Origin of the sequence: Brevibacillus reuszeri, assembly GCF_001187725.1 — a bacterium.
Lineage (GTDB): Bacteria > Bacillota > Bacilli > Brevibacillales > Brevibacillaceae > Brevibacillus > Brevibacillus reuszeri.
In genome coordinates this window covers 849,076-906,746 of the sequence record NZ_LGIQ01000007.1, presented here as the reverse complement: position 1 = coordinate 906,746, position 57,671 = coordinate 849,076, and the positions used below count along the sequence as shown (strand labels likewise).

Below are 57,671 nucleotides of genomic sequence, written 5' to 3'. Positions count from 1 at the left end.
TGCTTCTATCCAATCCAATGTAAAAGTATCTACGTCTAATCTTCTCTCTGGTAGATTGTATTGGATTAATACATCGTTAATATAGACTTCACACAACATGTACTCAGCAGCCATAATTGCACTTAATTCATCATCAGTATCAATATCAACAGCTTGTACAGTTAATTTGATTGTTCCATTTGCAACCACATTGCTACTTACTTTAACTTTCTTGCCAGTTCTCTTTTCATGCATCTTTTTTGTTGCCAGTTCGATCATTTCAATGGATCTGGACAGTTTTACGTTTAAGTTGCTACCCATGTTTCAACCCCTCTTTCCTATTCTTTATAACCTTATTTTAACATGTGTTAACTGTTATCCTTATGACTGTTATTTTCGTTAACTTAGCGACAAAAATCGACATTTTAACACATAAAAATGGGAGTGAAAAATTCACTCCCTTTTCGGAACTTATCCTCTTTCTCCGTCATTAGCTGCTGCAACTGTTGGTGTAACTACACAATAAGTTACAATACCAGTTGTCAAAGCGATTACACTAAAAATGATAGCTGCGGTCTTCTTCATAAATTTCACCTCCTTTCGAAGACCGCATATCGCACCTATTAACTTGTATCAAAAATCAATTGAGTCATTTAAAGTCCCCCTTAGATATTTGTCTCAACGATGTGATTAAACAGTTCTTTTTGTTCTTGAGTGGCTAGATGAGAGTTGTTTGTAAATAACAGCCAGCATTTTTTAAACCTTATTTCGTTCTGAAAGTGACAGGCCAACTTCATTGATTTCAACAAGTAGTTGATTCCCTGCTCATCATGTCCAGTGTTCAAATAATACACAGCAATGTATTGGTACGTGATTAATTTATGTTTTAATCCAATAGAAGTGTTGTCATGCTCTATCTGATCAAGAATGCCTTCATTATTAGAAAGGTATCTTGTAATTTCATCATAGTTGCTATGTTTAATACCTGCCTCAAGAATCACAGGTAAGAGGATACTTCTTTTCTTCTCATTCATAGAGTTATCAAGATATTTGTTGGAATTACACCATTCACCCATGAGCAGTTTAACCAAGCATTCGTTTCCTATTGCAAATCGCTGATAGTTGTCATTAAATGAAGAGTACTTTTGTATCTCATTTAAAGATTCCTGATACTTTTCTAATCCCTTAAATGCGAATCCTTTGTACATTCTTGCTTCATTTTCGTATTCTTTAATTATAGTTTTATTTAATTTATTTCTTTCAATATCAATTAACAAATCTTCTATTAGACTAATTAAACGCTCAGCATATCTTAATGTATTTTGATAATCCTCAATTAGATTATAGAAAACTATAACCTCAATGTATGCCTCCAATTTGTCCTCAATTGGCAGTAATTCAAGATAGTCAGTGAGTTTCAGCATCAGATCCTTGCATGTTTTAACGCCATCGTTATCTTCAAGCATACTTTTACGAGCAATCATAAATTGCTTATAGATGCTCAGTGAAAGTTTGTAATCTTGTCTGTTCCTTACTTCAGTGGATGTCGTTTTGTATAGGGGCTCTGCCGCTTTGTACTCTTTTTTCTCATACAATTCTTCGGCAGAATCAAAAAGCACTTTAACATACTTTGGGCTGCATTCTAACAAGTTATTTGTTAATCTATTCAAGATATCAAATTTACCAAGAACTGCAATTTCTTTAATAAAGGTTGAACACTTAGCAAGTTTATATTGTCCTGTTTTTTCATCTAACAACTCATAACCAAAGTCACTATAAAACTCCCCTTTTTCGAAACCTAACGCTTGTGTGACCTTATCGAGCTGCTCAACCGTAAATTTACGTTCACCATTCATCAAATAGCTTATTGCAGATTTTTGAATCCCTGTTGCTAACGCCAAATGAGAATGCTTCCAATTCTGTTTATGTAGCCAATACTGAATTTTATCTCTTAAGTTTGCACTACAGTAGTCAAAGTTACTTGGAATCATAAGGCGTAGCATGTAAACTCCTCCTCTCATTTGTTTCCTTTTCTTGCTACACCCATATAATATCACAGCGTTTTATTTTATTCAATAATTTTATTTAATATATTTCTATCAAATTTCGATTTCATTCAGTTATTATATGATCGCTCTCTTGGCCTATCTTTTCCCTCTAAACAGAAATTACAAAGAGTTTCCCCTTTCACAACCCTCCACCCTAAAGAAAGTAGCTTTTTCTCTACGTTAACTTTTGTTCCTCTGAGCATTCCAACATCGCCAGATGCCCAATTCCCACATCGATCACAGTTTGTGTCGTAATACTTAATTAATGTGAATCCCACTTGCTTCTCACTCCCTTTAAAATGTTCATTTCATTCGCTTAATGATGTTGTTGTATATCGCTCTCAATCTGGTAGCGTTATACTCATTAAAATTATCGAAATCGATCTTCTTTTTATTGTGCACCGTGAATCTAGAATGCCATTGCCTGTTACTTGTTACCATCACCTCTTCAGTAACACCGTCAAATTGATCAGCAGTAAGGTCAATTAAGATGTCATCAAGCTCAAGCCACGCATGGCTATATTCACCCCACATCCCCCAGACATAGTGTGTTTCGATACCTTTTGATTGGAGAAATTTTGAGAAAAGAGTGGAAGTGTCACCACAACAGCCTCTAGGGAAACGTTCAAAGAATGAGGATCTTGGAAATTCACTCAATGGCATGGTTTGAATTGCTTTACGAAATGCGCCCCCATAATCTCTGAGCTGATCAATCATAAATGAAACACATCCTAATCAATCTAATCTTTTAATCAATAATTTGAAACTTGTCTTCCGCTGTAATGATACACTTCTTTAATGTGTGATTATTTCGATTCAGTGCATAAATATAGTCTGGTTGCTTTGATTTTTCCGTCAACCTAAAACAGTTTAATTTATTCTCATTCTCTCTCAATAATCGAATGAACCTTACGTCTTTACTCATTCCTGTATCATTACCCCAAAAGAGTACTACTTTATCAGAAGACATAACTGCATTCTTGATGTAAGTAAAATTCCTCTCATCGAACTTACGCTCATTTTGTTTTAAATCTTTCTTTTTATCCTTTACGGTTGGATATAAATTAACAACGACCATGCTGCCATAATCATTCTCTATATGTTCGAATACTTTAGTAAGTGTTACACCTAAGCGAAAAGGATTAGGATCAATTCTTGCAGGATTGAACATGATAACACATGCTGTTGGCTTCTTTGCATCCCAGTGTCTATACAGACGATATCTTAGGTTCTTTTCCTCGCAAAACTCATTCTCAGCTATTAGCTCGTATGTTTTTTTCATTTTACTTTTCACGTCCCTAGTACAAATCTTTATCGATTGCTCTTGAGATACTAAAAATTATTTGCTCAATCTAGTCAAGCAAATATGACATAATGAAAAATCTTTATTTTCCCAATAGTAATATCCACGACCATCATCCGTCTTTTCTTCACAGTTATCACAAATGTGCACTGTCTCTAAATCTCCGCTAACAAAAATCTGCTCTTCTGTTCTCATTTGTCTTTCCCCTTTTCAATTGGATAAAACCAGTCATTTATCAAAATATTGTATTAACCAATAAGACAATCACCATAGGCAAGATAAATGCTACTGGTAATTGAATTGCAAAATCATTAGGCAATTTTTGATATACAACAATTAAAGATCCAACGAAAATAAACAATCCTACTCCTAATATCAAAGATAAAAAACTAAGTATAATAATACCTGTGAATGTGGCATTCACATTCGCCATTAACAAGCTAATCGCACTTCCTAGAAGGACTCCTATAGCAGATGCAATAAACAATATTACATCTTTCAATCTCATTTGATACCTCCTTTCCCAATAAAAACAGTAATTTAATGAAGTAATCATCTGGCTTACCAATGTTTAATTCGTTTGTATTTTTATATCCTCACCAAACAACGCTTGCCACACTTTTCCATCAGCAATATATAGCATTCCCTTATTCTTGTACCACCATCGCTGCTGATCTTTGCCAATTGTCTCATCATCTGTTTTTAAAATTTCATCTGGTTCCCCAAGGAACTGCTTAACTTCAAGATCAGTATAGCCCACAAGATCGTTAAAAGTTATGCTTTTGTTCTTTATTACCGTTGTCTCCTGTAACTCTTTGGAGTATTTTTCTTTCATACCGTTCACTTCACTAGCAAATGGCCCTGAGTAATCAACTGGAATATTACTTAAATTTATAGCCACAAATGAAATAGCATTCGATTCCTCATTCATAGCTGCTTTCGAATAATTTATCAGATGTTGAATTTCAGGTTTGGATTCAAAATTAGGTATTTGAACTAAAGCGATTAACGCTTCAACATAGTTTTTGTCTTTAATTAATTCAATTGCATCTTCAACTTCCTTATCTGTTTTGTTTTGAGCATCTACAACCTCATGTACATTTTTATCTTGAGTATTGCAGCTTGTGGTGAGGGTTAGCGCAACTAACAAGATAGAACAGTATGCTGCATTGATTTTCATGTTTTACTTACCTCACTAGTAAATTATTCAATGTATTTTCCAGTCCTGATACTCGCCTGCCCTATAGAAATTCCCATGTGTGTCTTGTTTAGGGAAGCCTTCAGGATGAGCTGACTTAACTGGCATAGTCACTCTACAGGAATGACATCTAACATCAACCGATCCCTCAAAAATATAGTGAGTTGCTTTGTTATTACATATCACACAATGATACCTGCATCTATATCTTTTACGCCCGTCACTGTCTATTTTGATACCTGTCAAAACAAACTCTGGAACATCTTCTGTCGCACGATATACTTGCTTCAGTTCTTCTGCATTACTAAATCCTTCAATCATCTTGTTTTTAATATCATCGCTCTTATGTACAATCTCATTTACCTCTGCACTAACTTCCAATGACTCAACCTTCTCAAAGAACTGCGAGTAGGCCTTTCCTATTTTCTCAAACTCTCTTGTTTGATCCAATATGTCCTTTTCAATGCCAAACAAATTAAAGACGTTTTGAATAATGACCAACTTACTCAAATTATCAGTTTCTTTAATTTCTAGCTCGGCTTCTTTACCTTGATTATCCTTTATGCTGAGCTTTACAGTTAATGACATTAAACCACCTCTTTGGTGATTATACGATATAGAACAATTCTGGAATAGAGACTATTCTAATTCTCTATTCTCAATGCGCTCAATTAAATGCTGCAACTTCTTAGACACAATTTGATTTACACTCTTCATCTTATTGGCTAGATCACTAACAAACGTTATGACCTCTTCAGTGCTTGCCATATGTGCTATGGCAAAATACATTGCAATTAGCAATTCTTTGTAATCCATAACACTTCCAGAATAGATTATTGATGTTCCGTCCTTCTCGATTACTTTTCTAATTTTATCAACCGATTCATGGGTGGTTACAATTTCAAAAGAATGTGGATAGGACTCTCCTTTGAAACCAGAGCAAATAGTAACCAACGCTTCCTCAATTTCAAGTTCATGTAATACCCGTAAGAATGCCTTTTGCTGGTTCAGTATCGCTATAGACTCATTATCCTGCAACAAATCATTCCAGATGATATGTAGATACATTGTGAAATCTCCTTTTGTTGAGATACAAATGCGTTTAGGTTCAGATAAAGCTCACATTTTATTTAGATTCAAACTGACCTTTAATCAATTCTGCCGCAACCTTTGCCGAAACATCCTTTAATTGTTCCATGCCCCACTCACCAAGTTTTTTCAATATACCCGTTACTTTCTCAGTTCCACTCATTCTTGTATCAATACTTAACTTAGTCTCTACATATTCAACACCGTCCCGTGTAAGCTTCGCACGATCAAGTCGATAACTTGGAGGTGCACTTCCTAATGTTTTAATTTCTATTAAATCAGTTATATATTCTTCCGTTTCAAGTTTCATTAATGCAACACTGAAAGCCTCATGATCTATTTCCAAGGTTTCTGCATTTATGCTTCTCATATTAGGTACATCTTTCTGATATTCAATGTATAGAGCAAGAAGTACTTTTTGCTTAGTATCAAATTGCATTTTGAACACTCCCCTGCAAATTTCAATCAATTTAAATCTTCATCTTGTTTTGACTCTTCCCAGCGTTTCCTATAATTTATCAAATCAGTATCAGCACATTCCTTTGAACAATAAACACCTTCTGATACTGCCACTGCACTAATTGTAAACCATTTATCCATTTCTTCATCTGTATATTTGTTATTGCAGAAATCACAAACAAACGTCCAAGGCTTAGACCTGTTCTTGCTTCTCTTGAAGTTTCTTTCCTCCACAATAAATCTCGATGTTGTATACTCCAAATGCATTTGTGCCAATTCTTCTTGTCTTTTAATAACAAGTTCGGCAATATTATGACTCCCATAATGAGATAAAAAGTTGCTTAGTTTCTTTATAACCTCATTGTGTTCTTCTGGATCAAGAATCTCACCTTTTCCATTTTCCAAATAAAATCCATCAGATTCTTCGTCATATATTAATGACAGATTGTTTGGTGGTTTCATCATAATCAAACCCTCATTTTATTCGTTCAGTGCACTAATCAATGGATCGATTAATAATCGAAATTCATTAATTGAAATTCCAAAACCATATCGTTTTAAAGTATCATAGAGATCATTGTCATATACCTCAGTCTTGATTAAAGCCAAATCTCTCAGAAGGTCATTTACTGCTTCTTGATCTTCCATTGTTCGATAATAGCTACTAAATTTACTAAGTGTAAATTGACTTGGCTTCTCATTATTATTGCAATAATACATAGCCATAAAGTGCTCAAAAGTTATAATTGATTCTTTCTCCATTTTCCAATCGCCTCTCAATCAAATTAACATTTCATATGATTTCCTTAATACCACATATGTTCTAATAAAAGTATAGTGTATTTAATTAACGTAAAATCATCATTTACTTCAAGCAGCCCTTTCCAAATTGGGGCATTGTGTTTATATTCTATGGAGTTGTTATATAACTTCGTTAAAAATTGCCTTATTCCATAAGCAACTTCTGTTTCTCTATCTGACATTAATACAGACTGGAGGAATTCCTTAGTCAAAAGTAAAACTTTCTCATCCTGACCACCATCATAATCTTGTTCAACAACTTCAAAGTAGATCGATAGCTCTGTCCAGTCTACACCTTCAAATTCCATAACAGCCCCCAATCACTTTTAATCAAATCCCCATTTTATTCAATATCTTTTAAGTGTTTGTTCCATAATGCTTTGTCGTAGTAATCAACACAAAGACCTTGAGTGTTTAGTGTGAATAAATCTAAATGATAGTGATCATGACCAAAACTCCTTAGAAATGAACCTGCTCCCGTTCTTGAAAGTGGTTCAAAAAAACCAGAAGCGTATTCAAATACTATTTTGCTTCCAATTATAAAAAGAGTATTATAATCACTCTTAATCAAGATCTTATCTTTATTTTCCTTATAATGGAATCTCCTATAATCATTATAATTCAAATCAGAGAATTTTCTTGGATTAATTTCAAAGCTTCTAATCCTTTTTGCTGATGTAATTTTTGCCTTAGATCTTTCCATTGATTCAAATTCAGCTGTAGTGAGTGATGAAGTAGAACAAGTTCATTGTTCTTTTTCTTTTGTGAAAATCTATGTAAATGAATAGGTAAGTCTTTTTCCATGTTTGCTATATAAATTATCTTGTCTCTGTTATCAGCACCTAAAAGTAGAACACAAGCTAAATACTGCAACGATTGTTGATTGCCAAAAATCATAAACATGTTTTTATCAAACTCACATGCAAATATATCCTTCGTATTAAATGCAGGAGTTAAAACAGTGTATTTTTTATTCTGTAACCAGATTTCTTTCTGAAGAAATTGGACTTTCAAAACAACCTCCAATAAATTTAATAAAATGCCAATTTGATCTGACTATAAAAATAGAACAACGCTGCTAATTATGTAAGACGGGTAATATCTATTAGCATAGCTAATTCCTCATCTAGATTGCTTTTACTATATTCAATGTATCCATCCTCTTTAATTTTTTCTTCTGGAAACTCTTTGCGATGTAAATAGTAATACTTCAATTTCAGATATCCACTAATTGGAAAGTCATAATGATACCAAGTGCTCTTATATCCTACAATTCCACACTTCTTTAAAAGCAACTCTAGTACATTGATTAATTCAGCTAAAAATAAGTTTAAATCACAATTTGCATCAAGTTCGATATTAGGAGTTCCTATACTTTTATTGTCTATGTCTTGATATGTGGTGATTTTTATCCTTAAGGTATTACTATCCACTCTTCTGATAAACCAGTTTGAACCTATTGGTTCGAAATTCCAATCAAAACTGACTTCTTGTTTCACTTCATCACTGGGAATTATTTCGTACATTAGGCTTAACATGCCCTCCACTAAATCAATGAGAGGCTCAGTTAAATAACTTGGAGAGAAATAGCATGTCTTATCATTTATTTGTAGAAAAGAATCAGCCCATCCAATGCCATTTAGGACATATGAAAATTTCACCACAAGAACTCATCCCTTCCCCATAAAAACGATATTTCATTCACTCTGGCACATCAATGTACTCAGACACTCTAGATTTAAGTATTTCGATAAGATCTTCATCCATGAATTCATAATCATCAGGTATGCTTAAACAGATAATCTTCTTACCTAAGAGACTTACTCCGAATTTATCCTTTAGCCTTCTATCATGCTTTTTCTCCATTGTAAAGATCAAGTCAGCCCATCCAATATGACCACTAGTGACTTTTATTCGAGCATTCTCTTCTGTACCAGCAGATCTAACATCATAATTGTTGAATCCTTGAAAAATCTTTTCTGCCGTCAGGCTTCGCCATTTATTTCTGCTACAAATAAATAGGATTTTGATATTCTTCTCCTCCATGTTTCTGATCAAATCGCTGTTTTATTTACTTTAAAGACTTATACTTTGTGACCAAAGGCAACCTTATCACGAATAGCATTTACAACCTGATAAACTAAAACCATCGTTTCTCCAGAAGGTGAATCACCTCTGTGGTTACTGCCCCTTTCCTCCACAGATAGAAACGTTCTCAGATCGTCAAATGAAAAAGAAGACAAATCTATCTCTTTTCGAAAAGCATCTCTTAATCGATTCCTATTATCAATGAATTTATGAATGTCTCCTTCGGGAAAGAATGTTGTAGCGAAGTCGGCAATATTAATCCAATTGTCATATGGGGTAGGAATGTCCGCAAGTGAGAGGTCTTGATGAGGGATCTCTTTGAACCTTCTTTCTTGCAATTCTTCAAAAGTAATATTAATTGAAATCATGTCTTCCAAAGGATGTGTCGAGTTGGTTAGTAAAAAGTCGGCTACTTTTTTAGCAACTCCTTGATCATACATCTCAAGATGTATAATGGATTCAACTAAGTGATTTTCGTTTAGAGAAAGCTCAATACGCCCCATTTTCGGGGTTTCGAGAGCATATTCAAAGATTTGAAAGTTTTCACCAATGTTTGTTATACAAATAAATGCACTTGAAAACGGTTGATCTACTAACAGCGTGAAAAATGTAGGTAATTCTTTTGACAATGCCAAAGGTAAAAGTTGATCTGCTACCTCCTGTCCGAAATCTATACTGTTCTCCATATTTGGTATGTTGTTATCGGAAACGGTTTCCAGGTCCTTAGATATGATGATATATCCGTTTGGCATTTTATCGAAATTTGTATACTCATAGACAACCTTCCCATTAGTGTCAGACTGTTTAGATAAAATAATTGGAAATTTCATTGAATAACCTCTTTCATTCCAAGATAAAATTACCTTTTTATCAAATGCTTTGTAATATGAAATGCCTCATTCAAAATACTTTTTACGAATTTCCTCGTTAGAAAAGTTACTCTCTGCTCCCAGTGATTTCCATAATTCTTTTTGTTTTTTATTAAAGTGATTAGTATATTTCGCCAACCCCTCTAAATCTGGGTATAGCTTGAAATAATCAATCCCACAATGTTCTAAATATCGAAAAGCGTCATCTTTTAAATCAGGTGTTATGTCGATTACCGCTAAATCGCCATTCTTTAATAGTTGTCCATCAAATTCTTCGTCTAAAGATTTTATTGTATTCCCTTGCACTGTAAACACACCGCTTTGTCTGAGGATTCTTTGGTTATTTCGTGGAGGATAAATAGCAACAGAATTAACTGGGAATTTTGTTTCAAGTTTTACATGGGACTCATAACTTCCAAAAAAACTAACTGGAACACTGTTTGGGACTCCTATTGATAAGGTATTCAAGCTCGCTGGGTTAAGTAGCCATACCCTTGCACTCCCAATTCTCTCATCCCAACTTGCACATGCAAAAAATAATGCCACTGCGAAGGATTCAGTCCAATCTAATAATCTTGTTTTTGCACCATGGTGCTGCATTAAGAATAATAAGTCCCAATCTTTCTTGTCATGACAAAACGCTCCAAGATTTTCAAATACCCGATAACTATCTAATTCATTACTAAGATAAGTTAATAGTTCTTCTTCTTTGTCTCTGAATAATCCTGATTTTAATAAGTATGATGATTTACTGTGTCCTCGATACCACACACGTCGTGTTTTGGTTCGTTCCTCGAAGTCATAAATATCGTCAAGTACCTTTTTCCACTCATTAGAAAAGCCCATAAGCCCTCCTTGAAATTCATAGTAAGCAAACGATCAAATCACCGTTTTATTTGTACTTTGTTCCTGTATAGTATGATAAGAACCCCCAAGCAACCTGTATTTCATTCATTGAAACACCCAGAATCTCGGACTGCTTAGCAAAGCTGCTGAAGACTTCAGGATTGTCTTCTATGAGCCTTACAATTGCAAACATTGTACCAAAAGGAGTTTTACTCAAAAGGTTGGTGCTTAATACCTTATAAGCATTTTTCTCTCCAACTTTTTCTATTAATCCATACTTTCTTAAAAACTTAAACTTGTTTGCAACAGCTGTCTGAGATAGTCCCATCATCGTTGCTATTTCAGGTTGGCTAATTCTTGCAATCCCGTTATCATCAGCCTTGCTCAGAAGCAAATTAAGAATATGGCGGTACTTAGAAACTGTTTTGAATTCCTTTGATTCAATTAAATCCTCTAACAATGACTCATCCATTGCTTACCAACTTTCCAACTAAATCTTCATTTTATGGCAAATCAATCTGAATTTCCTGATAGTCAGTAGTTATAACAAACTTCCAATCTTCGAGTGGAATACTAGCTTTATCTCTGTTATAGGTTGAGAAATAAAAATTCAAAGTTAATGCAGATTGATTTTTAATCAATAGATCATCCACTTCAATTTTCTCAATACCTTTAGCAGTTTCAGCATTTACAAAAATATCATTGATGGTGTTTAGGCTCATATCCTCATTCATAAAATTTACTGCTGTCTTAATATCGACCTTCCCATCGTTAAAAGCTTTTGCTGTTATCTTGTCAGTCGTTAGTGCAAATACATTTTTATTAACCAAACCTTGATTTTTTACTTTTGCACCCGTGAGGTATACGTCCCCATGCTTTGCAATCAGTCGTATTGAAACTTGAAAAGAAAAGTCCCCATTCTTTTCGGATTTTGCATAGTTCTTTAATTTATAATGAAGCGTTGGCTTCCTGTAGAAATCTTTGTATAAGGATATCCCAAGATTAATTAGGGCCAAAATAAAACCAAGAACCCCCAATATCTCTGTTATGCTGAAATTCATACTAACCCCTTTCTGTTAAATACCATCTTTTATTGTGTTTCCTCGTCAAGCATTTGTCGAACTTTTTCAACATGCTCCTTCTCCATTACTTTACCGCTAGTGTTTAACTTGATAAAGTAACGTAAGATTTGCTCCTCGGAAAGATCGCTAACTTCTGCCACAGAAATTGTATATCGTTTAAAGTGATTCCGATCTTTAATCGATAATTCACTGAACTTCTTTCCCTTGTGGGTAAAACGATCTTCATAAAAGTCAAGTATCGCTCTCATTCTCTGTTTACCATCAAGGACTTCATAGCTATAACCAGTTGCAGTCCATTTCTCATCATCGTAGCGAATAAAAGCAAATTTACCTATTTCTACGTTGTTAAAAATGGAGTCAATCAAGCTTTCTTTATCTTCTAGCTGCCAGACATAATCACGTTGATATTCAGGATCAAAATTCACACCGAAATGATACACCTTTGAGAAAAGAGAACTTAACTCATTTTGTTGAAAACTCATTCTAATATCAGCATTTTTAATAAGTGATTCTGGTTGTACCTCAATTAATGGTCGAATATCCATCCATGCTGAGTATCGTTTACTATCTGGTGTTTCTATTGGATCTCCATAGTTGCTATTTACATGTGTATAGGTTAATTCGTATATTTTACCATCATGGAGAATGTCACTAATGGTCACATCCTTGAGGTTGCCAATAGTTACAGCATCACCAATTTGAAATGAATATGTAGGGCTAGGAATGAATTTAAGTTTATTAACTAGCTCTTCCAAATCACGTTTTAATTTTTGCTGTTTGAGTAACTCTTGATCCACTTCAGTCTTTTTTCTTGCCATTACTAACCCTCCCTTTCCCAATCAATATCTTCATTTATTCAGTTATAACTAACTTTCTAGGAATTCCATTCTCATCATAGGTTATAGGACTACCATTAAACTTTTCTACCTTACACATGTAAACTGTAGCTGAGCCATCCCTGATTTCTTCCTCAAACGTTTCAAGTACATTTTTATAGTGTTCGTTAGCACTTATGTCATCACCGAACACATTAACTTGCGGATCAAGATTAAAGTCTACACATACTATCCAGATCATTAACTACTCATTCCTTTCAAATGAAATTCTCCTTTTATTAGTGAATCTTCTCTTCAAGCTCTTTCATCAATTTCTTCATCTCATAATACTTTTCTGATAATTCTACAGGTAACTTTGCATTTGGGTCATTACATCTTATTTCATCAATTGTTGCCGTTCCTAAAAAGAGCACGTCTGCGTGATTGCATCCATGATCTTTCCCATGTCTACACATTACTGTGTATCGTAGCAGCTCACCATTTATAAAAACGCTGTTTATGGAATCTGTAACTCGTTCTTGGAGTTCAGGATCAAACATTGGTGGCATCCACTCTTGAGCAAGAAGCATTGATTCCGAAAAATAAAAATCAAATAGCACCAATCTCACTTCCCTATATACTATTGAATTTATCACCAATTTGTAATCTCATTCATATCTAACTCAAACACATCTAGAAAAGCATCCAATAACTTCTCACAGGGTTTCGTTCCACCACAATATTCTGGTGAAAGTGCTACAGTTATTAAATCCCACTCACATAGATCACGCAGCGCTGTCAGTTCATGTCTTATGTCATCCTCTGACTTAAGATCAGCTTCCAGATACTGTTTTGACTTATTGAAATAGTCCAAATCAAGATCTAGAATAATTGATCGCCCATCTTTGTAATGGTTTAGTTGATGTGTATTAAATCTTTTGATAAAGTCTGATACTTCTATGAAACGAAATACTTGCTTGTACCTACAATCCTTTGGTAAAAATTGATAAAATTCCTTATCAACGAACCCACTTAAACTCTCTAAGTTGTTAGGCACCATTTTGTCATCAGAAACAAAAATTGTTTCGCCTATAGTTCCAGTTGCTATCCCTGCCCAAATAAAGTTGGCTATTTCCATCATGATTTCAGACCTTTTCTCACTCCCCCTTTCATAACTCTGAGCCACTCTCAAAACGTCTCCATATGTCTCAATTTCTTTAAGTCCTTTTACATAGACACCATCTACAACGTCATCTAAATGGGCATCAACGTGTATCAACAGTGATTCATTTTTAATATTTCCATTTATTTTTTCTATTTCCCATGCAGCAAATGCCCAATTGTGGTCTTTCGAGAGATATATAGGCTTGTCATTAAACTTGACCTTCCAATATATATTGGGTTCCCACTTCATATAATAAGCACCTATTTTCTAAATAAAATTAGACTTTGATTTTAACTATAGTGCCTCATTTAAAGAACTCTGCCACTTCTGTAATTGTCCATAATTTCACTTCTTCATTTACTTTAAATCCGTCTTCCCCGCAATCCTGCCCAATATATGCCTCTGTTTCACATATTAATTTGTGCTCTGAATCATTGATATTGTGGACCGCGCCATCAAATTGAGAAACATAATATATTCTTTTGCTCATAATAATTCGCTCCTCACTTGCTATTGTGCCGCTCAATCATTTTCTGAATCTCTGCCAACAATTTCGGATCATCTGGCAGCTCAATCTTATGTAACTTCTTTATGACAATTTCCTTATTCTCATTTACTTCAACCGACAATGCATCCCCATACTCTGCTCCAATTAATTTCAATTGCTCAGTAATTGAGACTCCTAAGCTAGTTCCAATCTTGATGACTTTTCTCTCTTGCAATTGGTTCACCTCACCTTTCATTTCCTTATATACCCATTATAGCGACTATTATATAATAGCGCAATATTAAAATCTGATTTATTGTATATTTTTATTCACACGCAATAACAAAAACCTGCTTTGCAGCAGGCTAGCAATGCCCCAATTTTTTTAGCGTGCTACTGACGCAACAAAATCAGCAAACATCGTAATTAGAACAATCGAAAAGGATATCGCTGCTAAACATATACAGAAATGCAGAGTGCCACCTAATATTCCACCAACATTTTTAGCCATAAATCTTTTTAAGTAGAAAAGAGAAAACCATAAAATAATTGTAATACATGCTAGTAATATGGACCCTACAGCAGTGAAAAAAGCTATTTCGTATATTTTACTATAAGGAATTTCAAGTAGTTCCTTTAATGCTATATTCGATGCAATTGCTACAATTGAAACACCTAATAACGTTGCAATATTGCTAATGATATTTAACTTTTGAACTGAATCATCTTCTTTAAATTTGCTATATATGTCCTTGATAAACTTGATCATTACATTCACCCTTATTGAACTTTAGCCCATGCACTAGAAATCAGATAAATCGTAAGGAAATGTTTTATTCTCAACATCTTTCCATTCAGGTTCATGAAGCAAAAGTGGTTGTTATTTGTTTGCTTCTAATCAGTTTATAAACATTAGTTTTTGTATTTGCTGTTGAATACGTATGACCATTTCGATAATGTTGCAACTTCAGAGACTTCTTTAATCCCTTTCAAATCACATTTTTATTCGAATTCAAGCTCATCAATTTTTTGTTTAAGTTCTGCCCAACATTCTTCCGCCCAATCTTTTACTTCACGTCCTCTATATGCAATTAGCTCTTTTCCTGCCTTCCTCATCACAATTCGCCCATCGCCTATCTCAGGACAACGCCATCCTTTATAATTACCTTTTCCATGATATAGTAATTACGCTTCTACTTTAGTCAAATCACCATAAGCGATTTTATGAACTTCTTCCTTACTTAACTTATTCATCGATACATCTCTCCTTTTTCGATACAATAAGCTAGTTTAGTCGCAACTCTTCTATGATTGTCTGCCCATCTGGTACGCTATTGTCTTGTACAGATATAATTAAGTTCAATTGCCCATCCACCTTGGATGCTACCTTTTTAACTGTCTCAACTTCATTCAGTTCAAAGTTGCCATATAGAAAGATGTAATGGTATTCTGTTTGATCTAAAACTTGAGCCATTACTTCCATCAATTCGCTTTCTAGATCAAGTAAGTCTACTTTAGCCTTGTCGCTTCGTTCTACTATCCAGCATTCTTTACGGTCTGGAAGCCACATAGGAATATTGTGACCATATTGAATAAACAAGCTATTATTAGATCCTTTGTGAAACAGTTCCATGTATTGCGACTTTCGTGATTTACCTTTTACCAATGTCAACATTTTAGTACCCTCTTCCATAATGAAATCAAAGATTTATTGAATTAATGATCTATAACATTTCTGCATATATGCATGAAAACCTTCTACCGCTTGCTCATGTTTATGTACTGTTTAACTAATACATCCTTAACAATTCCAGTAATCCCTTCTCTTTCTAACTTCTTTATAAACCTTCCCAACTTAATTAAAATTCATCTCCTATTTATTATTTTTGATTCTAAAACATTGACGTATTACACCGCTGCAACTTTATTGAATACCTTGCTTCCACGTTCACTCATCATCATTTTGAACTTCTTATCACTTGCACAGCTCAAATTAAGTGCCCAATCAACTTGCTCCATAACATTTTCATCTAAATGAGCGACCCATTTAGACAGTCTTTGCTTATCAATAGTTCTGGTCTGCTCCATCATGATGATTGAATCTTGCTCAAGGCCAACTTGATGAGCTTTTACTTCAACATGGGTTGGCATTTTAGCTTTAGAAATTTTTGAAGTAATAGCAGCCACCTTAACTGTTGGACTAAATCGGTTTCCTAAATTGTTTTGAATGATAACGCATGGACGATATCCCCCTTGCTCAGATCCAATTGCTGGTGACAAGTCGATCATAAACACATCGCCATATTTAATTTCTAGCATCCTTTTACCTCCCTAAGGTTTATATATTATATCTATTATTGTTGTTTAATTTTATGCCTTAATAATAACATGACTATATACCTAAATCAAGCGAAAATAATTGATACTACAAAACAAAAAACCTGTCAAATTACGACAGGCTGAATGTCAGCTGGTTTGTTATTTTGTTACACTAACAAGACTTTCTATCTTGATCCATTCCGAATCCCAATCACTGACCAACTTAAACTGTTTTCGATTTACATCTATCTCCTTCACAATTCCCCAAGACTCCTCCAGTGTACCAAGACTTCCTTTTACTTTTTGAAACCACTTAACGGTGATCGAATAGTCGTATTGTGTACTGTCATAAATCCTGAAGCACATCTCCCCAAAATCGTCTTCATCCACATCTGGTTTGGCCTGTAGCCCACTTTCTTCACCATGATCGATAATCGCTGTCCTATGTTCTGGAAGCATCATGCGCATACTGCCAAATAGGTCATTGATCTTTTTGGACATTTCAATCCACCCCTACACGAGAACGTCTGTTCTTATATTATGCTCCCAGAAGTGAAATGATGCAAGAACAAAAAAGACCTTGCGCCATGCAAAGTCTTCCAATCAAATGCGTATTTATTCTGGTACATAGTCTGGATACTCCTGTTTCAGCACTGTGTTAAATTCAGCCCATGTGTCAATCACTTCCCCAACTACCACTTTATACTTTTCAAAGTCAATATCATACTGTCCAGTTGCCATTGCCTCGCGCTCTGAAGTGCCACCATGAAACTTAATTAAGTTAGGGCTCCCAATTGGATTAAAGTAGTCATCTGTAAAGTGAATGTACCTGTCTAATGCTTCTAAAAAACTACGCTTAGCTTCCTCAAGTTTATTGTCGCTAAATGCCTTATTTGGCTCTGAAAACTTTGTAATGTTATCTGCATAGGAATCAGCCAAACCAATAAACATTGATCTTGTTTGCAATAATCGTTCTTTAAATTCGTAAAACGAGTCAAACTTTTGAAAAAACTCATCAAGCAGCTTTTTATCTCTATTTGAGATGGGAGGTTTTACACTCTCAATCTCCAAGATTTTACCCTTTAAGCTTGAGTTATCATCTCTTTGAAGTTTAATAATGAAAATTAGGAAGAGAATCACCATGATGCCTAAGTAATAGATCTGCGCATGTGGCTTATTTTCATTGAAAAACTTTCCAACGTCCAGACCAAATATTGTTGCTATGAGACTGAAATGATCAGCTAGAATGCCGCTTGTCACTATCAAAACAAAGATAAGTGAACTGATTAAATATTTTTTCATACACTACCCCACCTGTTGCCAATAAATGCAATTGTAGCATCACTTATAGAAATCGTCTATACAGTGCTATAAAATGTCTCTTTTATTGTGATAGCAATTGCAATTGATTTTCATAGTAACACTCTAATGCTCCATCGATAAATTCAACAGTTATTGGATAAGCTTCTTCCAATGAGATATCAATTACCCTTCCTTCTAATCCTTTGTAATGACCTTCTAAAACAAACACCTTGCTGTTAATTTCTATCATAGTTCTTAAACCCCTTCAATTGATGTTATCAATTATTTTCAATAGTTATCTTTTATAGAAAGGCTCTTAATCAGAGCCTCAACATGTCATTTAGTGAAGATATTTAAAATCTTTTTGTTACCGTCCCATGAGTACTTTACATTGAAAATTCGTGCAAAATCTGCAAATGGGATAAGAATTCTCTTGTTAACTGATGTGGTCTGCTGTTTCATGAAACCAGCCTTGTTGTTTAGAACGTATTTATTTGTTCCTGAAATAAACTCAGCGTAGCTATTTTTCAATGTCATTCCAATACTATTGTCACCGTTCTGAGGGTTGTAATTCAGTTCTCCTCCTAATTGGTATATGATTTCAGGAACTGGAATGTACAGTGTCCCGTTGATCAAGGTTGTAGGGTGATCAACGAATAGTACCTGCTTACCATCAACAAAAACCTTGATAGGGAATGCTGCATTTCGTGACTGTAGCGTGGTGGTTAACCATACATCATAAATATAATCTGTTTCTTCGTCACCACTGAAGTGCGCTTCAACGTTTCCAGCCTGATAAACGTAGTCAGTCGTACCACTCTCAGTTTGGTGAATTTCCTTTGGTTTCCCAAGGAGTGTTATTAAACTTTGTTTCGTGGTAGGCTTAATTGGAATTGTAATAGAATCAACTACATTATTGTAATCAATAAATAACAAGGTTCTGAATTGGCACTTTACACATTTCGTAGGATTCTTGTTGAAAGGTGCTGAAATAGGATTCGGATCATACTCTGTATAATTTATTGTTTCATTTGTAGGTTGACCCCAAAGTTTAATAAGATCAGCCCTTTTCATTCCAAGGAAAACTGGAAATCCCTTAATTTTTCCTTGACTTGCAAAAGTTAAAAAATCTGATGTTACAGAGTATCCGTTTGGTGCACTTGCTTGAGCTGAAACCGTTGTAGTTTCTGCTAACAGCGTGAAAAATACCATAAAGCACAATAATGATGCAAATAATTTTCTCATAGCATAACCTCCCAAGTAGATTATACTATAACTTGTAATATTTTCTAGGAGTGAGTAGTCTTAATTTATTGAAAATCAGTTAGCACAAGTACGACACAATACATGTTCTCCAATGGCGATGCCATCGGCAAAGACGATGTATGTACACTCTTCTAAATGATCGACCTCCATCTCTTTGTTGCAACCTTCGCAAGAAATATCAATCATAAAGTTCCGTTCTTAGTTTATTTTTACATGCTTATACTTGCCATTCCCTAGTCTCATCACTTCAAACGTCAATTGATCAATGTTGTATCTATACCTTCCTCGACCATCTACCCTACACATTCCCTCTGCTAGCTGAGAAATGTAGTTTATGTTTTGCGATACACATACTTCGTCCCAGTTATAGGCCATGTCATCAACTACGGGAATGTATTTATAAAGTTTGTACATGGATACTCCTTTTAGATGCTGTCTTCTTGAAAATGTGCCTTTAGGAAAGTATGGTATTGCTCTTTGACGGGGTCAAATTGTGCCTCTAAGTGAGCAGAAGACAAAGTACAATGCTCTATATAGAATGTCATCGCTTCTACAATATGCTGGAAATCTTGCTGAATTGATTTTAATGTTACCTTGACTGTACCTTCATTGTGTAAGTTCATAGTGAATATCAATGAATCAATTCTTTTAGAGATCCCTGTATATAAGCAAATTGCAGCACCTAACGGAACCATCATTAAACTAACACTTCCCATCAAATTTTACTTTTATTTGGTTTGAAAACTAACCTGCTCTTTCGCAATTTTAAGACTAACTTTCAATGTTAGACAGTCCATGTCCTCCACACTCCTGACAGTTCTATCGCTGTTAGCCCACTTTCCTCTTCGAGTTGCAGGAGCGTTTACTTTTATTTTAGTAAACTTGAAAAAAATCACTAGATGATGATATTCGCAGGTGAACTACGAACACCCACACAGAGAGTCAATTCTTTGGTTGTAACTATATGATTTCGCTCAGGATTTAAGCCGTAGCGAGCCTTGATTCACGATTTGTCATAATCGCAGAAAATTCAACCACGACCGTAAACGAGAAATATAAAAGTGTTCCACCTCTATTTACGCATTCACTAATTGTAAAGATTTGCCGTTAAAGTTAAAATTATCACTATAAATGGCTCACTATAAAAGGCTCACTGTAGGAGGAAATATGAATAAAAAGATGAGTAAACTTGAAGACACATTCCTTTACATAAGTTCTCTTTTCCTTGCATCAACCTTTATTGCATTCATTTATGCGTTTATGAATTTAACCATTGAGACTGTCAATCAGCATGTCTTGGCTTTCTTGTTTCTACTGATGATAATTGTAGTTGCTATTGTTGTAGTAAAAAAAATAGATGGAAATACTTCAAAGCTGAGACTATTAAGGTTCATATATCTCATTATATACTTAACTGCATTTACTTTTTTTATGGGTTTTGCTTTTAGTGGTGCATTACTACAATTTTTACAGTATATAAACCTCATTCCAAACGATACTGTTATGTTAATCATCACAACAGGTGTCACAACGGCGTTGTATCTAGCTGCCATTTATATCAGAAGAGATGATGAACAACACTTAAAGGACTCCAAAGTAGCCGTATTTATCGTAAATGCTATACTGTTAGTATTATTTGAGATTGTTGTCGTTTACAAGCTCGATGAATACGCAATAAAACTTCACATCTATGCTTTCCCGACATTTATAGCAAGTTTAATCTGTCTTGGAGTACTAGAATATAGATTTTCGACTGTAAAAAAAGACCAATCACAAAATACACCCACAGCACTTTAGGTTTTAACTCAATAACTCGCAAATAAAATCCATCAAAGTTATTAAGGTATGCTGGATCACTGGCATACCTTGTCCTTTCGGTATCGCCACATCAAGAAAAGACCTGTGTCCAAAAGCCACAAGTCCCTAGTGTAGTCCATTATTCTTCTGTAGCTGCTATTTCTTTTCTTGTTGAGTTCTGTTCTGAAAGCAATGCTGCTAAAAATTTGTTACCCATTTTTTTGTAGTTTGGATATTATTGATTACCCCATTAACAGTAACCTCTTCCATCAATCCATACTTTATACAACGTTTACCCGTTTGATATATTAAATATAATAATGCATCAAAATTAACACTTGATTTTCCATTCATATACATATCACTATACTTAATATAGTATGTTAATAGATTGGAGGGTTCTCCATCGAAAGTTACTTTTTCATTTTTCAACAATTGCTTTAACTCATCATATGAATAACCATTGTAGTCTGCGTTTAGTATAGGTTGCTTGATTAGTTTTTCATTTTCTTCTTTCAGTTTTCTATTCTCTTCTTTTAATTTATTTGCTCCCCGCTGCAACTCTACAATTTCCTGATTCAAACCATTCACATCAATTTGCATGTCTTTCCCAGACACCCATCCATGCAAAGTATAACGTGTATCAAAGTCATTTAGAGTTTCATGAATTGCAATTTTGATATCCTTTACATCATCAAAAAATTTGCATATCTTACTTGTAACATAATCTTTAAATCCATTGTATTTAGTTTGATTGTCCATTTCTATTGCATCAGATGACATTGCTTTTAACTTTTCATCCAAAGCAGATTTATTCATTACAACAGCAAAAACAGGTTTGCCAGTTTTAATAGCATACTCATATTCCAAGTGTGTGTAACTTTTACCACTATTAGGTTCAATTGTTCCATAACGACCACCAAGAATTAGCATATAAACATCAGATTCATCAATCCATTGTTTGATTACATCTAGCTGAGAGTCATTACCTGCCTTAAATAGCTCCATTCCTGCTGGTATATGACCTGCACTCAAAATAGCTTCTACAGCTGCTTGGCGCTCGTCTTGTAAGTCCTTGAAAGTTGATGAGATAAACACTTGTAGCTTCTTATTCTTATTCGATTTCATTTCAAACGCCCCTATAGTCTATTTCCAAATATTGTACCATATTTAGGCCAATTGAATCAGGACTAGGCTATTTTTGATTAAGGTTTTTGATGTAAGAAGACCTGAAAAGACCTGCAATTAATTCAACAGGTCTTAATTGCTTGAGTTTTCTTTTGTGGCAGCTACTTCTTTTACCTGCTCACTATCTTCCAAACGTTTCATCAGATATTCCCTAAAAGTGCAGACAAATTTTTATGATTGTTAGCTAGCCAAATCATTTCCTTTGCAAAACGAGCTGGAGGTACACTATGTTGATCCATATTCGCATTAATCCACCATGGACTTTCCATATACCACAACAACTGCATTGAATTTGTTAAGTAACCATCCATTACGGTGCGTTCCTCACAGTATCCTTCAATAAACGCTGAAGCCAGAGAAACGTCAAAATAATCATCTAAAGCACAGGACATTACTGCCCTTGCAACATCAAGTTGAGGGTAATCATATTTCAGTCGATCAAAATCTAGTATTGCTGTTAATCGATTATTATCAAATAAAATATTATCGACCCAAAGGTCACGATGCGCCCACCCAGTAGAAAGTAATTCAAGTTTTTCAATCCTCATTTCTTCAGTTGCTTTAAGTTGCCTCTCTACATCATCAAGTAATTCGATCTTCCCAGCTTCCTTCGCCATTTTCAAAACTGATTTCCAATGTGCTAAACGCTCTTCACGGCTTGGGGGAACAAATTGAGGGTTACCTTTAGAGCCAAGTGTCCCGTCATTTAATAATCGATGCATTTTTCCAGTTGCTCTACCAAGGTTGTATACTTGATGTACATTAGCTTTACCAGGCGAAATAAGATTCCCCTGACAATACTCCATGACAATAAAGAGTTCTCCCTTATCCGATTCAAGCAGTATACCTTTATCATGTGATAATAGATTAGGACATTCAAGGCCTTGATTTTTTAATCTAACTTGTTGAGAGAATGCAAACTTTAGATCTTCTGGATTATAACGCCTAAATCGTTCTTTATTGTATTGTTTTAGTACAAATTGCCCAGATTCAGTCCTGACTCTCCATTTCAGGTTTAACCAACCACGTTTTATTGGAATGGATTCAATTACTTCCAATCCGAAATAATGATTCGAAGCTCTAATTAAATCTTCTAATATCAATTCCTCTGTCAACATTGACTCCATTTGACCACCCTTTATTTGCAGTTTCATTGTTTGACATTCCTATTGACTCATCAAGCCTTCATTCCATTCAGATCCATTTGTGGTAATGTTATGTAAGTTCTAACTCTAAATATTGTACCATTGTTTTGTTGAAAATTGCTCGATATAAGGTCGACATCGTATGAATGCATATGTGACTTGGTTTTGTGATTGATTTATTGAAATTTAACTAGAAATTGAGTGAATGTGATGGGGGTAGATGTGGGAATGTGATAGTGTTCAAAACGTTGAGAATAAAGGGGATTGTCGATACATGTGTCGATAACAAAATCGATGAAAATTGTAAAAATGTGACGGAACTGATTTATAAGTTGGGTAGATGGATTGATGAGTTCGACGAAAGTTTGTTTCTATACTTGAATTAATAAATATAAAATATCCCCTTCCCAGAACCCTGATTTATTGCGGTTTAATGTGTAAATAATCCTTGTTGTTTCCCTATCCCAATCAAGATATAGTTTCTTTGTGTTTGTGATTATGTATACCTCCGTTTTCATCGCGTTCTTATATTGATTATTTTAGTTTACAAAGATTCTATTTGCAATCATTTTTTCTTTATATTCAGATAAATAATGCAATGAGTATCACAATCCCCAGCAACGCTGGCATAACTCTTTCCCCCATAATAAAATCCATTCTCTCTTGGCTCATCATATTGAATCCCCTCCTTTTGTTTCTAGTCTATTAATCGTTACTAACATCTATTCCTACTACTTCTACTTTCTCGACCATCACAAGGCCATCTACAACGTTCTCAGGCTCAAAGTAAGCTACCACAACATCATTTACATTGATCATTTCGCCTTGCTTGATAAACTCTTGTGTAAAATAAACGCTGCTGTCATCATATACACCTGTTCCCCAGTATTCTCCGTTATCAACTTTTGTTACCTTGTAAATGAACACTGTATGTTCTCCGCATGCGAAGGCGCTTGTTGCACTAAGTGTAATTGCACAAACTAAGATAATCATCGCTACCAGTTTCATTGTCATTTTAATCATCATGCCCACTCCTAAATTTTATTTACTTAATCCTCTACAATGTCACCTGTTATTGGATCATAGATGTTAATTGTTCCACTTTCCTTGTGCTCATATATCTCAAAGCCACATCCGGTTTGGCCCTTGTAATACCATTTTGCTGGACTAAAGAATGTGAAGTCAGTTTCTAGCATGCAGATTCCACCTTTTGCTGTTCGTTACGCTTTACATACCCATTTCGAATCCATGATCTGTAAGGATAGTACTCACTATATCCTTCAAACAAATAACCAACAGGAACTGTTTCACCTGCTTTCCTATCGGGCTTCAGGTTTTCTGCTAGTTCCGTCCAAACCCAAGGATTCGCCTTTGGGATATTCGAATCACAGGCAGCTGCACAGTTGTCGTTGTTCGTTCCAGAAACCATTTCAAGCACTTGCTTTAGGACAGGTATTCCTCCACTATCAACGATCTTTGTGTTTATGTAGTGGAACTTATTAATCAGTTTGCCTACTTCCTCATTTGCAAAATCTGCAAGGAGTATCAGTTCATCTACACTTTCAGAAGTAAAGCAGTTATTTAATCTGCAATAGCCAAGCATTTCATTGATTAATGTTGCTATCTCAATATTTTTATTCATTCGAACCGCTCCTTAGTATGTATTCTTTAACTGTCTTTAATTTATCATTTATTTTCAGTTTATACAATACCCTAAACTCATTTATTTTATATATTTTCTAATGAAATGCAGATTTGATTTGAAAAATGAGCAAAAGAAAAAGCCGTAACCAAAACGGCTTACTTACCAAAAACCACTTTTAATTCTGAAGCTGTCTCATTGAAAACTCTTCTATCATCAGCAGACCCACCATTTAAATCAAGTCCTAGTTTTCTGACATACAACCTGCTAATTAATATGCCTAAAAATTGTTCACTCTTGTTCTCTGCTTTCATCTGAATAGTAAAATTGATAAAGTCTGTTTTTAATTCCTCGCTCATTTTCGTACCATTCTTGTCAAGATCAACAATCTTTGTGTAAAAACGATAAGACTTTTCTAGATATTCCTGTTTAATCTCAGTCGGTTTTATGTATGTTGCCAATGACTCTGACTCGTGTGAGTTAGGCTGCACCTCGACAGAGTTAGAAACCGTATTAAAAGTCATGAGCAATGCAAATAACACGGTAAATATTGAATTCATAATTCCCCTCCTTGTATTTCTCAATGTTATGTTTTAGATATTCTACAATACAAGAAGGATCTTTACACCAATTTCTTTCAAAACATTCTTTAAATGTAAAAAGAAAAAGCCAGATTATATGCTGGCCTCAATTGCTTTATTTGTATCTGTTTTTATTTCTTTAATCGTTCTACCAGTGAATTTCTTAACACATCCAGCGCCTACTGTAACCATTTCCCCTTGATTACCTAACTGATTAGATAGTATGTAATATTTCGATCCATTAATGCCCTTACTACAATGCTGGCATTTAGTTTCGTCCCCTTCTCTCTCGTCCCATAAATACCAATTAGACATATTGTTCGCCTCCCCCATAAATCGTTCTATTAACTCCATTTTACACATTGAAATTTCATTATGTCAATTATTTTTATTTTATATAATAAGATAAAAAACCGATTTTATTTAACCAAGTAGACAGCCTTTTAACTGACTACAGTGGTCATTTATGCTGCTTGTGCTACCTTGATCATTTTTTGCTCAAATTCTTCTACCATATCTGCTAAATCATTATAGCCACTATTTTCAAAGTGGTAATCCTCCAATGCATCAATGCTGAAAGCACTGTGACGTTCATTGTCAATGCTATCCAGCGCTTTTTTGTGCGCAGTGTTGGCCTTCTCAACCAGCACATTGTATTCAGCTAATAAAGTATCATCAACCACATTTAGAGAAATAACTTCTATTTCTGCTCTCTCCATTACATCATAGATCGTGATACCATACTTGCCTTTAACAGATACATAATAGTATCCATTGGAGTATTTGGATATCGTACCAACAAGGTCACCATGGAAACGAATTACCGAACCGATAGAAGAAATGCCTTTCAAAATGTTGGATGCTTTAACCATATGTATCACTCCGTATCATTTATTTTATATCTTTATTATAAACGCACCTTAATCATAAGTCAATATTATATGTTATTTTTGTTCTATAAATTCAAATAAAACTGCAATTTCATTCAAATAGAAAAAGCCACCTAAATGGTGGCATGTGTCCTATTATCTTAATACAAGTATAACTACAACTACCAACACTAGCAGAAGAAGAGCAAGCAATGTAAGGACTGGTAATGTGACATACGCTAGGCTCCATAAACACGCCAAAACACCATACGTGCGTATTATAATGATTGTCGTTGAATTTGTTTCATAATCATCATGAACACGAATCGAACAGTAAATTGTTGATAAACCGTGAATTACAAACAAGAGTATGGCAAAAAGTGAAAGTACTAATGTGGTGATGAAGTTAGAGGGATCGTTCATAAGAAACGATCCATACTTGTAGATGAATTCAGTAAATTTCGTATCATCGGGAAGTTGAAGGACTTTTATAAATCCCCAAACACCAATACCATATGTTAAAGCCATCATAAGAAAATAGCGTTTTATATCATAAAAAAACTCTAAGGCATTCCAAAATGCAACTGCAAATCTTTGTATTCTACTCATGACATCACTCCTATAGCATCTTTAGGAATATTTTATCAAATTATGGTGAATATTGTCTACAAAACTAAGAACTAACGTTTCCCTAGGATAAAATAGAAAGACCAGTCTTTTTATTGGTCAAGTCATTGACATATTGCCACATTCTGGTTAAATTGTTGATGAAACAACTTCTTTCTTGCTACGCTCCCCCGTTGAGAACACCTAATCAAAACGGGGGAGTTTGATTTTTTTATTATAAATGGATGCATAGTGCAAAAGAAGTATTATTTCTAGAATTTTCTAGCAGATGTGATTTAGAAATCTCGTAAAAACGTTGCTGTCTAGTGGAAGAAGCATAAAATTCTTTTTGAAGAACGGAGTGTTAGACGCTAATAATGGAATGCTAATTTACAAAGTTACCTATATTCTAACAAAATGTTACATTCATGTGGTAAAATCCACCTATATTATAAAAAGGAGGATTATTTATGAGGAGATCATTATCGGCACTTTTCCTAGTACTTATCCTATTAGTTTCAAACACTTCAATTTGTTATGCATCTGATAACAATACTCCTAAAGTACTAATGAATGGTAAACAAATTGGCTTCGGTGATCAAGATCCAATTAAAGAAAGCACCACAGTATTAATGAATGCTGACCCAATATTATCATCCTTTGGAATATTTGATGCTTTCTTTCAAAATATGTTTAAGGATAAATGGGACAGCAATAAAAGGACTGGACTATATAAGTTAGAAAACGGTTCTATATTAGGATACACCAGAGAGGGACAGGAATTTCAGATATTATCTAATGTAAATTACTTTATTTTTGATGGGCAAAAAATTAACATTGACTATGCTCCTCGTATGGTTGACGATAAGTTATTCATACCACTTTCATTAATTCAAGCAATGTTCAGTTATAGAGAATATCTCGTCAGCTATGATCCAAATATTAATGTTGTTGCAATTTATCATACAAGTTTAAAAAATCCATTCCAAGAACTTTCATGGGCTACTGGTCTGCCAATCGAAAATTCAAGTAATAACAATACTACTACGATACCAATACAACAAGAAAGCGATAAACTTAAAACTTTCAAAAAAGAAATTGAACACTTTTTAGGTAAGAATATTTGGTATAGACAAGGAATCGCAAAGGACTCCCAAGGGAACTATCTTGAAAAACTATCCCCTGTATGGATTTTGAAAGTTACAGAGAATGGTTCATTCTATACATTACATTTGAAGTCTGGAGAAAAAACATACACTATGGATTATATACACTTTTCAACAGAAGTTTACATGAATTTCCTTGACTATAATCCATACACTACATATAAATGGACTGATAAAGTCTGGGATCATATAAAGAAAGATTCCGTATTTATTGGGATGAATCAGGACATGGTTTCACTGTCTCTTGGTATTCCAACTAGAAAAAATATAACGACTTATTCATGGGGAGTAATGGAGCAATGGGTCTATGATTATAAGTCATTCGGTACAACGTACCTTTATTTTAAAAATGGCATATTAACATCTTTCCAACAAACAAAGTGATAGAACAAGCAGCCCATTTTCTGTGGGCTGCTCTTTTTTATACTTGCGGTTAATTCTAACTGTGTTAATCCATCCTCACACTCAAATAAAAGACCGCTTTTATCAGGATTCTTTCTTCATTTTTGACTCACAAATAGCACATATGGTTTTAATAGATAAAACTTTATTACATCCAATGCATTTATTTATTTTAATCAATACCATGTCTTTGATAACTCCTTTTTATAAAATCAATATAAATTTTGCATTTCATCATATAGTTCCTGTGTGATCAGGTTATAGCTTTTTAGAATATTTATTGTATTAACCCCAAAGTCAAACGTATCACAGGGAACAAGATTTAGCATTGCATTTATTATACTTTCTAGGTCTGCTTTGCTCAGGTCTCTTGTGTCAACTTGACTCATATTATTTTAAACCCTTCTTTGGTAAGTTTCTTTTTTGCAACTTCTACATTCATAGCATCGACACTATACACCCAATCAGGCAATTTACCGTTTGAAGGTCTATCCTCTCCAACGTATTCAAACATTTCTCTTATACTATTATGTAATCTATCTGGATTTCTTTTGTCTACATACCATGTCCTCATTTGTTTCCAAGGCATATTTACTTTCCCCCTTTCAAGATAAAATAACCATTTCATTATCAACTGACTTCTGTCTCTTTTTCTTCTCCACATTCTGAGCAATAGGTGTAAGCTTTAAATCCTTTCTTTAACTCATATTCACTTACCATTTGAGAAGAGGTTTCTTTGCTTCCACATTTGCACACCCAATCAATTTCAAAAATATTCATTTCAAATCCCTCCATTATTTTATTTTTTAAAATCCATTCAATTAGTCATTTTATATAATGCTCAATACATATCCTGCTAGTGCTACAACTGGAGCTGCCATCAACATGAGCTTGAAACGAATACTTTTAGGTTGCTTTGCTACTTCAGTTTTGTTCAAAAAGGAGTTATTCGATTCAATGAAACTGTCGATCTGATTGTTAATGCAATTGTAATCAAAGTTTTTCTTGTTCATGAATATAACTCCTATAATTTAATAGTTATTTTTGTTTACTTAATGATCAATGTCCCAGTCACTACTAGATCCTTGAGAGCCAACAACCTTTGGATTTTTGACTTTGCAATTGCTAATTGTGATTGAGACATTTTTCATTACCCCGTTTCGTTTGTTTTGTTACCTTTATTATAACTGAATATAACTAAGTTATCAACCTTTTATTTGATATTTTTGTTTTTTATTTTTTAATGAATTCAAGTATTCTACTCCCTTTAGATATTGTTCAAAGTTGATTAGATTCAATGCGTAATCAGAGTATAAGCGTTGCATTGGATAAGTGAGATGCATTGTACTTTCCCTCCTATACTATTAAGGCCTTGATATTTAGTCATGAGGTTAACTTTAGTAATTCAAGTGTGTCCATAATATAGTATGACTGATTGTTCAGTACTTTATTGTATGACTGCTCTCCTTCGAATTGGTCTATTACTTCTCTATCTTCCTTAGTCATATCTTTGTATTTTACCTTTCCATATGTAGGAGGCAACCAGTTTCTTTTTTGTGATCCATATAAATTGAATTTGTGCAATAACTCCATGTTTTTGAATTCAATATGACACGTACCTTTATTGATTTTATATGCCTTGTTTGTTTTCCAACCGTTATAATAATGTACATTGTTTGATGATTCTTCAAAGTAATACTTATGGCTAAATTCTTCAAAGAGATTTAAAATCGTATCCTCTACACCTTGAATCATTTCTTTATTTAGTTGGATTCTTAGTGAGTAAATGTTAAATAGGGAAAAGTCATAATCCTTTAATTCACCTACAGACTGTAAATACTTCTGTTTCAAATTGGTTGTAAACAACCCCATAAACTGATCATTATTAAATAATGCACTCCAATACTTTGACCGAATTTGCTTTATGTACGCATTTTCTAAACTACTACCCTCTTCGTCACCGTATTCCAGTTCTAATTTCAAAATTGGCTTGTTATTATCCTTAAAACTTCGCAGCATTAGTGGCTTTAGGCAGTTATATTCGCCTATGAGTTTCAAACCTGCTTTCACTTCATGATTATACTGTTCTACTATCCCCTTTATGAAATCAGAATGAATTAAGTTATCACTGGCATAGTTAGTATTTGTGTTAAATTGTTGTTCTCGCTTTAACTCATCTAGAATGATGCTGTTGTTCTCAATAATAGGAACGTCTAAATAGATCACAGCTATTTCAACATTTGTTTTCCTCTCTGCATCCATAAATGCATTTTCTATATATTCAATTTGAGCGTTGTATTTCTCTAGTTGTCGTACCAATACTTTCCTACTATTGGAATATGGGTTCTTTAGCGTTTCAGCATTGAGTAAGCAGACAATTTTCCCACCTGATTGCTGCATGTCAATTGCTTTAATTAAATGCTTTTCTCCTTGAGAGAAGGGAGGGTTCATGATAATAGCATCATATTTTTTATATGTGTTATAAGTTAAAAAGTCATCGTGAACCAGTCTAAATTGTTTTCCTTTTAATATGTATTGTAAATTGTCATCATTTTCAATTGTATCTATATCATAATTATCTTTTCTGTAATTTGATTGGCTATACTTAAATTTATTTATTATTGCTTCTACAAGGTCTCCCTTTCCAGCGCTTGGTTCTAAAACTGTCTTGATGGTTCTAAAGTCAACATGTGATAACATTTTATGAATTAAGTTGATCGGTGTCGGGAAGAAGTCTGGGTTTTTTGTAAACATTTTATACCTCCTTATTGAGTACAAAGGTTTTTTGTACAAGCAGAAACCTTTTAAAACTGCCCTCTCGTATTAGAAAGTTGGCTTGTAGGTGTTTACAATTGGCTTTATTCCCTGCTGCTCAAAGTGTTTTAAAATCTCGTCATATTGCCTGTCATCGCATGATAAGAATTTGCTTGTTGTTACTCTAAAGCCGTTCTTTTCTTCCACATGGTTTAATACTGTATCAGGCAGACTGTGCCAACCTTTATACACCAACAAAGTTGAATAGAAGAAATTATAGTATAGTGTTCTTTTATTCTCAGGTTTGAATGTCAATTTCACAGCGTTTTTATATTGTGCGTAAGTTGTAGGAGTTACGCTATCAAATGTCATTCTATTAGTGACCATAGATCCAAAGTCAGATACATAAAACAGTGTGATTTTTTCGCCTTGTTGAATGTCTGCATCTTTGAATTGCTCTTGTATTCCGTCCACCTCTTGTAGCAATTTATACATGCTTACTTTTAGAGGTTCTATGTCCAATTGTTGTACAATTCTCTTTGTTAATTTCATGTTGTATTGCTTCAGTCTCTCTTTGACCGCTTCTTTGTACTCTATCCAGCTTTCGTTTTCCCATGTCTCTTTGATATCCAAATCAGAAATAACACTTGTTGATATATCTTCTAATTGGTCAGCTTTTTCTTTTAACTCTGTGATGTCTTCATCGTTTAAAACCTGCACATATGTAAACGTCTTTTCAATTGTTGCATTATCTGTTAGTCCTACATACCTAGCATAACTATGCCCTTGTGCATCAATAACAAATTGCAATTTGTTATTGAGATATACCGCAACTCCATACAAATTCCATTTTACAGTTTGCCTTTCATCGTTATCCATGTTATAGAAATCAGTCATAGAATTGATTCTGTTGTCATCTGTATAACTTCCACCTGTTCCACTTAGAAAGTCAAAATCATGTAGAAGCATATCAGAAAAGTATGTTAAAGCTTCTTCGCTGTTAAAATGGACTTCTTTTGTAATCTTCACGTTTTCAAGTGAATACTTGCCCTGTTCAACCTCTTCTTTGCATTCATTAATTGTATTATTTTTATTTAGATGAGCAAATTCTGATCCGAAAACAAAATATTGCTCGTTACCTTCAAGAGACATTACGTCTACACTATTGTAAATGAACTCCTTTTGTTTTTGCTCCTCTTGTTGACGTTTGTTGAATTCAATTGTTTCTAATTCTCTTTGTTGCTGGTACTCTTTCCACTCTTGTTCTTTTCTCTCCTCTTCAGCTCTTTCAAAGTCAGCAAGACTGCTATCGAATTCACACATGTCTTTTTTATGTGCTTCTGTTACATCTGTTTGGGTGTATTCCCAATGAATTGAGACAGAGCCGTAAAAGTTGTAGCAACTTCCATAATCTCCATATGGATCATAATTCGTGCAGTACTTATAAGCGCTTAAAAGCTTGGTGCAATACTCTCTGATTGCCGCTATGTATGTGCTTTCTTTTTCATATGGGGAAGATACGATATAGAAACGAATGCTGTTATAGTCGCTAGTGATTGAGAATTTACATTGTGGGAATCGTTTTCTAACATGTGTACGGATTTCTTTTGCCATTTCCTTTGTGGACAGTTTTTTGTTGGTTTCAATATCTGTCCATTGAATTGAATCCCACAAACTTAATTTGTTATTTTTGATTTCAATAACGTTATTTACTGCTTCTGTGCTTGCTTTTTCATTATCTGCTGTGAGGCTGTTAGCAATTTGAAAGGCCTTTTCTGATTGCTTTGTATACCAACACTTCTTAAATCCTGACCATCTGAAACCATTATCGCTCAAGGTATCGAGTACTTTTTGCATAGGTTTAGAATCAAAATATACCTCAATCCCGTTCAGTTCTTGGTTGATCTTCATTACTGCTGCTGTCATTTCTCATCCACTCCCCAATATGTATTAGGCGTTTCTTAACTGTCTTTATTGTATCATATATTTTTAATTATTACAACATATTTATAGTATTTTTTTGTGTATAATTCGCACTATTTACAATCAAAGGTAGATTTTATTCAAATAAAAAAGACCAGCTTTGTATACTGTCATAAAGAAAAGATATATTTCGGACGAATAACGCTAAGGCGTTATGCGGACGGGCGAGGAATACCGCGTTCTTTGCGGTATGGGCTGATCAAGCCTTGTTTAAAGTTGGCTGACCACAAAGGTTTGAATGTAGAAAATAGTTGTTCGTTTTGAAATGGTGTTGTGGTGAATCAAAAGTTGAACATATAGTTCCCTATAGCTTAAATTCATGTCGACATCTCTAAGGAACAACACCTACTTTTCCCTTTAGTGTCAAGGGTTTTATGATCGATATATTGCTTTTGGTGCAATAGCTATACTTAGTAAGTTTTATATACCCCCCTTTAAGGGTACGGTGCCTTAAACCATTGGTACATATAGGTTTATTTTTAGTTTTAGTAAATCGGTTTTACTAACTTATTTTAATTAATATCATTCAACCAATTAATCAGTAATCGTCTCATTCTGCTACTCGGTATGTATAAAGTAATTTCTCTCCCTTCTCTAATTGCACTTCTCCATAGCCACTGAAGCATTTCTGAGGTAGCGAATAAATCTTCATTCACCTTTACACCCTTATCATGAAAGAATCCAGTAACATAAGGCTTTAGATACATATTGATTGTATTGTATATGCTAGATGTTTCTTCTCTTTAAATTCATTCGTGGCTCGTGCGTTACATGACACGAATCCCTTAGAATAACCTCTTCCTTTCACCTTGTCTTTGAAGTGTTTAAAGGTAGTCCACATGGTTTCTTCTGATTTGGCTTTAACTTTATTTTTGAAATAATTTTCTGTGTTATTTTTTAATACCTTAATGCTTTCCTTCCTACTTCTATACCAACTTTTAGACAAGGCAGTTTCCAATTCGCCAATATCATTTAAGTTACCTTCATATATTGCTATTTTAGATTTAAGGAATGCTTTCAAGTCTTTATCAGTATGGCTATTGTCCATCTTCTTAAATGTATATAGATCATTTTCCTTTATCGCAACGTATTTCTCATATTCAACTTTGTATAGATCATAATAACATTTTTGAATCTGTGATTCGAATAGATAAGTAAGAATATACACTTGTTGAAATGATTTGAATACATCTACTGGAAATGTCCAAATGAAAAAGGTGTCACGGTAATAGATCAATGATTTATTGATTGCCATTTCTTTAATATCATTATAGCGTGAATCATGGTGTAGTTGATCCTCTCTCCAGCAAACAAACCCTTCATCATCTATATAGATAAAGTTATTAAATAGGTTTTCGACATCACCTGTCTTTAATTCCAATTGTTCGATTACATTCATTACCTCATCTAGTATCAAGACGTAATTGCCTGACTTAATTAATTCTCTTGTTTCTTCATTTGAACGCTGGAACAATGCGTGAGTAGATACAATGTTTTTCTTTTCTGCTAGTAGTTTATGAAGTGAATCAAACTTATTTTGAAACTCTCCATCAACAGTTTTATATTTAGGCTCATGGAATCTCTTTGAGTTACACTGTGATTTAATACGTTCAACCTCTGATAAATAAGGTGTGATGAATATGTAATTGTGGTCTGTATCCTGACTCAATAGATTAATAGCTGCTGAAGTCTTCCCGCTTCCCATGATCGAATCGACCACTTTGATTTTAGGTGATTGCATTTAATCCCTCCTACTTCCCATGTCTGAAGAAACCAATTACAGAAATGATGATTGTTAGAATACTGATTGCTATTATCGCTTTAATAAACAGGCCAGTTAGAGTGAATAGATTGAAGAGGATTGATGAAGCTACAATGATGAGGAATAGATAAGTTAGTTTAGTGCCCATGTGACATTCTCCTTTCTAACTCATATCATGATTGCTTCTTATATTGTAATACCTGTTTAATAATACTTAGAACAGCCACGATAATAAATGCTGCATCACTAATCCATATCCATGATGGTGTTGCTTCAGCAGAGAAGCGAACAAGAATGTATATGATTGTTAATGTGTTGAATGTCGCATCAAGGTTAATTTTCAAATTGTACACCTCTTTTCATAAAATGAATAATATGTTATGTTCTATGATATACTTTATAAAAGAAGGGAAGGCTTTACCACCTTCCCTATGTAATTAGTGGACTCAGTTAGCGCTTCCTTGTCTTGGTGGGACGTTGGTGCTTCTGAGTCTTTTTACTGTTCTTCTCTTCCTCCTTTCGTTTCTTTCTCTCATGTAGCAGTTTTTCGATCTCCAGCACTGTCTTATATCCTATTAGGATAACAGAGATTGTACTGATGATATAGAAAGTTTGTGCGTCCATTGGTCACCTCCTTTCTATATGAATATTATAACATTATTTCGGTTTGTTGTGTAGTTTAATTTTAGTTATTAATAGATATTTGTTTATATGTATTTCTCTCAATGTAAAATGTAATCTGCTTATTGATATATGACAAGAATAGTTCAATTAAATATGAGTCTTTGTGATAGTACGGATTTTTATTTACCACCTTCACCCAGAACCTATAGTTGTTATCTATTAAGGATTGAAACTCATCGTGTGATAGTATTTCATTGTTAGATAGTTCATTGTATTTGGCTGTATGCTTGCTTATATCCTGTTGCCATTGAGTGTGAGTTAGTTGTTCTGGATTGTATGTATTGAAATATAATATAGATGGTATTTCTTGTTGATCTATCTTTATATTGTCCTCTTCCATTGCTTGTTCTGTTGATGATGAGAAGTATTGTAAATCCACTGGAATGACTGTTGTAAGTCCCTCCTGTTGTATGATAGATGGATCAAAGTCACATGATGTGCAGAAGTTATATGCTTCATCGTAGGACGAGAATGAACGGTTGAAAGCTGTATAGGTTGTATTTTCATTCACTTCGTCTGTAGTGTTAATTTTAGTTTCAATTGTATTAGTTGTAGACTCTTCTTGTTGTTCAGATACTACTTCCATTAGTCGCTCCTGTTTGAGTTGTTTAGCTTCCCCCTTTACTGTCTCAATCAGATTACTATCCATCATAGCACATTGATCCAGAGTATAAACCAGATTCATCATAGCAGAAAAACGTTTGTAATGTTTACGTGTTCCATTTTCCAGTATGATATTACCAGACATATCATAGAAACTGAAGCGACCGATAATGTCAGTATAGAACCATCCATTCTCTTCTACTTCTGCAATGATGTTAACTTGATATGGTTTATGCTCATCTTGTTTGAATTGGATATGAGTGTACTTTTTCATTATGTGTCCGCTCCCTTTGATTGCTTGTTATATAAATTATAACATGGATATTGATCATTGTATAGTTTATTTTTATTTAATATACATGTGAGATTGAATGAATGATGACATGTGCCTATTAGATATTCAGTTATGAGAACAAAAGGCAAGCTGATTAGACTCGTTATTCATTGTTAGATATGAATTGATTAGTGATGCGTACAATGAATGAGTCAAGTGAAGCAATCATGCAAAGTTATAATAGGTAATTTCTATCGGATGTTGATATGGTATAGATAATAACTATTTAATCACTTCGACTAGGCTCAACCTGTTACCCCGACGATTGTTAGGACGCTAACTAGTTGAGTGAATGGCTGCTCACCATTTGAAAATTTTTAAATGAACAGTGGATCATGATGATAGAATGATTGCTAGTTTGTTTATATAGTGTCCAATAAGTTAAAATAAATGTGCAGATAACTATAACTAAATATAAGTAAGGTTATAGCCACCTGTTGTAAGCCTTATATAACAAGGGGTGGGGGGGATATTTTACATTCTAAAAGGAGTGTAACTTACTAAAAGTTAGCTTAGCACATCCATCCACACACCAAGGTTATTTTTCACTTTTACCCTATTCCCCTACTATTTTCAAATCTCTCCGACTCCAATAAAATTTTAACTATAACTAAAAACATATTTCACTTTCACTTCACACGCTATCGTCATCTCAATCGTAAAACCCTTATACGCCAACACTTTCTCTCACCTCAAATTTCACCATTATCCCTCTACTCTCCTATAAATCACCCAAAAACCCTTGATATATCTACCTTTTCACGATACACACTCAATTTCACTCAACCAAGGGGGTGCATTTTACATCAAAAAGTCCTAGAATCCCTTGTCTCACATAAGATCTATCGATATACAGATAATCGCACACGATGAGTGCTTATCGTGTGGACGTTTTATCTCCCCATAAATACCTATTGTCTTTTCATTCCATACATTTTATGGTAATACATAGAGCTCCTTTTTACATTTTAGAATAGTGCTCTTTAAGGGGAATCAGCGAATGGAAAAGGGTAAATTGTATCTTATTGGCGGTATTTGTGGACTATTCCTATCAGTAATTTTGAGTGTTGTTTCAAGTTTTGCAATCATTTTTGTGATTGGAGGATGGGACCCAAATATACCTATCTGGTTTTTTCTCACTAGTTTTATCCCATTTATCATTATCTACAGCATTTTAGCTGTCAGAATTACAGCCTTAAACACAAAGAAGCGTTCGATTATGGCAGCTTTCACTGCACTTTTGATTCTTCTCTATGCAGGATCTATAGGTGCTTCATTAGTGGCATCTTATAAATTTGGATATCAAAACGTTAATATTATGGGATATTTTCAATATGCACCAATCTATGCTTTCAGTTTACTTCCTGTTACTTGGCCTGTAGCATACTTCTCGTTCATAATATTGGAGAGTGTTGTGGAGTGGAAAACTCAGCAGAAAGTTTAGCTAATATATTTATATAAACAACACAAAAAAGAAGCTCAGGTATGCTATCTATTTACCTGAGCTTCTTATATTTTATATGAGGCCATTTGAGCAGCCTTAGTCAACTTTCCTATTCAATCTTCTCTTTTCATCTCTTAATCTAATTCGCGCTTCTTCTTTCTCTTGCGGAAACAGATAGTACTTTCCATGACCTTGTTCAAATTTACTTCTGTTCTGGTCGTAGTGTACGTCATTTTCATAATAAAACAGAATCCCTTTGACACACATACTATTAACTATCTTCTCAGCAGTCGTATTCCCTTTACCTAGTAATGCTCCCCAGTTCTTCTTATTCCTGAAGAATGGTTTAGCATATTCTCCTTTTTCACACATCTTGGCAACATTGTGAATGGCGATCAATACATAAATTTCATCTGGATCATTTGTTCTATCCAAAATAAATTCAGGTACAGGTTGAAAACTCGTTCTGTCATCGCCTTCCACGTATTTTACTGGTTCAATTGTAACAGTAATTGGCTCATTCGAATCCTTTGGATCATCATATTCAATAATTCCTTTAACCTTTAAGCTCTGCATGAGTTCTTTTGCAACAGCAGCGTTCTTTTTCTTCTCTGATACATTGGTAAACGGGAGTAAATGCCCCATCAGATTATAAGTGGTGACATTCACACCTTTAAACTGGGAGGTGAATATCTTCAAGATAATCAATGTATGCAATTCTTTTGGTGTTAACTGTTGAGGATCGCTCTCTGTGTAGTACTTGTTATTAAGCAAGATGAATTTCCCATCATGATATGTATCATCACCAGTATTATATTCAGACATTTCTCACCACCTCATGATGTAATTTTCCCAAAAGGAGCGCATTGCGCGACTAAATAGATATGGTCATTATTTTTTATTTAATTTATACTAATTTCTTAATTATTATGTCGTCCAACTTTGAACCCCTTTCGGGTAGTGATTTTTATTAAATTGAAAATATACTACCCGTTTGGGGTAGTATATTGTATATCACGCATTTTGAGATACTAGCAGCTCCCATAAGAATGTATTTCGTTGCATATTTGCTACCTTCTTAACTGCTCTGTTGATCACATTGGCCTGACATAACATAAACACATGCTCTCTTGCTCGTGTGATAGCAGTATAAATTAGATTAGCATTCAATTGATATGTGTGTGACTTGTCAAATACCACTACTACAGCATTGGCAGCACTTCCTTGACTTTTATGAATTGTAATGCAATAAGAGTGCAATATGGTATCTAAGTCATTGAATCCAATAGGAACCTTGGCAAATCCATAATCAATAACCATTTTATTATTTTCTGAATCTATCTCTATAATTTTACCTAAATCTCCATTAACAACATTCGTCTTCTCTCCATCAACAGTTTCTGTATCATATAAATTCTTAGTGTTGATGATGCTGTCTCCTACTCGATAGAATATCCCTGTACCATATTCATGTTCATTCTTACTTTCACATTTAGGATTCACTACTTCTTGTAGTACATTGTTTATAGATATCGTTCCAAGGCCCCCCTTCTTTGTTGAGGAGAGTACCATTATATCATCTGGATTATATTTCTCTAGCTGCTTATTGAAACCGTACCTATATCCCCCAACCATCTTTTCTTGTGGCACAGAGTAGAAATCTAAGTCAGAACCAAAAAGGACATGTCCTGTAAAATCACTTTCAATGAATTGTGTTCCTTCACGAATTTTAGTGGCAATATCTAAGATACCACCTTCCTCCTGACGAAATACTTGATTCAATTCAGTAACTGGTATCTGCTTGCTGCTAATGATGTCATGTAATAAGCACCCAGCGTCTACAGAGGGTAGTTGAAATGGATCTCCAACAAACAATATCCTGACATTTGGATGCGTACAATTCCTCAGCAGTCGACTAGCCAACACTACACCCAGCATACTAGCCTCATCCACAATCACAAATTCCTCAGTTATCTCACCCTTTAAATTAAGGCCAATAGCTCTATGTATGGTTGTTGCTTCTTCGTCTATATAATTGCTTAGAATCTTTGCAGCCTTACCTGTAGGGGACAAGAATCGATATGTAATATCAAGCTGTCTTAGTAGATTAATGAGCAACCTCTGCATTTGTGACTGTCTGCATAGCCAATGAGAAGATTAACGTTGTTTGACTTAATTTTGTATAGAAAATCTTTTTGTTGTCGGGTTAATTTTATCTTTAATGATTCTTCCTGCTCTCTGATGAATAAATCCACATCAAAGTTAAGCTCTTTAGATTCGTTTAATAAATCCACCAATCTTAATGCTATGTACTTTTCTGCTTCATATGTTTTCTTGAGTGCTACTTTGTCATCAATAATGACTAGGTTATCATGCTGCTTAACTTGTTCAATGATTAAATTCTGCGGCAGTGATAGCAGTTCCTCGGTCGTTTCTATAAGTTGATGGGCTGAAATATAAGTATGTCCATTGAATTGATCTTGTTCAATGACATATTCAATACCAGCTCTAATCCTAAATGGACTCGTCTTATCAAAATTCATACTCTGTGCAATGGTGTCGGCCTTTAGGAATCCAACTCCAGAGACATCAGTTAATGAGTAAGGATTTTCCTCAACCTTCTGAATAGCTAGTTCAGCAGATCCAAAATGACGGATTAGCTTAAGAATCAGATTGTAGGTGATATTGTAACGACTTAAACTTGAAAGAGTCTGCTGTATATTTAGATTTTCAAGCACCCTCTCCCGAATGCTTTTATATGTTACCTCCCCCACTCCTTTAATCTTCTTATAGTCAAGAGTGTTATCCTGAAACAACTTAATTACATCTTCATTTGGATAGACTTCATAGATGGCTCTAACTTGATTATCAGTCAGAATTGTTTCAAGATAGGCTTTCTGTTCGCTAACACTTGATGGTAAAAGCTGCATGATGGACTTTACTTCATAAGTCACTCCATACTTTGCGTGTAATTTTTTCTCTAATGTTGCTTTGTAGTTTGCATTTATGTTAAGTCGCGGCATGTTTCCAACAATAGTAAATCTACTCCTATGGTCAAATTCAAGCCATTCCCAATCTGAGCTCATGCAAGAATAGACCCCAAAATTACTCTTGTCGCTATAAAACTTTTGAGCATCTGGCGTTAGTTCAACTTCAATAACATCATTATTCAAATAATCACTCCCTTTTATTTCGGTTGTTTTTATATTACTGTATATTTTAATTTAATTCAAGAGGAAAGACCACCTAGTTCTTCCCTCTTACCAAGGCCATTAACACCCGATTCTTCACAAGGCTGTCATTTTTGATAATTGCCAACAGCTCATCTTTGCTCAAATCATCCAGGGCACTTTCATTAAAGTTATGTTCAATCAGTATGCCTGCCATACTTTCATAGTCTCTTTGCTTGTTCGCATAGTGCTTCCATAGCGTTTCAATGCTCTTGTGTCCTGACTGAGCCATTGCTGCTTTTAGATCTCCATGTTCAACCATCAAGTCAATTAAGAATTTACGTATTGAATGGAAGCTGACTCTCCTGTCTTCTGTGATACCTAATATCCGCTTTAAAGTATCCACTGTTTCAAAAACTGTAGTGCTTCCCATTTGAAACACTCTGTCTGTGAGCATAGCCTCGCCCTTAGTGGCATAAATACGTTGGTAAAATTGATCTGTGATGGGCATTTCTCTTACTTCATTACCTTTATCAATTGCACGAACAACCCAAACACCAGCTTTCACCTTCTTGAAGTCCTTCCATGTAATGGCGAGTAATGCATCCATTCGAATTGATGTCTTCCATCCTAATTCGATAAGCAAAGACTTCTGCAGGCCATTCGGTAAAGTTTTAGCAAGCTCAACCATCTGCTCTATTTCCATTAGTGTCATATATCCAATTTCTTCAGAATCATTTTCAGGTAGATCATCTAAAGCAAATGCCATTTTGTCTACATTATACTTTGCTCTTTCCAAATAGCTATAAAGTGATCTTAAAGAATCAATCATTCTATTGATAGATTTGTTTGCATACTTCCGTTCCGCATCTGATTTCTTTCTTAGGCCCCTTAGATGGTTTCTATATTTCAGTACATCATCAATTGTGAACTCTAAATCACTTGTATCTAATTCGTTAAGATTCTTATTTCTAGCATACATAAAGAATAATTTTATGTCTTTTTCGTATGCCTTCTTCGTATTTTCACTTCGATCTCCCTTATACTCTAAAAACGTTTGAATAGTACTATATACGCTTTTGTTGTTAAGGCCAGTAACATTGTTGATCATGGCGTTCATTTTGTTCACTCCTCCTATGTGGTCTATAACTAAATTATATTCAAACGGTTAGGTTTGTCAATATAGAACATAAAAATAAATAGTTATTGACTATTACTGAGTGAAAATATACAATAAAAACAAGACAGGGAGGTGAATAAATGATCGAAGTTATGCAAAACAACATTGATAACATTCTTATGTGTCTCTATGGACGTTCTTCAAGCAAATCCCATATTGAATATGTAGGTGATGCTAACTATGAAGACTTTAATGATTATGTTGAATACATATATGACAAACGAACTTAATGAGTAAAAATATAAAACCACATAAATAAAGTAAAAACAAACAATCTAAGGAGGTGTCCACTGCTATGTTTTATTGTGGTTTTGGTAGCAGCATCTATATTGAACAAAAAAGTGAGCATTGTACAAGGTAAGCAGTTGTCAGATTTTAAAAGTATTGATGAGTATCTTCTCCATACATACGGTGAAAAGAAATTAGCCCAATCTTTGGTAAATTGTGAACCTACATTTCTAGATGTTATTGGGTACACTCTTGATAAACGTGGATTTGAAACAGTAGAAGCCAATTCATATGAACTTGAGGAAATCGAAGTTATGATGGTTGGAACATTGGAGAATGTTGAGGAGGACAGTTATTGCTAACATGCAAGGTTGGAGAGACAATAATTAACTGCCATGACAACAGTTACGACAAGTACACTTTAAAAAAATGGTCAGACAAAAACAAACTAAAATGTCCAGATTGCAATAAAACTTACGAATATTGCCATGGAGACATTGTACTTCCCTACTTTAGACATAAAGAAAAAAGCAAGGAATGTGACGAGATTTATTCTGAGCCAGAGTCCGAGGAACATATTAAGGGGAAAATGATCATTCATAATTGGCTACTCAATATGCAGAATCAAGGTATTATTAAAAATCTACATCTTGAATACTACTTACCTTCAACTAAGCAGCGCCCTGATATATATTTTGAATTAGAAAACAACAAGTATGTCATAGAATTTCAATGCACCCCCATTGCAACCGAATATTTCGAACGTAGAGAATTGTATAGGCTTGCTGGAGTGAATGACCTTTGGATTCTAGGGATGAAGAAGTATAACCTTGTAACAAATGGCTCCTCTATAAGTCACAGCTCATATTACAAAACGATTGAAAAACATAGCAACATATACTTGGACGTTGACAAGTTATGTTTTTATGTTAGCAGTTCAATGATCAAATCTAAATTGCCATATAAGTTGATTTATCTAAATGATTATTATGGTCTTGCGATTGACGATTTTGAATTCAGTAAAGAATCCAATTCAATTGTTGTGAAACAACATTCTATACAAAATCTTATTGAAGATGACATGAACGCTGCAATGCTAAAAAGAAAAAAGTTGGAGATCTCTAAACAACTTGACTCGGTAATTCATAAGGTAGTTGATAATCTAAATTCATTCTTCCAGACTAATATAGACGCAACGGCCAAGTTTCATCTTGGTAGTAGTAACAGACCTTTATATCTTAAATCGATTTTATTTGAAAACAAAAACTCAGATCGTACTATTTTCATAAAACAAGATAGCATAGATTATTGCAAAAAGATGTGGAAATCAGTTGTTGTTGGCAGAGGGAAACGTGGTGGCCCCAAATGGGGTCAAAGAATAGTACACAGTCAGATAAGCAGCATAAAGACTGATGATTTAGATGCAAGCACAATATGCAGATTCATCACGAACGCAGTAATTAACGACTTTGTAAGTTATAAGAAAAAGCACGATAAACAACAACTAAAGACAGAAATAAATGCAATAATGCATGATTTTCTTGATTCAGAAATTGTCCTTACACTCCCAACAAAAGAGGTGAGCAACAATGTAAGATTTAAACTTTTACGTGGTTTTTCTCAAACAGATGAGTATATGAGAAACATATTCATTAATGAATTAAGGTTTTTAAAGCGCAAAAAAGTTGACAAGTATGTATTTATGATTCCAAATTATAACCCAAAAATAACATCATGTACTTCATACCATCACAATCTGATAAATTTTTTTATATCGTATGGATTCACAAATGTACGAATTTTAGATGAAAGTGAGGAGTCATATTGATTAAACTTCAACAATTTTATGTATTCAAAATTTCAACATCTAGATTAAATGAGACAAATTGTGTTATTGATTATCTCACTGTTCAGCAGGCAAGGCTCAATGGAGAGATTGTGCAAATTGGTGACAACCAAGTGTTCCGCTCAATAAGGAATATACGAGGAATCTCCCCTAACTCAGACATGATCAAGCGTTTATTCCAAGAGCGCAATCATTTGAAGAGTCTCCCCTCTTCAAATGAGAATTCCATAAAAATTGTAGAGATACAAAATGAGATAGACAAACTTTTATTTATGCCAGATATCATTAATGTAAAAGTTGATGATAAAAAGGTGTATAAACAAATTTTCAAGAATGGGTTTTATGTTAATGGCATCAAATTTCTACGGCTAAGTAGTGGATCAGGACAATCAAGACGCAGCATCGCATCATTTGTAAATGTAGAAATCAAAGATGCGTTAGAAAGAAAATTAAATTGTGGTGTCAACATTAAAAAAATCAATGTCGCCAAATACAATGCTTACTTTGGATTGCACATGTCTGCAACCTATCCAGTGAGAACTCCAAGGGTTTGTGTGATCCCAGATTGTGAAGCTTATAAGCTGCGCAAAACTGTTGACTGGGTTGATGACGAGGAAGAGATAGTTGGTGGAAAAAAGACAACAAAGCGAAAAATTACTAAGAAAGAGATTGATTTTGTTCCAAACATGTGGGATGGTCAAGGTTTAATTTCACCTGAAATGGCGAAGCTTTGGCAGGATGATTTGGAACTTGACTACCTCCCCTCTCAATTTGGAATTAGAAGTGCCTTTATTAAGGGGATGGTAGTTGTTTTTGATTTTCACAAGTTTGCAAAGAATGTCGCCAACACCGAGAAAATCATAGACTATAAAGGTGACGAATGGGATGTTAAAGACATTGATGTGCTATTGAGCGTCAGTCAGTTCAAAATGCATAAATTTTACAGTTCTTGGGGCGAATATGTGGACTTGCATAAGCATCATGGACATTCTTGGGGTGTAACTAAAGTAAATCCAAAAGTAGACAAGACAATGAGCCTGTTAAATTATCAATACATACAAACTTTAGATTTAGACAAAGAAAAGATTAGCCAATTAATTCAGTTCACCAAGGATTGGATAACAAAGATTTGCAATGGTGATAAATTATCCACCCTCCTCTTTTTGTTGGGTTCATGTAAAGATTCAGACACCATCGCAGAAATTTTTGATAAGACAAATAATGAATATGTAAAAGCAATTTTGTATAATGACCAATTACTCCAAGACCCATATATCAAGAAAACACTATACGAAAGTATCTCAACCAAAATCGAAGAGGCGAAAATCGGAAGGCTTTGGGTGAATGGAAATTACCAAGCGATGATCAGCTGTCCTTATGGGCAGGCACAGTGGGCTTTTAGTCATCATAAAGATTCCTATGATATTACTGGGCTATTGAAAGAATACCAACACTACTCTCACTTTTGGAATGAAAAAAAGGTCACTAAGGTAGATGCTTGTCGCAGTCCAATGGTAGATTTTCATGAACATAACATTTTAAATTTTGTAAAAAACGATTCAACTCAAGAGTGGTATCAATACATTAACTCTGGAATCATTTATAACTTGTGGGGCGTTGATACGATTCGACATTCTGACTCTGATTGGGACTACGACATTGTATTCACTACAGATAATCGGATTATGTTAGATTCTATATACCCCAATCAAGATGTCATAACCTATGATAAGGTATCTGCTCCGAATCAGCATCTGAACAGCACAAACATCTTGAAGACCGATTTAAGAAGTTTTGATTCCAAAGTTGGCTCAATCACCAACTACTCCACCACTTTTATTGCAATGCTTGCCAATTTTAAGACCGACTCTCCAGAATATAATGAATTACTCAATCGAATTAAGCTGTTAAGGCGGTATATTGGGGATTCAATTGACCAAGCAAAAGGCATAAAAATGAAACCATTCCCCACTGAATGGAAAAAGCGTGATTTTTTAATAGAAAACGATACCGAAGAAGAAAAGAAACAGAAATATTATCACAATAGTCTCGTTGCGGATAAGAAGCCATACTTCATGATATATATCTACGACAAAATTAGGAATGAATACAGGGAATACAAAAAGAAAAGTGATCGAGCTTGTAAGGAAAAGTTTGGATGCTCTTTGCATCAACTATTAAGAAAACAAAATAAAAGTAAGCAAGAAATGTATTATGTTTCTGATTACTATCGTAAAATGCCCGTTATAAAAAACCAATGCATCATGAATACTTTATGTGGAATGATTGAGGAAGTTGATTTTAGCTTTAAAAGGCCAAAAAATGAAGAAAATACAATGGAGATGTTCGATATCTTGTATGATCAAACAATTGCGTTAGATCAATACAAATTAAATAAACTCATCGAACTCTACAAAAAATACAAGAAAAAAAGGCACTTTAAACATAAAAATAATGTGCTTAAATACATAGATTTTGAAACTAATGATGAAAATGAGCAAGATAAACAAATTCAAGAGTTTTATGAGGAGATAAGGAATGAAGCATACTCCATTTGCTCAAATGACAAGGAACTAGCAAATCATCTTGTATATATCAATTACTATTTAGAGCCAAGTGACCCAAAGGATTTTACATGGGATATCGGAATTCAAGGCATAATTAGCATTTTGCAGGATAAAAACAACGGAGTTGTTCAACTTCCAATGGCAGATAGAAATGGAACTGAGTATCTAGGTCAGAAATACAGTTTAAGGGATGTGGTTGTTTGATTATATTTGATGAGAAGAAATACGCAGAGAATATGTTGAAAGGTGGATATTTAACTAAACATAAAAACGTATATGAGTTACACATATTAGCAAAATACTACTTTCAACTAGGATACTCTCATGAAGATGTAAAAGGACACCTTATTTCATTTTGTACTCAACACAATGAATATTTTAATAAGGATGAGTGGTATAAGATAATCAATACCACGGTGAAGTCTGCAACTAAGGCAAAATTCATCACTGGTAAACAAGTCTACATCACTCATTCAGAGTTGGAATATTTAAAACAACTAGATAAGCTGAATGAGCAAAAAGTAGCTTTTGTATTGTTAGTTCTTTATAAGTTCTATAATTATAAAAAGTTTGACGTTAGTATTGAAGATATATTCAGGCTTAGTAAACTAAACCTGAATTCCAAAACTAAACTAGAAATATTGCAGTCATTAACTTCAAAAGAACTGGTCGACATTACTATGGGGGGCAAACGATGGGTTAAGTTTGCTGATAAAAGCACCTCCCCTGCACTGGTTATAGATAATTTTGAGGATTTCATCTTTACATACTTGAAATTCATTGGTGAAAAGATTGGCGAGTGTACAAATAGTAACTGCAATCGTCTCTTTAAGCATACAGGCAAGAACCATAAAATGTGTAGCGAGTGCAACAAGGAGTATCGTAGAAAATACAAAACAGAAAAACAACGTGAATATAGAAAAAAATGATTGTGTGGACACTTTTATATTGTCGTTATCCCTACAGCCACAAGGCGTTGCGCATTCACGAGTCTATTTTTGTATATGGAAGTAAGTAAAATAATAGACAATCTCTTTTATTAAACACTTCTTCTGATTAAAATATCTGGGAGGATTATATACATGAATAAGACAGAACTAATTGCAAAGGTAAAAGAAGTACTCTCCACTGAAGAACGCAAGATGAAGAAAGAAGATGCAACCAAAGCAGTTGATGCGGTTCTCGACGCAATTGCTGATGCACTGAAAACGGGTGATAAAGTCCAACTGATCGGCTTTGGTAATTTCGAAGTTCGTGAGCGCGCGGCTCGTAAAGGTCGTAACCCGCAAACTGGTGAGGAAATTGATATTGCAGCAACAAAAGCACCTGCTTTTAAGCCAGCTAAAGCACTCAAAGAATTAGTGAAATAATACATAGATGAACGTGAATGCTCGACTGAGCAGTTTCTGATTGAGAAGGATTGTATGCGACCATTACCGCATGGGTCTCCGCACCCTGCGCAACTGAGTGCAAAGTAATGGAGAGTTAACAGGGGATTGGTGAAATCACCTCTCCCCTATTCACTTCACATTCGTAGATAAGCTGTTTGCTAGAATTTGACAAGCTTTTATAATAGTTGTATATTAAACTCTCAATTGCTATATTGTGTGAAGATTTCTTTCCTAAAACCCTTCGAGGAGGAGTTATATATGGAAATATCAATTACAAGAGGTTTGTCAGAATTGAAATTACTCGATAAAAGAATACAAAAAGGTATTAATGAAACGACTTTTATAACTTCTGCTATTGGTCAGAAACCAGTGTCTGGCTATACTGCGACAAAGGAATATGAGCAAAACACAGAGAAAAATCATCAATCGATTGTTGACTTGATAAAACGCAGGCAAATAATTAAATCGCAAATTGTTGAATCAAATGCTAAAACCAAGGTAACCATCAGTAGTAAATCAATGACTGTTGCAGAAGCAATTGAACGAAAAACCTCAATTCAATACGACAAACTACTGCTAGAAAAAATGAGAAGAGATTATATCCATGCTGTTAATCAAGTTGAATCAAAAAATGAAGAAGTCCAGCTTCGACTAGACAAATTACTCGAAGCGAACTTCGGCAAAGATTCGAAGGTTAAAGATTCGGAAATGGATGCAATCTCTAAGCCATTTAAGGAACAAAACGAAGCAAAGTTAGTTGATCCATTGAAGTTGAAAGAAAAAATTGATACTCTAAGTAAAGAAATTGATGAATTTGAGAGTGAAGTTGATTTTATCTTAAGTGAATCAAACACGATCACAAAGATTCATCTTACAGAGTGACCGAATATACTGCTAACCATTTGAATAACTGATAGACTAGAGTCCCTTGCCTAGTGGGTTAACTAGGCAACAAACCTAAGAGAATCTATTGAATTTACAAATGGATAAAAGCTCAAAGGTTAAAATTTAAGTTTCAAGGTTAAAGTATCAAAGCTCTTTAAATTCAAAGATCAGGACTTAAGAATTAAATTTCGATTAAATCTCGGAGTATTGGTCGATAAAGTATGCTCTATTGACTTTTCAGTAACCACCGAGCTAAATGGTTAGCAATCAATCTTCTTTAGAAGTAGAGATATGTTGAGAGATTCTTATTCTCGGCATATCTCTACTTTTTTATTTACTAAAGAGTAGATACTTACATATAACTAATTCAATTATGGGAGGTAATTGATTATGGCAAAGGTAACAAACTCAATGAGTTTCCAGTCGTTTGAAGTTAATATGACTGATGGAATCATCACTGAATACAAAAAAGATGGCGAGTTTCCATATAGTGTGAAGAAGCTAGTTTCAAGTTTTGGTGAGGATTCTACGTTATCAATTTCACTTAAAAATATCAAACGAGAACACCTTTATCAATTTCTTACTGTGCTCGATGGCGTCTCTGATTTAGGGTTGAGCATTAAATTAGAAAACGGACTCGAAGAGTTGATGCCAGATGATGAAGACTCAAATGAGTCACATGAAGAGTAAGGAGGGACTTAATGACTACACTCTCCCCTACTCTACAACGACTTCAAGGCGAAACCGTCAAAGCATATAAAATTAGACTATGTGAAAACAAGGATACATATCAGATTAACTGGAACCAGATTGCGGATCTCATCAATCAAGAAACTGGAGACAATTTTGGAGAGTCAAAATACCGAAAGTGGTATGTAAATTACAAAGAAGGCTATGAGGACGCCATGATTAAGGGCACCAGCAACCTTTCTAGTGCGATTGAGGATCAAACATACACTCTCCATAAAGAGCGAATCAAAAACCAAACAATTGGTGTACATATAAATCGGATTGCCCGTGAAGACGCTCGAAAAGAAATGCTCATTGAAGAATTTACTCGCGCAGTCAAAGAGAACTCTTTACAACCACCAGAATTTCACTCACTCCCCTACTCTACTGGGGATAAAGGTGCTGTACTTGGATTTGGTGACGTACACTTTGGTAAGATTTTCGAGAGTGTAAATAATAAATACGACGAAGAAGAGGTACGGCTACGTCTTGCAGATTTGTTCGTTCAAACTGTAAATAAAATTAATCAGGAACAATTAACCCATCTACATATCGTAAACGGTGCAGACAATGTTGATGGAATCGGACTTCGCATTAGTCAGTTAATGAGTCTTCAATTTGGTCTTATGGATCAAGTCATTCGCTATCAACGTTTGATGGTTGAATGGCTTAATCGTTTATCTACCCATGTGAAAATTACATATCATCATGTCCCATCATCAAATCATACTGAGATTAGGCCACTTGGAACTAAGGCAGGTCAATTTCCTAAAGAGGACGTTGAGCGTCTTATTGCGACATACATCCACGATATGCTGGCAAATAACCAGCGGATTGAGGTTCCGCAATACAAGGATGACTATGCTCGTTTTGAGATTTGTGGATATCGTTTTTACGCAAAGCATGGACATCAAATCAAGAATGTTAAAACAGCACTTAAGGATTTATCTATGCTACATCGCGAATTTATTGATTATCTCATTCTCTCCCATTTCCATCATGCAGAAGAGATTACAGTTGGTGAGGGTGAAACAAATGACTGTGAAGTCATTATTCTTCCTTCTGTAATGGGATCTGACAAGTTCAGTGATAAGTTGCTGACCGGTGCCAAAGCTGCTGGCAAGATGTTGATTTTTGAAGAGGGCAAAGGAAAAGTCACTTCACATACATTAAAACTTAACTAACATCGGAGGCCTATTTTGAATCAATTTACTGGTTTTCATTTTGATAAATGCCCTTGTGAACCATGTTGTAATGATACTGAAACGATTAGTATCAATCTGCGTGAAGCTGAAGATATCGTTTCAGAGTTCTTCAGCAAGTTCGTTAATGCTACATCTGAACAACAGTTGCATACTCTCTTACTAGAATTCTATGATGTAGCAGGAGATAACGAAGTAAAGCACTATATTGATGAAGATATCGCACGTAAAATGGGTGACTTGTACGAAATTGAAGTTGGCATTCTAGATGAAGATGGTGACTTAGCAAACTGCTGTAGTCAATGTCACTGTAAATAATCCCATCAAATATTAATTTTATTCAGACCCGTTCGGACATAGCCGCAAGGCAATTTCCCCTCTTAAGAACTGTCTATCACTGTTTGAGTAATCCCCTATTCAAACAGTGTCTAGGCAGCTTTTTGTGTTGCCTAATAGGGATAGGTGTGAACTGACAAGAGGCAGTCCTCCCCTCCCTCTTCCCTATTCTCTTTTTAGGAGGTGTTTGCTATGGCTCGTACTACAGAAGCAAAGACGAGTAAAAAAAGTACAGAATACAAAACTTGCATAAAATGCAACAAAGAAAAAACTTTGAAGTATAAGTTTTACTCAACTGTGAGCGATTTATATCCAGATAAAAAGTATCCAGTCTGTAAAGACTGTATCGTTGCAAGACTGCCACCAGCAAATCCTGATAGTCTTGAGTATATTGAGAAGGTAAGGTCAATTCTCGCAGATTTAAATAAGCCTTTTTTGACTCAAATATGGCTAGTGTCAATCGAAGAATCCAATGAAACAAAAAAAGACCTTTTTGGCATTTACATGAAGAACTTGGCTCTTAACTCAAAGGATTTAACTTTTAAAGATAGTGACCATACTTCTCTATCTCAATCTACTGAATTTGACGATGTGCCAATCAGTGAGTCTGTATCTGACGAGACAGATTTTAAAAATGATGATATTGAGCTCACTCCTGAAGATATGCAATCTCAAAAGGATACCGTTCGTTTACTAGGATATGATCCATTTGCAGGATATTCGAAACTAGATAGAAAATTCTTGTATGCTGAACTCATCCCCTATCTTGATGAAGATACCTTAGAGGATCAATATAAAATATCAATTATCATTCAAATACTAAATAACAATAATCAAATACGTAAGATTGATCTGCTTATAAATAATTTAAGTTCTGACGAGAAAAAATTTCTTTCAAATAGTGGAGACATTAAGCAAATTATCGAAAGCAATGACAAACTCTCTAAGGAAAATGCCATTGCCATCAAACATCGTGGCGATAAGAAGGCTGGTCGTAGTACATTAGGGTATCTAATGAAAGATCTTCGTGAGCTTGGCTTTGAGAATGCAGAAGAAGATTATTACGATATGAAAAAGGCCTATGGAATGCAGATTACAGCAGACATAAGTAACAAGAGTATTCTTTCCCAGTTGAACTTTGATGAAAAAGACTTGGAAGATATGTTAAAAGAACAGCGTGACTTGCTTTTAAACTATCAGGATAAAATTATGGAATTAGAAGAGAAACTGCGTCTCGCAAATGAGCAAATTCTTGAATTGAAAAAGAACGGCAGTGATAGTCAATGAAAAAAAGCCGTTCAAAAGATATATTGTCTCAGCGAAAAATTGACTTATACGAGAAGAATTCAGAAATCATTAAGTTCTGGCGTAGAAATCCAGTAATTGCTTGTGAGCAGATATTGGGAATTAAATTATTAGATGCACAAAAATACATACTTCAAGAATCATGGACTAAGCCTTACGTATTGTGGTGTTGCTCTCGTAACTTCGGTAAAAGCTTTCTTGGCGCCATTTTCATGATTCTTAAGTTTTTACTCTTCGAGAATCAGCAGATATATATTATTTCAAGTGTAGGCTCTCAATCACAAGAGACATTTATGAAGATTGAAAAGATCGCTAAGCAGCGAATTGAATCTACTAAGTCTCTAAAAGACATCTTTAGAACTGAAGTTGTCACTAGTCCTGCTAATCAGGATGGTTTTACACACAACCCCGCAAGTTTTCATACCATGTCCTATAATGGCAGCGAAATATTCACTCTAAATGGCAATCCTGACAACAACAGATCAAAGCGTGCTACTCTTGTTTTCTTTGATGAGGCTGGTTTTTCCAGTGACGAGATTGTTCTCATCAGTGAAGCTTTTGCAACACAAGACAGTAACTTTGCCACATCTACTGATGAAGGATTTAACCTTGATACACAGCGAAAAAAGAACCCTACTCAATTGATTTATGCCTCTTCAGCAAGTGATATTGACACGATTTTCTTTAAAAGATACAAAGAGTTTTCTAAGAAAATGTTCTTGGGGGACACTCGATACTTTGTTGCAGACATCCCTTGTGACATACCATTGAGTCCTTTAATGGATGGAGAAGTTCACCCTCCCCTACTGAAAAAAGAACAAGTAGAAAACGCAATGAAGGGCAATCGAGAAAAAGCAAATCGTGAGTATTACAACCGATTTACCACTGATGGTGGCGACACACAGGTATTCAAGCGTGGTGTGTTGGTTAGAAACTCTATCCATCAACTTCCTGAGCTATTTAACTTAACAAATAGAGATAAGTTTGTTTTAGCATTCGACCCTGCTCGTAGCTATGACAATTCTATTTGTTCTGTTATGAAAGTAATATATGACTCAAATATTGGCTGGATGGGTGAAATCGTGAATGTTGTAAGCATGATCGATGTTGAGAAGAAGAAACGAACGCCCATGAAGACCCCCGATCAGATAAAATACTTCAAAAACATGCTTCTTAACTATAACGGCAAAGCCCCTGATTACGAAAACATTCTATCTGTCATGTTCGATAGTGGTTCTGGTGGTGGCGGCATTAGTGCATTTGCAGATAATCTATTGGACGATTGGGTAGATGACAATGGCATGTTGCATAAAGGTTTGATTGATCTTAACCATGAAGAGTACAAGGGTTATGATAATAAATACCCTAATGCAGTAAATAAGTTAAGGCTTATCTCCCCTAAAAAGTATAAGAAGCAGATGGTTGAAGAACTCAAAGAACTTTTAGAATTAGATCTAATCAAGTTTACGAAAGAATATGATGGCAAGGGTTTTGTAAACATTGCTGTTGATTCAGAAAAAGAAAAAAATATCAAGGAACATCATTTGACCATCGAAGAAGAGATCGCTCTTGCTAATATGGACTTAATGAAAGAAGAGACGGTTGCCATCCATAGAATTAAATCATCTAACAACAATTACAGCTATGAGCTGCCCAAAGACAAGGAAAATAAGATTGGTGATGATAGATTCTATACGTTGTTAATGCTTGCCCATTACTTATATGAGCTCAGAAGGGAAAGTATTACGACAAAGCAGTCAGTTAATATAGATTGGAGCACAGCTCCACAGTGCGTGTCATCGGTAACTTTTTAACGCAAGGTGGTGAATCAATGACAAGTGAAAAGGAAGATTTTAAAGTGGTTATCGCTTCAAAGGCTGATGAGGACACCATTGTTCTAACTTCAGAAGGGCAATCCCAACAATGGATTGAGCAAGCATTTTTTAACTTTAATAATAACTATCATCAATACTCATCATACCTAACTGAATCATCGTTGGGTAAGACACCTATATCAAATGACACAATCGATGACCTTGCAGATAACCCACAAGGAAACTTAGAAAAGGTAAAGAAGATAAATGCATATGCTCGCTACTTTATCAATAAGGATGATTTAATTGGTAAAGTATATGAAACCATCGAGAGCAACATAAATACTGATATTAAACTATCATATAGGGATTTTTCTAGTAATCGCAATAAGCAGAAGCTTTTAGAAAAGGTCAAGGTAATTATCAATGACTTTAATAAACAAATTAGCATAAGAAACTTATTGAGGAAATCAATACCTCTTGCTTATTCTGAAGGCAACTATCCAATGTACTTAAGGAAAAATTGTGGTGGAAGCTATGTTGTGGATCATTACCCTTTAGGTGTAGTGGAAGTAAGTGATTATGATATCGATGGTGAACCATGCCTATTAATGAACATCAATGAACTAAAGAGCAGATTACAAAAGATAAATAAGAAAACAAAAAAAGGTAAGAGCCTGTTCTTTAATAATGCAGCAGACGAAATCAATAGCGCTTATCCGCCTGAAGTTGGCGAAGCATACGCCAATAAAGAGTCATACACAAAACTTGATATTAAGCACTCAGGTATATTGAGAGTGAACAACATGGGACGCAAGTATGGGGTGACACCAATCTTTCGGACTTTTGAATCTGCCATGATGCTCACTACTTTCGAAAAAACAGATAGGGTTAATGCCAAAGCTAAAGGTAAGAAGATCATTTTTCAGAAGCTACATAAAGAGATATTAGGAAAAGATTTCGATAAACAAGGTTTTGAACAAATGGCATATGCTCATGATTCTCTCATGAGAGCATGGAAAAATGAAACAGTTATGTATACGGGTGCTCCCTTTGTTGAGGATATCAAGTACATTGAGCCAAATGTAGAGAACATTAATATCAATAATGTCAACTACTATAGAAGTAAAATTATGACTGCTTTGGGAATTGGCTTTTTAAATCAGGATTCAAAACAAACTTTCACTGTTGCAAACATATCAATTCGGGAACTGATGAAAACAATAAATAAAATCTCTGAACAACTAGAAGATGTTCTTGAAAAATGGTACAAAGTTGTCCTTCAAGAAAACAATATCCCTATTGAGTTCTGTCCAACTATTGAAGTCATTGATAGTGAGCAACTAGAGAGTGAGATAAAGTTCAAACTTGCAGAAATTCTATTTAGTAAAATGAACGCGAGTTATTCTACTGTATTTAGTATATTAGGTGTTGATTTGGAAGATGAGAAACAGAAACGGGCACAGGAGAATAGCGAGGGTCTGGATGAAGTATTTAAGCCTCGATTAACTGCGTATACCAATTCGAGTAAGTCAAGTGGTCGTCCAATTGATAATAATGATCCAGACAAGCAACTTGAGGATCAAAACAGAAGAGGTTCTGAATGATTGAGCATGTTAAATGTCCATGCTGTACTACTCCACTAATTTTAAACATTGATGAAAATCCCATTGATGTGGTCACATCTGAAGAATTAGACTCTCAACTTGACAATTCAAACATAATCAAGGATTTATTGAAAAAGCATGACATTGAATTCGGCTAGAAAGGTGGTGATATATTGAACAAAGAGATTATCAAAATTATTAGCACTCATAACATAATCATTAGTGAATCAGACAATAGCGATACCCTTGATGCCAAATTCATCATTTGTGATTTCGATCCAAACAAAAATGATGTTATGCTAAATCGAGACACAATTGACACTTGGATTGATACTTTACAGATAAAGCCCTTAGTTGGAAAAGTCATTACTAAGAGCAATGGGACTCAGGATTTTTCTGGGCACAATGTAAAACTCGTGAAGAAAAAAGATGAAGACGGTAATGAATATACAGATGTTGAATTCGATACTTCAGCGTTTGGAAGTTTCTATTCCTCTTCAATTGAGGCAATTGAAGAACAAGATTATATTGTTGCCAACGCCAAGATATGGAAAAGATTTTCACAAGCATATGATGTAATCAAGCGAAGAATTGATTCTAAAAAAGGGATAAAAACCTCATGGGAAATTCAAGTTGTCGAGAGTCACTATGAGACCATAAATAATAAACAAATAAAGGTGATTGATAAAGGCGTGTTCATTGGACATGCTTTGCTTGGTGAGAGCGTAGATCCTGCCTATGATTCTAGTGGGATTTTACAAGTTGCGTCTGTAGATGAAATTGACAATGAACTTGCAGAAGCTTTAGCCAGTGATATTAAAAATAAAGTCGTTTCAGATGAGGAGGAAAATGAATTGTCTAAGAAACAAGTGGACACTTCTGCACTTACGACAAGGGATTTGCATCAAAAGGTGTATGAAGCGCTGAACCCAAAAGGATGGAATAGCAATCCCTATTATTCAGTATGGGAAATCTATCCCGAAGAGCATAAAGTACTTGCTTATGATATTGATCGATCTTCTGAAGATGAGTATATGGTATTTACCTATTCGGTATCTGAAGATGCTATCTCTATTGGTGAAGGCACCGTTACAAAATTAAGCAAAATTTTAGCTGAAAAAACCAACGTGAATATTAACGTTGATCTAAATGAAACCGCAAAACTCCTGAGTGAAAAGGAAGTTCAAATCAAAGCACTTGAAAGTGAAAAAACCAACCTTACTGCCCAACTTAATGAGAAAATTGATGCGCTTGTTTCGGTAAGTGACACTGTTGTAACCGTCAAGTAAAATTGAACACCTTTTGCTAATTAATTTTGAACACTTTCGTGTTCAA

70 protein-coding genes and 1 pseudogene (1 of these 71 running past the window's edge) are annotated in these 57,671 nt (G+C 34.6%); 17 read left to right on the top strand and 54 right to left on the bottom strand.

Annotated elements, in window-relative coordinates:
- The 34 genes and pseudogenes from ADS79_RS14205 to ADS79_RS14045 form a co-directional block, all read right to left on the bottom strand.
- Window positions 1-300: the 5' portion of a hypothetical protein gene (locus ADS79_RS14205; protein ID WP_049739030.1), read on the bottom strand. The gene continues 192 nt to the left of window position 1, outside the view; 300 of the gene's 492 nt are visible here — the first part of the coding sequence; the start codon lies at window positions 298-300; the stop codon falls past the left edge of the window.
- Between the two features lie 344 nt (window positions 301-644).
- Window positions 645-1,982, bottom strand: a complete 1,338-nt coding sequence (locus tag ADS79_RS14200) for a helix-turn-helix domain-containing protein (protein WP_049739029.1) — start codon at window positions 1,980-1,982, stop codon at window positions 645-647.
- Window positions 1,983-2,330: 348 nt separating this feature from the next.
- Window positions 2,331-2,744, bottom strand: coding sequence for a transglutaminase domain-containing protein (locus tag ADS79_RS14195; RefSeq protein WP_049739028.1), 414 nt, complete (start codon window positions 2,742-2,744; stop codon window positions 2,331-2,333).
- 31 nt (window positions 2,745-2,775) lie between these two features.
- Window positions 2,776-3,309: a DUF1643 domain-containing protein gene (locus ADS79_RS14190; RefSeq protein WP_049739027.1), complete on the bottom strand. Its 534-nt coding sequence runs from the start codon at window positions 3,307-3,309 to the stop codon at window positions 2,776-2,778.
- 57 nt (window positions 3,310-3,366) lie between these two features.
- Entirely contained in the window at window positions 3,367-3,525 is a 159-nt protein-coding gene (locus ADS79_RS35310) for a hypothetical protein (protein ID WP_161807288.1), read from the bottom strand.
- Window positions 3,526-3,565: 40 nt separating this feature from the next.
- Window positions 3,566-3,838 (bottom strand): hypothetical protein, encoded by a 273-nt coding sequence (locus ADS79_RS14185; protein ID WP_049739026.1) that lies wholly within the window; start codon window positions 3,836-3,838, stop codon window positions 3,566-3,568.
- 63 nt (window positions 3,839-3,901) lie between these two features.
- The gene (locus ADS79_RS14180) at window positions 3,902-4,510 is read right to left on the bottom strand and encodes a hypothetical protein (RefSeq protein WP_049739025.1); all 609 of its coding nucleotides are present in this window, start codon (window positions 4,508-4,510) and stop codon (window positions 3,902-3,904) included.
- A 27-nt stretch (window positions 4,511-4,537) separates the two neighbouring features.
- On the bottom strand, window positions 4,538-5,116 hold the full coding sequence (locus tag ADS79_RS14175; RefSeq protein WP_049739024.1) for a hypothetical protein: 579 nt from the start codon (window positions 5,114-5,116) through the stop codon (window positions 4,538-4,540).
- A gap of 51 nt (window positions 5,117-5,167) precedes the next feature.
- Complete coding sequence (locus ADS79_RS14170; RefSeq protein ID WP_049739023.1) at window positions 5,168-5,596, bottom strand: hypothetical protein; 429 nt, start codon at window positions 5,594-5,596, stop codon at window positions 5,168-5,170.
- A 58-nt stretch (window positions 5,597-5,654) separates the two neighbouring features.
- Window positions 5,655-6,056, bottom strand: coding sequence for a YjcQ family protein (locus ADS79_RS14165; protein ID WP_049739022.1), 402 nt, complete (start codon window positions 6,054-6,056; stop codon window positions 5,655-5,657).
- Window positions 6,057-6,082: 26 nt separating this feature from the next.
- Window positions 6,083-6,541: a hypothetical protein gene (locus ADS79_RS14160; protein ID WP_049739021.1), complete on the bottom strand. Its 459-nt coding sequence runs from the start codon at window positions 6,539-6,541 to the stop codon at window positions 6,083-6,085.
- 15 nt (window positions 6,542-6,556) lie between these two features.
- The gene (locus ADS79_RS14155) at window positions 6,557-6,838 is read right to left on the bottom strand and encodes a hypothetical protein (RefSeq protein ID WP_049739020.1); all 282 of its coding nucleotides are present in this window, start codon (window positions 6,836-6,838) and stop codon (window positions 6,557-6,559) included.
- 44 nt (window positions 6,839-6,882) lie between these two features.
- Complete coding sequence (locus tag ADS79_RS14150) at window positions 6,883-7,185, bottom strand: hypothetical protein (RefSeq protein ID WP_049739019.1); 303 nt, start codon at window positions 7,183-7,185, stop codon at window positions 6,883-6,885.
- A 313-nt stretch (window positions 7,186-7,498) separates the two neighbouring features.
- Window positions 7,499-7,891, bottom strand: coding sequence for a hypothetical protein (locus ADS79_RS36110; protein ID WP_236699975.1), 393 nt, complete (start codon window positions 7,889-7,891; stop codon window positions 7,499-7,501).
- A 68-nt stretch (window positions 7,892-7,959) separates the two neighbouring features.
- Window positions 7,960-8,541, bottom strand: a complete 582-nt coding sequence (locus ADS79_RS14140; RefSeq protein ID WP_049739018.1) for a hypothetical protein — start codon at window positions 8,539-8,541, stop codon at window positions 7,960-7,962.
- Window positions 8,542-8,578: 37 nt separating this feature from the next.
- Window positions 8,579-8,923, bottom strand: coding sequence for a low molecular weight protein tyrosine phosphatase family protein (locus ADS79_RS14135; protein WP_049739017.1), 345 nt, complete (start codon window positions 8,921-8,923; stop codon window positions 8,579-8,581).
- A 38-nt stretch (window positions 8,924-8,961) separates the two neighbouring features.
- Window positions 8,962-9,795, bottom strand: a complete 834-nt coding sequence (locus ADS79_RS14130; protein WP_049739016.1) for a hypothetical protein — start codon at window positions 9,793-9,795, stop codon at window positions 8,962-8,964.
- Between the two features lie 66 nt (window positions 9,796-9,861).
- Entirely contained in the window at window positions 9,862-10,680 is an 819-nt protein-coding gene (locus tag ADS79_RS14125) for an FRG domain-containing protein (protein ID WP_049739015.1), read from the bottom strand.
- A 46-nt stretch (window positions 10,681-10,726) separates the two neighbouring features.
- On the bottom strand, window positions 10,727-11,152 hold the full coding sequence (locus tag ADS79_RS14120; RefSeq protein ID WP_049739014.1) for a winged helix-turn-helix transcriptional regulator: 426 nt from the start codon (window positions 11,150-11,152) through the stop codon (window positions 10,727-10,729).
- Window positions 11,153-11,183: 31 nt separating this feature from the next.
- Window positions 11,184-11,741 (bottom strand): hypothetical protein, encoded by a 558-nt coding sequence (locus tag ADS79_RS14115; RefSeq protein ID WP_049739013.1) that lies wholly within the window; start codon window positions 11,739-11,741, stop codon window positions 11,184-11,186.
- Between the two features lie 29 nt (window positions 11,742-11,770).
- Window positions 11,771-12,580, bottom strand: a complete 810-nt coding sequence (locus ADS79_RS14110; RefSeq protein WP_049739012.1) for a DUF262 domain-containing protein — start codon at window positions 12,578-12,580, stop codon at window positions 11,771-11,773.
- Window positions 12,581-12,614: 34 nt separating this feature from the next.
- Entirely contained in the window at window positions 12,615-12,839 is a 225-nt protein-coding gene (locus tag ADS79_RS14105) for a hypothetical protein (protein WP_049739011.1), read from the bottom strand.
- A gap of 37 nt (window positions 12,840-12,876) precedes the next feature.
- The gene (locus ADS79_RS14100) at window positions 12,877-13,197 is read right to left on the bottom strand and encodes a hypothetical protein (protein ID WP_049739010.1); all 321 of its coding nucleotides are present in this window, start codon (window positions 13,195-13,197) and stop codon (window positions 12,877-12,879) included.
- A 32-nt stretch (window positions 13,198-13,229) separates the two neighbouring features.
- Complete coding sequence (locus ADS79_RS14095; RefSeq protein WP_049739009.1) at window positions 13,230-13,991, bottom strand: UPF0489 family protein; 762 nt, start codon at window positions 13,989-13,991, stop codon at window positions 13,230-13,232.
- A gap of 55 nt (window positions 13,992-14,046) precedes the next feature.
- The gene (locus ADS79_RS14090) at window positions 14,047-14,232 is read right to left on the bottom strand and encodes a hypothetical protein (protein WP_049739008.1); all 186 of its coding nucleotides are present in this window, start codon (window positions 14,230-14,232) and stop codon (window positions 14,047-14,049) included.
- 13 nt (window positions 14,233-14,245) lie between these two features.
- Window positions 14,246-14,473, bottom strand: a complete 228-nt coding sequence (locus ADS79_RS14085; protein WP_141261151.1) for an AbrB family transcriptional regulator — start codon at window positions 14,471-14,473, stop codon at window positions 14,246-14,248.
- A 141-nt stretch (window positions 14,474-14,614) separates the two neighbouring features.
- Complete coding sequence (locus ADS79_RS14080) at window positions 14,615-14,998, bottom strand: hypothetical protein (RefSeq protein ID WP_049739006.1); 384 nt, start codon at window positions 14,996-14,998, stop codon at window positions 14,615-14,617.
- A gap of 516 nt (window positions 14,999-15,514) precedes the next feature.
- On the bottom strand, window positions 15,515-15,904 hold the full coding sequence (locus ADS79_RS14075; RefSeq protein WP_049739005.1) for a hypothetical protein: 390 nt from the start codon (window positions 15,902-15,904) through the stop codon (window positions 15,515-15,517).
- 311 nt (window positions 15,905-16,215) lie between these two features.
- A pseudogene (locus ADS79_RS14070) lies at window positions 16,216-16,548 on the bottom strand (type II toxin-antitoxin system PemK/MazF family toxin); the annotation flags it as partial.
- A gap of 159 nt (window positions 16,549-16,707) precedes the next feature.
- A complete protein-coding gene (locus ADS79_RS14065; protein WP_049739004.1) occupies window positions 16,708-17,049 on the bottom strand; it encodes a YolD-like family protein in 342 nt (113 codons plus the stop codon).
- A 114-nt stretch (window positions 17,050-17,163) separates the two neighbouring features.
- A complete protein-coding gene (locus tag ADS79_RS14060) occupies window positions 17,164-17,850 on the bottom strand; it encodes a hypothetical protein (protein ID WP_049739003.1) in 687 nt (228 codons plus the stop codon).
- A gap of 82 nt (window positions 17,851-17,932) precedes the next feature.
- Window positions 17,933-18,100: a KOW motif-containing protein gene (locus tag ADS79_RS35305; RefSeq protein ID WP_161807287.1), complete on the bottom strand. Its 168-nt coding sequence runs from the start codon at window positions 18,098-18,100 to the stop codon at window positions 17,933-17,935.
- Between the two features lie 86 nt (window positions 18,101-18,186).
- Window positions 18,187-19,095 (bottom strand): copper amine oxidase N-terminal domain-containing protein, encoded by a 909-nt coding sequence (locus tag ADS79_RS14055; protein ID WP_049739002.1) that lies wholly within the window; start codon window positions 19,093-19,095, stop codon window positions 18,187-18,189.
- A gap of 446 nt (window positions 19,096-19,541) precedes the next feature.
- Window positions 19,542-19,814 (bottom strand): hypothetical protein, encoded by a 273-nt coding sequence (locus ADS79_RS14045; RefSeq protein ID WP_049739000.1) that lies wholly within the window; start codon window positions 19,812-19,814, stop codon window positions 19,542-19,544.
- A 469-nt stretch (window positions 19,815-20,283) separates the two neighbouring features.
- Between ADS79_RS14045 and ADS79_RS14040 the strand changes: the two genes are divergently transcribed.
- Window positions 20,284-20,913, top strand: a complete 630-nt coding sequence (locus ADS79_RS14040) for a hypothetical protein (protein WP_049738999.1) — start codon at window positions 20,284-20,286, stop codon at window positions 20,911-20,913.
- Window positions 20,914-21,111: 198 nt separating this feature from the next.
- Here ADS79_RS14040 and ADS79_RS14035 read toward each other — a convergent pair whose 3' ends face one another.
- The 9 genes from ADS79_RS14035 to ADS79_RS14000 all read right to left on the bottom strand — a co-directional run bounded on the left by ADS79_RS14035 (window position 21,112) and on the right by ADS79_RS14000 (window position 26,947).
- Window positions 21,112-22,041: a DUF4062 domain-containing protein gene (locus ADS79_RS14035; protein ID WP_049738998.1), complete on the bottom strand. Its 930-nt coding sequence runs from the start codon at window positions 22,039-22,041 to the stop codon at window positions 21,112-21,114.
- Between the two features lie 200 nt (window positions 22,042-22,241).
- Entirely contained in the window at window positions 22,242-23,228 is a 987-nt protein-coding gene (locus tag ADS79_RS14030) for a phosphotransferase (RefSeq protein ID WP_049739096.1), read from the bottom strand.
- A gap of 723 nt (window positions 23,229-23,951) precedes the next feature.
- Window positions 23,952-24,269: a hypothetical protein gene (locus ADS79_RS14025; RefSeq protein ID WP_049738997.1), complete on the bottom strand. Its 318-nt coding sequence runs from the start codon at window positions 24,267-24,269 to the stop codon at window positions 23,952-23,954.
- A 26-nt stretch (window positions 24,270-24,295) separates the two neighbouring features.
- Complete coding sequence (locus ADS79_RS35300; protein WP_161807286.1) at window positions 24,296-24,442, bottom strand: hypothetical protein; 147 nt, start codon at window positions 24,440-24,442, stop codon at window positions 24,296-24,298.
- Window positions 24,436-24,888 carry a hypothetical protein gene (locus ADS79_RS14020; RefSeq protein WP_049738996.1) on the bottom strand — a complete coding sequence of 151 codons (453 nt, stop codon included), beginning with the start codon at window positions 24,886-24,888 and terminating at the stop codon, window positions 24,436-24,438. Before ADS79_RS14020 ends, ADS79_RS35300 begins: the two co-directional genes overlap by 7 nt.
- A gap of 158 nt (window positions 24,889-25,046) precedes the next feature.
- A complete protein-coding gene (locus ADS79_RS14015; RefSeq protein ID WP_049738995.1) occupies window positions 25,047-25,448 on the bottom strand; it encodes a hypothetical protein in 402 nt (133 codons plus the stop codon).
- 114 nt (window positions 25,449-25,562) lie between these two features.
- Window positions 25,563-25,784 carry a hypothetical protein gene (locus ADS79_RS14010; protein WP_049738994.1) on the bottom strand — a complete coding sequence of 74 codons (222 nt, stop codon included), beginning with the start codon at window positions 25,782-25,784 and terminating at the stop codon, window positions 25,563-25,565.
- 149 nt (window positions 25,785-25,933) lie between these two features.
- Complete coding sequence (locus ADS79_RS14005; protein WP_049738993.1) at window positions 25,934-26,341, bottom strand: hypothetical protein; 408 nt, start codon at window positions 26,339-26,341, stop codon at window positions 25,934-25,936.
- A gap of 153 nt (window positions 26,342-26,494) precedes the next feature.
- Window positions 26,495-26,947, bottom strand: a complete 453-nt coding sequence (locus ADS79_RS14000; RefSeq protein WP_049738992.1) for a hypothetical protein — start codon at window positions 26,945-26,947, stop codon at window positions 26,495-26,497.
- A 467-nt stretch (window positions 26,948-27,414) separates the two neighbouring features.
- Here ADS79_RS14000 and ADS79_RS13995 point away from each other — a divergent pair, with 467 nt between their 5' ends.
- Window positions 27,415-28,494 (top strand): hypothetical protein, encoded by a 1,080-nt coding sequence (locus tag ADS79_RS13995; protein WP_049738991.1) that lies wholly within the window; start codon window positions 27,415-27,417, stop codon window positions 28,492-28,494.
- A gap of 403 nt (window positions 28,495-28,897) precedes the next feature.
- On the opposite strand, the gene ADS79_RS13990 is transcribed toward ADS79_RS13995, so the two are convergent.
- The 7 genes from ADS79_RS13990 to ADS79_RS13965 form a co-directional block, all read right to left on the bottom strand.
- Window positions 28,898-29,101 carry a hypothetical protein gene (locus ADS79_RS13990; RefSeq protein WP_161807285.1) on the bottom strand — a complete coding sequence of 68 codons (204 nt, stop codon included), beginning with the start codon at window positions 29,099-29,101 and terminating at the stop codon, window positions 28,898-28,900.
- A 41-nt stretch (window positions 29,102-29,142) separates the two neighbouring features.
- A complete protein-coding gene (locus tag ADS79_RS35295; protein WP_161807284.1) occupies window positions 29,143-29,292 on the bottom strand; it encodes a hypothetical protein in 150 nt (49 codons plus the stop codon).
- A gap of 50 nt (window positions 29,293-29,342) precedes the next feature.
- A complete protein-coding gene (locus ADS79_RS13985; protein ID WP_049738989.1) occupies window positions 29,343-29,525 on the bottom strand; it encodes a hypothetical protein in 183 nt (60 codons plus the stop codon).
- A 370-nt stretch (window positions 29,526-29,895) separates the two neighbouring features.
- On the bottom strand, window positions 29,896-31,266 hold the full coding sequence (locus tag ADS79_RS13980; protein ID WP_049738988.1) for a DNA N-6-adenine-methyltransferase: 1,371 nt from the start codon (window positions 31,264-31,266) through the stop codon (window positions 29,896-29,898).
- A gap of 69 nt (window positions 31,267-31,335) precedes the next feature.
- On the bottom strand, window positions 31,336-33,192 hold the full coding sequence (locus tag ADS79_RS13975) for an LPD29 domain-containing protein (RefSeq protein ID WP_049738987.1): 1,857 nt from the start codon (window positions 33,190-33,192) through the stop codon (window positions 31,336-31,338).
- A 754-nt stretch (window positions 33,193-33,946) separates the two neighbouring features.
- Window positions 33,947-34,990, bottom strand: coding sequence for a hypothetical protein (locus ADS79_RS13970; RefSeq protein WP_307725643.1), 1,044 nt, complete (start codon window positions 34,988-34,990; stop codon window positions 33,947-33,949).
- Window positions 34,991-35,696: 706 nt separating this feature from the next.
- Window positions 35,697-36,572: a hypothetical protein gene (locus ADS79_RS13965; RefSeq protein WP_049738986.1), complete on the bottom strand. Its 876-nt coding sequence runs from the start codon at window positions 36,570-36,572 to the stop codon at window positions 35,697-35,699.
- Window positions 36,573-37,632: 1,060 nt separating this feature from the next.
- Here ADS79_RS13965 and ADS79_RS13960 point away from each other — a divergent pair.
- The gene (locus tag ADS79_RS13960; protein WP_049738985.1) at window positions 37,633-38,076 is read left to right on the top strand and encodes a hypothetical protein; all 444 of its coding nucleotides are present in this window, start codon (window positions 37,633-37,635) and stop codon (window positions 38,074-38,076) included.
- 96 nt (window positions 38,077-38,172) lie between these two features.
- Here the strand turns inward: ADS79_RS13960 and ADS79_RS13955 are convergent, their stop codons facing one another.
- The 4 genes from ADS79_RS13955 to ADS79_RS13940 form a co-directional block, all read right to left on the bottom strand.
- Window positions 38,173-38,901, bottom strand: a complete 729-nt coding sequence (locus ADS79_RS13955; protein ID WP_049738984.1) for a hypothetical protein — start codon at window positions 38,899-38,901, stop codon at window positions 38,173-38,175.
- A gap of 189 nt (window positions 38,902-39,090) precedes the next feature.
- Window positions 39,091-40,203 (bottom strand): ATP-dependent DNA helicase, encoded by a 1,113-nt coding sequence (locus ADS79_RS13950; RefSeq protein ID WP_049738983.1) that lies wholly within the window; start codon window positions 40,201-40,203, stop codon window positions 39,091-39,093.
- Window positions 40,176-41,249, bottom strand: coding sequence for a helix-hairpin-helix domain-containing protein (locus ADS79_RS13945; protein ID WP_049738982.1), 1,074 nt, complete (start codon window positions 41,247-41,249; stop codon window positions 40,176-40,178). The genes ADS79_RS13950 and ADS79_RS13945 overlap by 28 nt, the downstream gene beginning before the upstream one ends.
- Before the next feature lie 73 nt (window positions 41,250-41,322).
- Complete coding sequence (locus ADS79_RS13940; RefSeq protein WP_049738981.1) at window positions 41,323-42,366, bottom strand: tyrosine-type recombinase/integrase; 1,044 nt, start codon at window positions 42,364-42,366, stop codon at window positions 41,323-41,325.
- Between the two features lie 140 nt (window positions 42,367-42,506).
- On the opposite strand from ADS79_RS13940, the gene ADS79_RS35290 reads away from it, so the two are divergent.
- The 14 genes from ADS79_RS35290 to ADS79_RS13875 all read left to right on the top strand — a co-directional run bounded on the left by ADS79_RS35290 (window position 42,507) and on the right by ADS79_RS13875 (window position 57,625).
- The gene (locus ADS79_RS35290) at window positions 42,507-42,656 is read left to right on the top strand and encodes a hypothetical protein (protein ID WP_161807283.1); all 150 of its coding nucleotides are present in this window, start codon (window positions 42,507-42,509) and stop codon (window positions 42,654-42,656) included.
- Window positions 42,657-42,755: 99 nt separating this feature from the next.
- Complete coding sequence (locus tag ADS79_RS13935; RefSeq protein ID WP_141261147.1) at window positions 42,756-43,016, top strand: hypothetical protein; 261 nt, start codon at window positions 42,756-42,758, stop codon at window positions 43,014-43,016.
- Entirely contained in the window at window positions 43,010-44,482 is a 1,473-nt protein-coding gene (locus ADS79_RS13930) for a competence protein CoiA (RefSeq protein ID WP_049738979.1), read from the top strand. Before ADS79_RS13935 ends, ADS79_RS13930 begins: the two co-directional genes overlap by 7 nt.
- Window positions 44,479-47,271: a hypothetical protein gene (locus ADS79_RS13925; protein WP_049738978.1), complete on the top strand. Its 2,793-nt coding sequence runs from the start codon at window positions 44,479-44,481 to the stop codon at window positions 47,269-47,271. The genes ADS79_RS13930 and ADS79_RS13925 overlap by 4 nt, the downstream gene beginning before the upstream one ends.
- On the top strand, window positions 47,268-47,996 hold the full coding sequence (locus tag ADS79_RS13920; protein ID WP_049738977.1) for a hypothetical protein: 729 nt from the start codon (window positions 47,268-47,270) through the stop codon (window positions 47,994-47,996). The genes ADS79_RS13925 and ADS79_RS13920 overlap by 4 nt, the downstream gene beginning before the upstream one ends.
- 153 nt (window positions 47,997-48,149) lie before the next feature.
- Window positions 48,150-48,437, top strand: a complete 288-nt coding sequence (locus tag ADS79_RS13915) for an HU family DNA-binding protein (RefSeq protein ID WP_049738976.1) — start codon at window positions 48,150-48,152, stop codon at window positions 48,435-48,437.
- 279 nt (window positions 48,438-48,716) lie between these two features.
- Complete coding sequence (locus tag ADS79_RS13910) at window positions 48,717-49,340, top strand: hypothetical protein (RefSeq protein ID WP_049738975.1); 624 nt, start codon at window positions 48,717-48,719, stop codon at window positions 49,338-49,340.
- A 393-nt stretch (window positions 49,341-49,733) separates the two neighbouring features.
- Entirely contained in the window at window positions 49,734-50,033 is a 300-nt protein-coding gene (locus ADS79_RS13905) for a YonK family protein (protein WP_049738974.1), read from the top strand.
- Window positions 50,034-50,044: 11 nt separating this feature from the next.
- Entirely contained in the window at window positions 50,045-51,256 is a 1,212-nt protein-coding gene (locus ADS79_RS13900; protein ID WP_049738973.1) for a hypothetical protein, read from the top strand.
- A gap of 15 nt (window positions 51,257-51,271) precedes the next feature.
- The gene (locus ADS79_RS13895) at window positions 51,272-51,592 is read left to right on the top strand and encodes a hypothetical protein (RefSeq protein ID WP_049738972.1); all 321 of its coding nucleotides are present in this window, start codon (window positions 51,272-51,274) and stop codon (window positions 51,590-51,592) included.
- Window positions 51,593-51,802: 210 nt separating this feature from the next.
- The gene (locus ADS79_RS13890) at window positions 51,803-52,897 is read left to right on the top strand and encodes a hypothetical protein (protein ID WP_049738971.1); all 1,095 of its coding nucleotides are present in this window, start codon (window positions 51,803-51,805) and stop codon (window positions 52,895-52,897) included.
- The gene (locus tag ADS79_RS35850; RefSeq protein WP_049738970.1) at window positions 52,894-54,729 is read left to right on the top strand and encodes a hypothetical protein; all 1,836 of its coding nucleotides are present in this window, start codon (window positions 52,894-52,896) and stop codon (window positions 54,727-54,729) included. Before ADS79_RS13890 ends, ADS79_RS35850 begins: the two co-directional genes overlap by 4 nt.
- 17 nt (window positions 54,730-54,746) lie before the next feature.
- Window positions 54,747-56,336 (top strand): hypothetical protein, encoded by a 1,590-nt coding sequence (locus tag ADS79_RS13880; protein ID WP_049738969.1) that lies wholly within the window; start codon window positions 54,747-54,749, stop codon window positions 56,334-56,336.
- Between the two features lie 173 nt (window positions 56,337-56,509).
- A complete protein-coding gene (locus tag ADS79_RS13875) occupies window positions 56,510-57,625 on the top strand; it encodes a hypothetical protein (RefSeq protein ID WP_049738968.1) in 1,116 nt (371 codons plus the stop codon).
- The last annotated feature ends 46 nt before the right edge of the window (window positions 57,626-57,671 follow it).

Coding starts and splice junctions, on each gene's coding strand:
- ADS79_RS14200 (WP_049739029.1), bottom strand. CDS start 1,982: ATGCTACGCCTTATGATTCCAAGTAACTTTGACTACTGTAGTGCAAAC.
- ADS79_RS14195 (WP_049739028.1), bottom strand. CDS start 2,744: ATGATTGATCAGCTCAGAGATTATGGGGGCGCATTTCGTAAAGCAATT.
- ADS79_RS14190 (WP_049739027.1), bottom strand. CDS start 3,309: ATGAAAAAAACATACGAGCTAATAGCTGAGAATGAGTTTTGCGAGGAA.
- ADS79_RS35310 (WP_161807288.1), bottom strand. CDS start 3,525: ATGAGAACAGAAGAGCAGATTTTTGTTAGCGGAGATTTAGAGACAGTG.
- ADS79_RS14185 (WP_049739026.1), bottom strand. CDS start 3,838: ATGAGATTGAAAGATGTAATATTGTTTATTGCATCTGCTATAGGAGTC.
- ADS79_RS14180 (WP_049739025.1), bottom strand. CDS start 4,510: ATGAAAATCAATGCAGCATACTGTTCTATCTTGTTAGTTGCGCTAACC.
- ADS79_RS14175 (WP_049739024.1), bottom strand. CDS start 5,116: ATGTCATTAACTGTAAAGCTCAGCATAAAGGATAATCAAGGTAAAGAA.
- ADS79_RS14170 (WP_049739023.1), bottom strand. CDS start 5,596: ATGTATCTACATATCATCTGGAATGATTTGTTGCAGGATAATGAGTCT.
- ADS79_RS14165 (WP_049739022.1), bottom strand. CDS start 6,056: ATGCAATTTGATACTAAGCAAAAAGTACTTCTTGCTCTATACATTGAA.
- ADS79_RS14160 (WP_049739021.1), bottom strand. CDS start 6,541: ATGATGAAACCACCAAACAATCTGTCATTAATATATGACGAAGAATCT.
- ADS79_RS14155 (WP_049739020.1), bottom strand. CDS start 6,838: ATGGAGAAAGAATCAATTATAACTTTTGAGCACTTTATGGCTATGTAT.
- ADS79_RS14150 (WP_049739019.1), bottom strand. CDS start 7,185: ATGGAATTTGAAGGTGTAGACTGGACAGAGCTATCGATCTACTTTGAA.
- ADS79_RS14135 (WP_049739017.1), bottom strand. CDS start 8,923: ATGGAGGAGAAGAATATCAAAATCCTATTTATTTGTAGCAGAAATAAA.
- ADS79_RS14130 (WP_049739016.1), bottom strand. CDS start 9,795: ATGAAATTTCCAATTATTTTATCTAAACAGTCTGACACTAATGGGAAG.
- ADS79_RS14125 (WP_049739015.1), bottom strand. CDS start 10,680: ATGGGCTTTTCTAATGAGTGGAAAAAGGTACTTGACGATATTTATGAC.
- ADS79_RS14120 (WP_049739014.1), bottom strand. CDS start 11,152: ATGGATGAGTCATTGTTAGAGGATTTAATTGAATCAAAGGAATTCAAA.
- ADS79_RS14115 (WP_049739013.1), bottom strand. CDS start 11,741: ATGAATTTCAGCATAACAGAGATATTGGGGGTTCTTGGTTTTATTTTG.
- ADS79_RS14110 (WP_049739012.1), bottom strand. CDS start 12,580: ATGGCAAGAAAAAAGACTGAAGTGGATCAAGAGTTACTCAAACAGCAA.
- ADS79_RS14105 (WP_049739011.1), bottom strand. CDS start 12,839: ATGATCTGGATAGTATGTGTAGACTTTAATCTTGATCCGCAAGTTAAT.
- ADS79_RS14095 (WP_049739009.1), bottom strand. CDS start 13,991: ATGAAGTGGGAACCCAATATATATTGGAAGGTCAAGTTTAATGACAAG.
- ADS79_RS14090 (WP_049739008.1), bottom strand. CDS start 14,232: ATGAGCAAAAGAATATATTATGTTTCTCAATTTGATGGCGCGGTCCAC.
- ADS79_RS14080 (WP_049739006.1), bottom strand. CDS start 14,998: ATGATCAAGTTTATCAAGGACATATATAGCAAATTTAAAGAAGATGAT.
- ADS79_RS14075 (WP_049739005.1), bottom strand. CDS start 15,904: ATGTTGACATTGGTAAAAGGTAAATCACGAAAGTCGCAATACATGGAA.
- ADS79_RS14065 (WP_049739004.1), bottom strand. CDS start 17,049: ATGTCCAAAAAGATCAATGACCTATTTGGCAGTATGCGCATGATGCTT.
- ADS79_RS14060 (WP_049739003.1), bottom strand. CDS start 17,850: ATGAAAAAATATTTAATCAGTTCACTTATCTTTGTTTTGATAGTGACA.
- ADS79_RS35305 (WP_161807287.1), bottom strand. CDS start 18,100: ATGATAGAAATTAACAGCAAGGTGTTTGTTTTAGAAGGTCATTACAAA.
- ADS79_RS14055 (WP_049739002.1), bottom strand. CDS start 19,095: ATGAGAAAATTATTTGCATCATTATTGTGCTTTATGGTATTTTTCACG.
- ADS79_RS14045 (WP_049739000.1), bottom strand. CDS start 19,814: ATGATGGTTCCGTTAGGTGCTGCAATTTGCTTATATACAGGGATCTCT.
- ADS79_RS14040 (WP_049738999.1), top strand. CDS start 20,284: ATGAATAAAAAGATGAGTAAACTTGAAGACACATTCCTTTACATAAGT.
- ADS79_RS14035 (WP_049738998.1), bottom strand. CDS start 22,041: ATGAAATCGAATAAGAATAAGAAGCTACAAGTGTTTATCTCATCAACT.
- ADS79_RS14030 (WP_049739096.1), bottom strand. CDS start 23,228: ATGGAGTCAATGTTGACAGAGGAATTGATATTAGAAGATTTAATTAGA.
- ADS79_RS14025 (WP_049738997.1), bottom strand. CDS start 24,269: ATGATTAAAATGACAATGAAACTGGTAGCGATGATTATCTTAGTTTGT.
- ADS79_RS35300 (WP_161807286.1), bottom strand. CDS start 24,442: ATGCTAGAAACTGACTTCACATTCTTTAGTCCAGCAAAATGGTATTAC.
- ADS79_RS14020 (WP_049738996.1), bottom strand. CDS start 24,888: ATGAATAAAAATATTGAGATAGCAACATTAATCAATGAAATGCTTGGC.
- ADS79_RS14015 (WP_049738995.1), bottom strand. CDS start 25,448: ATGAATTCAATATTTACCGTGTTATTTGCATTGCTCATGACTTTTAAT.
- ADS79_RS14010 (WP_049738994.1), bottom strand. CDS start 25,784: ATGTCTAATTGGTATTTATGGGACGAGAGAGAAGGGGACGAAACTAAA.
- ADS79_RS14005 (WP_049738993.1), bottom strand. CDS start 26,341: ATGGTTAAAGCATCCAACATTTTGAAAGGCATTTCTTCTATCGGTTCG.
- ADS79_RS14000 (WP_049738992.1), bottom strand. CDS start 26,947: ATGAGTAGAATACAAAGATTTGCAGTTGCATTTTGGAATGCCTTAGAG.
- ADS79_RS13995 (WP_049738991.1), top strand. CDS start 27,415: ATGAGGAGATCATTATCGGCACTTTTCCTAGTACTTATCCTATTAGTT.
- ADS79_RS13990 (WP_161807285.1), bottom strand. CDS start 29,101: ATGCCTTGGAAACAAATGAGGACATGGTATGTAGACAAAAGAAATCCA.
- ADS79_RS35295 (WP_161807284.1), bottom strand. CDS start 29,292: ATGAATATTTTTGAAATTGATTGGGTGTGCAAATGTGGAAGCAAAGAA.
- ADS79_RS13985 (WP_049738989.1), bottom strand. CDS start 29,525: ATGAACAAGAAAAACTTTGATTACAATTGCATTAACAATCAGATCGAC.
- ADS79_RS13980 (WP_049738988.1), bottom strand. CDS start 31,266: ATGTTTACAAAAAACCCAGACTTCTTCCCGACACCGATCAACTTAATT.
- ADS79_RS13975 (WP_049738987.1), bottom strand. CDS start 33,192: ATGACAGCAGCAGTAATGAAGATCAACCAAGAACTGAACGGGATTGAG.
- ADS79_RS13970 (WP_307725643.1), bottom strand. CDS start 34,990: ATGCAATCACCTAAAATCAAAGTGGTCGATTCGATCATGGGAAGCGGG.
- ADS79_RS13965 (WP_049738986.1), bottom strand. CDS start 36,572: ATGAAAAAGTACACTCATATCCAATTCAAACAAGATGAGCATAAACCA.
- ADS79_RS13960 (WP_049738985.1), top strand. CDS start 37,633: ATGGAAAAGGGTAAATTGTATCTTATTGGCGGTATTTGTGGACTATTC.
- ADS79_RS13955 (WP_049738984.1), bottom strand. CDS start 38,901: ATGTCTGAATATAATACTGGTGATGATACATATCATGATGGGAAATTC.
- ADS79_RS13950 (WP_049738983.1), bottom strand. CDS start 40,203: ATGCAGAGGTTGCTCATTAATCTACTAAGACAGCTTGATATTACATAT.
- ADS79_RS13940 (WP_049738981.1), bottom strand. CDS start 42,366: ATGAACGCCATGATCAACAATGTTACTGGCCTTAACAACAAAAGCGTA.
- ADS79_RS35290 (WP_161807283.1), top strand. CDS start 42,507: ATGATCGAAGTTATGCAAAACAACATTGATAACATTCTTATGTGTCTC.
- ADS79_RS13915 (WP_049738976.1), top strand. CDS start 48,150: ATGAATAAGACAGAACTAATTGCAAAGGTAAAAGAAGTACTCTCCACT.
- ADS79_RS13910 (WP_049738975.1), top strand. CDS start 48,717: ATGGAAATATCAATTACAAGAGGTTTGTCAGAATTGAAATTACTCGAT.
- ADS79_RS13905 (WP_049738974.1), top strand. CDS start 49,734: ATGGCAAAGGTAACAAACTCAATGAGTTTCCAGTCGTTTGAAGTTAAT.
- ADS79_RS13900 (WP_049738973.1), top strand. CDS start 50,045: ATGACTACACTCTCCCCTACTCTACAACGACTTCAAGGCGAAACCGTC.
- ADS79_RS13890 (WP_049738971.1), top strand. CDS start 51,803: ATGGCTCGTACTACAGAAGCAAAGACGAGTAAAAAAAGTACAGAATAC.
- ADS79_RS35850 (WP_049738970.1), top strand. CDS start 52,894: ATGAAAAAAAGCCGTTCAAAAGATATATTGTCTCAGCGAAAAATTGAC.
- ADS79_RS13880 (WP_049738969.1), top strand. CDS start 54,747: ATGACAAGTGAAAAGGAAGATTTTAAAGTGGTTATCGCTTCAAAGGCT.